Origin of the sequence: Massilia sp. IC2-278 (assembly GCF_020708045.1) — a bacterium.
Lineage (GTDB): Bacteria > Pseudomonadota > Gammaproteobacteria > Burkholderiales > Burkholderiaceae_D > Telluria.
In genome coordinates this window covers 1-57,671 of record NZ_JAJFES010000020.1, presented here as the reverse complement: position 1 = coordinate 57,671, position 57,671 = coordinate 1, and the positions used below count along the sequence as shown (strand labels likewise).

The window sequence follows — 57,671 nt, the reverse complement described above, 5'->3', positions numbered from 1 at the left end:
AATGCGCCCATGGTTCAGCACCACGATGCGGTCGGCGTCGCGGATGGTCGACAGGCGGTGCGCAATGGCGATGATGGTCACCCGTCCGCGCACTTCCTCCAGCGCCTGCTGCACGATCTGCTCGGTGGCACTGTCGATGCGCGAGGTGGCTTCGTCGAGCAGCAGGATGCGCGGCTCGCCGGCCAAGGCGCGGGCGATGGCGATCAGCTGCTTCTGTCCCGAGGACAGGCGCGAGCCGCCTTCGCCGAGCGAGGTGTCGTAGCCGTTTTCCAGCGCCGCGATGAAGTCGTGCGCGTGGGCCGCGCGCGCCGCCGCTTCGATGCGTTCCAGCGGCAGCCCGCGCCCCATGTCGATGTTCTCGCGCGCCGACGCCGCCAGGATAAAGGGGTCTTGCGGCACCAGGCCGACTTCGTTGCGGAAGCGTTCGTTGTCGATGCCGGCAATCGGTTCGCCGCAGATCTCGATCGTGCCTTCGCCGTTCTCCCGCTCGGCGCTATAGTAGCGCAGCAGCAGCGACAGCAGGGTCGACTTGCCGCTGCCGGTGTGGCCGACGATGCCGTAGAAGGCGCCCTGCGGGATGTCGAGCGAGATGTCGTGCAGGACGTTCTGGCCCGGCACGTAGGCAAAGGTCAGGTTCTTCACCCGCACTGCCGGCGCATCCTTCGATGCCGCCATGCGCGTGCCGCCCGTGCGGCCGGCCGCGTGTTCGGCGGCGCCGGCTTCGGCCAGCAGCGCCTCCACGCGCGCGCTCGCCACCACCGCCTGCTGCAGGCCGCTGAACTGCATCGTGATCTGGATGAGGGGTTCGACCACGCGCGCGATGTAGCTGATGAAGGCGTACAGGATACCGACTTCCACCGCGCCGATCTCACGCCGCCCGAAGGCGAAGATCACCACCGCCAGCAGCACCACGTTCAGCAAATCGAGCGCGGGGCGCAGCAGGAAGGCGTTCACGCGGATCTCGGCGATGCGCGACTGGTAATGGCCCTCGTTGGTATGCGCGAAGCGCTCGCCGAAGCGGCCCGCCGCGTTGCTGGCCTGGAGCACGCTCATGCCGCCGATCGATTCGGCCATCTGCCCGTTGATGTCGCTGCGCAGGGCGCGTGCGCGCGTTACCGCCGGCCCCGACAAACGCTGGTAGAGCCAGACGATGACCAGCACCGCCGGCAGCAGGGCCAGCACGATGATCATCAGGCGCCAGTCGAGCCAGGCCATGGCCACCGTGGTGCCGAGCAAAACGATGGTGCTGTCGAGGATGGAGAACAGCACCTGGATGTAGAGCTTCTTCACCGCCTCGGTGTCGTTGGTCACGCGGCTGACCAGCTGGCCGGTGATGGCGCGGTCGAAGAAGGCCATCGGCAGGCGCAGCACGTGGCCGTACACCCATTCGCGCAGGCGCTGCACCGAGCGCATCGCCAGGCCGGACAGGCGCACCAGCTGCAGGTAGCGCAGCCAGGTCGAGAGCCAGCCGGTGATCAATACGCCGCCCAGCAGCAGGGCCATGCGCGTCCAGTCGGCATGGCGCGGCACCAGGTGGTCGTCGATCAGGGCCTTGCCGAGAATGGGGCCGACCACTTCCAGCGCGGCCGCAATGACCAGCCAGAAGGTGGCCCATTTCAGGTGCCGGATGTCGGGCCAGGCGGCGCGCCGCAGCAGGGCGGCGGCGCGCTTGGCTTCGGCGCGTCCGGCCTTTTCGACGGTCTTCGATTTTTCAGCTTGCATCGATGCTCGCCTCCAGTTGTTGATAGCGCCACTGGCTGGCATACCAGCCATCCAGTTCCAGCAGGGTGTCGTGGCTGCCGGATTCGACCACGCGGCCATTCTTCAGCACCACGATCAAATCGGCGTTCACCACGGCGGACAGGCGGTGGCTGGCGATGATGGCGGTCAGTTCCGGGCGCGAGGCGCGCAGTTCGTTCAGGTGCTCCAGGATGTTGGTCTCGGTGCCGGTGTCCACCGCCGACAGCGCGTCGTCGAGCAGCAGCAGCGAGCTGTCGGCCAGCAGCGAACGGGCAATCGCCACCCGCTGGCGCTGGCCGCCCGAAAGCGTGATGCCCTTTTCGCCGACCGGCGTGTCGTAGCCCTGCGGGAAGCGCAGGATGTCGTCGTGGATCGCCGCCATCTTTGCCGCTTCCTCGACTTCCAGGCGGCTGGCGCCGGGGCGGGCGAGGGCGATGTTCTCGGCGATGCTGGCCGAGAACAGGAAGGATTCCTGCGGTACCCAGCTGGTAGCCGCACGCAGCGCCGCCAGGCGGTAGTCGGGCAGCGGGTGACCGCCCCAGGTCACCGTTCCCTGTTGCGGCTCGGCCTGGCGCAGCAGCACGCGCAGGAGCGTGGACTTGCCGGCGCCGGTCGGGCCGACCAGGCCCAGGGTCATGCCGGGGCGCAGGGCCACCGACACCTTGTCCAGGGCGGGTTGGGATGCGCTGGAATAGGTGAAGCTGACATCGCGAAGCACCAGCGGGCCATCCTGTATGGCGTCGAGGCGGCCTTCGTCGACCACGGTGAGTGGCGCGTCCAGCATCGGCTGCAAACGCGCCAGGCCGGCGCGGCCACGTTCGATCAGCGACAGCACCCAGCCGGCCGCGAACATCGGCCAGATCAGCTGGCCCAGGTACATGGTGAAGCTGGTCAGGGCGCCGATGGTCAGCTGGTTCTGCCAGACCAGGTAGCCGCCCAGGCCTAGGGTCAGCGTGCTGGCCGCGGTGAGGGTCAGGCCGACGGCCGGCTCGTAGGCCGCTTCCCATTTCTGGGCGGCCAGGCTGGCGGCGGAGGCTTTACCCGCCAGCTCGCCGAACTGCGCGGCGCTGCGCGCTTCCAGGCCCAGGGCGCGCAGAGTGCGCACGCCCGACAGCGATTCCTGCACCTGGTCGTTCAGGTCGGAGAAGCGTTTTAGTGAATCGGTTTCGGCGGTGTGGATGTGGCGCGAGATATACCAGAAGGCCAGGCCCATCAGCGGGAAGGGCAGCAGGGCGATCAGGGCCAGGCGGTAGTCGACGCCGAGCAGCATCACGCCCAGCACCATCACCAGGGTCAGGGTGCCGTCGAACCCGGCCAGCATGGCTTCGCCGGCGGCCATCTCGATGGCGTCGATGTCGTTGGTGCCGAGCGCCATCAGGTCGCCGGTGCGCTGCTTCTGGTAGAAGGCCGGGCCCTGTGCGGACAAACGCGCATACAGGCGCATGCGCAGCTCCACGCCCAGGCGGTAGGCCGCCGAATACAGGCGGATGCGCCAGCACACGCGCAGCACGTAGATCGCCACGCCCAGGGCCAGCAGCTCGGCGATGCCGATCATCAGGTCGCGCTGCGACAGCGTGTGCGCGGCCAGGCCGTCGATCATGGCGCCGACCTTGCGCGGCACCAGGATGCTGCACACCGCCACGCCGACCAGCATCACCGCGGATGCCGCGTAGGCTTTCCAGTGGCGGCGCACGAAGCCGGTCACCAAACTCGCTAAACTCATGGGAATTCCTTGCATTGCCGCCCGCGAAAAAGAAAGCGGGCCGAAGCCCGCTAGTCTACTTTCTTTGCCGGAGCGGCGCAGCGCGCCTGCCAGGCGCCTGACACAGCCTTCATGGCTGGGTTGCACCGTCTCGCCGTACTCACGTACTGTCTTCGACGCTGCGTCGGGTGGCCGCATCCCTTCCCTGAAGGCTGTCTCAGGCGCCTTGTGTTCTAGCGATTGAGCGCTCAGCTGTTCTTCTTGCGGCCACGCCCGCTGCGAATCTCGGTGACCTTCGGCGCGCCGTTCGACGGCGCGGCAACTGGCGGCGTGGCCTCGATCGGCTCCACCTTCGGCAGTTCGATCTCGACGTCGACGTCGACCGGCACGCTGGCGGCAACCGGGTGCGGCGGCGCCAGCGGAACGTCGAGGATGTCGCTGGTGGCCCTGGCGATCGGGGTCGGCTCGACCGGCGGGACGATGTCGGACACGGCGATGGGATCGAGGACGACGTCGGCGGCGGACACCGAGACGGGGGCGGCGGCGGTATCCGGCGCGGTAGCCTCGCCCACAGGGCTGGCGTTGCGCTCGGCCGTGGCTTCAGCTGCAGCATTGACGAACGTCTCGCTCGCCGCCATTGCCTGCTGCACGCTTTCCGCCACCGGTTCCGCAGCCGATTCTGCAATCGATTCGGCCAATGCGAGCGGCGCGGCCAGTGCCGGCGCATCCGCCGCCGCTTCCACCGCATACGTTTGCAGGGCCGCGCCGCGCAGGCCGGCGGCAATGTTGAACAGCTCGTGGCCGTAGTCGAACAGGGTGCGCAGCTGGCGCTGCGACTGGGCGCCGATGGTCAGGAGGTCGCGCGGATCGCGCACGGCCAGCAACTGGCGCATGGCGTTCGAGGAATGCTCGGCGGTGGCGCGCGACAGGTCGAGATTGAGCGCGAATACGCGGCTGGTACGGTCGAGTACACCGTCGCCCAGGCTGCGCAGGAAGGCGAACTGGCGGTCGAGCTGGGTCTGGCGTGCTGCTTGGAACTGTTCTGGAAGTGAAGTCATCGGTATTCCTTATCGTTCGGTTATGGCGCACTGCAACATCCGGCCAGTGTAGACCTGTTGCAGAGTGTTGGAAAGCACAATCTGCCTCAGCCGGCGCGTTGTCGTATCCATACAATCTTGCACTGCAGCACTGTTACAAAGTGACACGCTAATGTCCTTTGCATGAGCAGGGAAATGGCTACAATGATTTCGACCAGACTGAGGAGTGGCCATGGACCTTGTTGTGCGCAATGCCAGCCTGCCGGACGGACGCACCGGCATCGATATCGCCGTGCAAGACGGCCGCATTGCCGCCCTCGGCCCGGCGCTGGTCGTGCAGGGCGCGCGCGAGATCGATGCCGGCGGCGACCTGGCCAGCGCGCCCTTTGTCGACGCCCATTTCCACATGGATTCCACCCTCAGCTATGGCATGCCGCGCGTTAACGCATCCGGTACGCTGCTGGAAGGCATCGCGCTGTGGGGCGAACTCAAGCCGCAGCTGGTCCAGGACGCCCTGGTCGAGCGCGCGATGCAGTATTGCGACTGGGCCGTGGCGCGCGGGCTGCTGGCGATCCGCACCCACGTCGACGTTTGCGACGAACGCCTGCTGGCGGTCGAGGCCCTGCTCGACGTGAAGCGCCGCGTGGCGCCGTACATCAACCTGCAGCTGGTCGCCTTTCCCCAGGACGGCCTGCTGCGCAGCCCCGGCGCCTTCGACAACCTGAAGCGCGCGATCGGCATGGGCGTGGACGTGGTCGGCGGCATCCCGCACTTCGAGCGCACCATGGCGCAGGGCGCCGAGTCGGTGCGCCTGCTGTGCGAATTCGCGGCCGAACAGGGCCTGCGCGTGGACATGCATTGCGACGAGACCGACGATCCGCTGTCGCGCCACATCGAGACCCTGGCATATGAAACCTGGCGCCTCGGTATGCAGGGCAGGGTGGCCGGCTCGCACCTGACATCGATGCACTCGATGGACAATTATTACGTGAGCAAGCTGCTGCCGCTGATGCGCGAATCCGGCGTGGCGGCGATCGCCAACCCGCTCATCAACATCACCCTGCAGGGCCGCCACGACACCTACCCGAAGCGGCGCGGCATGACCCGCGTGCCCGAGTTGCTGGCCGCCGGCATCGACGTCGCCTTTGGCCACGACTGCGTGATGGACCCCTGGTACGGCCTGGGTTCCGGCGACATGCTGGAAGTGGCTCACATGGGGCTGCACGTGGCCCAGATGACCGGGCAGGAGGGCATGCGCGCCTGTTTCGAGGCCGTCACTTCTACCCCGGCGCGCATCCTCGGCCTGGAAGGCTATGGCCTGGCGCCGGGCTGCCATGCCGACTTCGTGCTGCTCGACGCCGCCACGCCGGTGGAGGCGATCCGCCTGCGCGCCGCGCGCCGGCTCGTGGTGCGGCGCGGCAAGGTGGTGGCCGAAGCGCCGTCCATGCGCGCGGCCCTGCACCTGCCCGGGCGGCCCGCGAGCGTCGACTTTCGAATCGGACGCTGAATCGGCGGGAGCCGGTGCTAGAATCCCCAGCCCATGTAGTTTTTGATAAGTTTCCAGCCGAGCCGTGAAAGATATCCAGATCCGCCCCGCCACCAGCGCCGATTTCGACGCGATGTGGAACATCTTCAGCGCCCACGTCGCCGCCGGGGAAACCTACCCCTTTGCGGCAGATACCTCGCGCGACGCCGCGCATGCCTACTGGCTGGGCGCCAACGTGACCACGCGCGTGGCCGTGCTCGGCGCGCGCGTGCTCGGCATGTACCGGGTGGTGCCGAACCAGCTCGGGCGCGGCCACCATGTGGCGAACGCTTCCTACATGGTCAGCCCGACGGCGCAGGGCGTGGGCGTGGGCCGCCTGATGGGCCAGGACAGCCTGGACGAGGCGCGCCGCCAGGGCTACCTGGCCATGCAGTTCAACTACGTGGTCAGCACCAACACGGCCGCCGTCATGCTCTGGAAAAAGCTCGGCTTCTCGATCGTCGGCACGCTGCCGAAAGCCTTCCGCCACCGGCGCTTGGGCTATGTCGATGCGTATGTGATGTACCAGTTGTTGCAGGACCCGGACCACTGGCCCACCACCGACGAATAAGCGCGCCCGACACCGCTTCGCACTCTGTGCGGTGCAGCACGGACGAGCCATGGCGCGGTGATACGATGAAGAGGTCGACCTGACCCTTTTATCGAAAGTTTCATTCCATGCCGAACCTCGAGCCAGACAAGAACGCTGCCTTCTACGTGGTGCTCAACGCCGGCTCCGGTCATTCCGAGACCGAGCTGCGCTGCTCGACCATCCGCGACGTGCTGGGCGAAGCCGGCCGCACCTGCCATCTCGAGATCGTGGAAGACGCCGCCGACCTGGCCGACACCGCGCGCCGCATGGCGCAGCAGGCCAAGGACAACGACGGCGTGCTGGTGGCGGCCGGCGGCGACGGCACCATCAACACCGTGGCGCACCAGGCGGTATTGCAGGGCTGCGTGTTCGGCGTGCTGCCGCAGGGGACCTTCAATTACTTTGGCCGCACCCACGGCATTCCCGAAGACCTGGCTGAGGCGGTGCGCTCGCTGCTTACCTCCACCGTGCAGCCGGTGCAGGTGGGCATGCTGAACGACCGCATTTTCCTGGTCAACGCCAGCGTCGGTTTGTATCCCACCCTGCTCGAAGCGCGCGAGCACGACAAGCAGCAGTATGGGCGCAGCCGCGTGGTGGCCATCCTGTCGGCGCTGAAGACCGCGCTGGGCCGGCACCGCGCGCTGCGCATCGCCCTCGAGACCGAAGGCCACACGCGCAAGCTGCGCACGCCCACGCTGTTTGTCGGGAACAACCGCCTGCAGATGGAGCAGGTCGGCATGGAACCTTTGAAATCGGCGCTGGAAGACGGCGAACTGGCGGCCATCGCGCCGCGCCGCGTCGGCAAGCTGGGCATGCTCGGCCTGCTGCTGCGCGGCGCCCTGGGCCGCCTGGGCGAGGCCGAGAACGTGATTGCCTTCTCCTTCAAGCGCCTGACGGTCAAGCACGCGCGCCTGTCGCCGCGGCGCACCGTGAAGGTGGCCACCGACGGCGAGGTCACGCGCATGAAGATGCCTCTCGAATTCCGCGTGCTGGAAGGGCGCCTGGCGCTGCTCAAGCCGCCGCACGCCCAGGCCGACTCGCGCGACGCCGCCTGATTTTTTATCCAACAGGCGGGGGGCGTAGGGTGGACTCCTGAGTCCACGCGGTCGTGCCTTCGTGCACCGCAGTGCTTGCGAACAGCGTTGCAGTACGCGTTATGGGCTTACGGTCCATATATCGACATGCGTAGGGTGGACCGCGTGGACTCAGGAGTCCACCCTACGGAATCGCGCGACGCCGCTTGAGCGCTATTCCACGCGTTGCAGGCGGATGCCGAAGATGTCGACGCGGTTCCAGGGGCCGCCGCTACCGCCGGCGCCGCTGAAGCTGGCATTGCTGTCGAGGTAGCTCATGTTGTAGAAGTCGCTCATGCGCAGGGTGTAGGCGCCGGGCTGCAGCCTGGCCGCCAGCGGCGTCGACAGCACCGTCGGCGTGTGCGGCTTGTCGAACTTCGCGTGCGGCAGCTGGACCACGCCTTGCGCCACGGTCCGGCCCTGGGCGTCGATCACGGCCAGCCACTTCACGCCATTGCTGATGCCCAGGTTGATCTGGTTCGCGCCGTTGTGATAGCGGATTTGCACGCGGTAGTCGCCGGGTTCGCCGATTGCTATATCGCGCACCTCGAAACGGTCCGTCGGCTGGCCCCAGTCGGCCAGGCGCGGCGCGGCGTAGCGGCCGGCGGCGGGCGTCACCTTCAGGCTGGCCTGCACGCGGGGGTCGGTGACCGGGATCTCGACGGCCGGCGCCACGCAGCGCGGCACGCTGTGGTGGCTGCGGTTGCCGGAGCCGGTGAACTGCGCCTCCACCGCATAGCAGGCGTGCAGCGCGGCCTCGCGGTCGGTCCAGGCGCCGGCCGGCACGCGGGCCGCCACCAGCTTGCCGTCGCGGTAGACGTTGTAGACCGTGGCGGCGCCGGTGCTGGCTCCATCGCTCCCTTCGCCGGCGCCGATCCGCAGCCGCGCGCGGCCGTCAAGGCCGCGTTCCAGCGTCTCGATGCGCGGTTCGCGCGGGGCGAACACGGCCGGGGATTCCACGTAAGGATCGGCGTTCACGCGCCGGATCGTGCTGTCGCCGCCCACCAGTGCACCGAGGCGGATCTCGATCATGTCGCCGTCGCGCAGCGCCGCCCACGGGATGGTGGCGGAGGACGGCTGGCCGTTGTGCAGGACGGCCGCGACCTGGTAGTAGCCCTTGCTGCCGCTTGCCGGCGGCAGCAGCAAACGCACGCCGATGCGCTGGCCGCGCAGGCGCAGGTTGTGCAGCGTGGCCTGATCGCTGTCCCTGAAGGTTTCGCGGCGCAGTTTCGCGGTGACGAAAGGCGCCAGCCTGATCCCGTCGTCGCTGGCGGACACGCCGAACACGTTCTCGACCACCATGCCGATGTAGGCGCCGACCGACCACAGCTGGCGGCGCGAATTGATCACCGGCCCGATCAGCTCGGGATGCTGCTCGTCGAGCAGCAGCGGCTGGCCGGACAGCCACTCCAGGTTTTCCATGTTCGAGATGTTCAGGGCCGCGCCGCGCATCAATGACTCGTAGGCGGCATCGGCCACGCTGGCATTCTTGCCCAGCACCGCCGCCTTCAGGCCGTAGCCGGTCACGAAGGGCCACATCGCGCGGTTGTGGTAGACCGGCGTGCCCTGCTGCTGGGGCCAGATCACGGGCGGGCCCATCGGGCCGTGCGGATAGCGCGCCAGGATGCTGCGCGTCTGCGCTTCATCGGCAATGCCGGTAACGATCGCCAGCGACTGCCCCAGCCAGTCGAACTTGTGCATGGCGGCGCCGTCGAAATGGGCGGCGCTGAGGCTGCTGTACATGCCGGCGTCGGCCAGCCACAGCTTGGCGTTGACGGCCTGTTTCAGCTCGGCCGCCCAGCCCGCGTAACGCGCGGCGCGCGCCGCGTCGCCCTGTTCGCGCGCCAGCTGCGCCGCCAGCTGCAACGCCTGGTAGTGCGTGGCATTCGTCGACACCGACTTGGCGCTCGCCATCGAGGCCAGGTCGTCGACGATCCAGCTGGCGTAGCTGTTCTCGCGCCAGTCGAGGAAGCTTTGCTCGCCGGTGTACAGCCCGTCCTGCGGGTCGAAGGCGGCGACGCGGTCGATCTCGATCGTGTTCGACAGCGCCTTCAGTGCCTTCGCCGCAAAAGCCTGGCGTTCGGCCGGGGGCAGGGTGCGCAGCACTTCCTCGGCGGCGAAGGCCCAGGTCATGCGGTCGGTGCTGACCGGCCAGCTGCCGCCGCTGCCGGTGTCCTGCACGATCTGCAGGCCGTCCGCCGAGCCGGCCACCTGCGGCGCCTGCGCGATGCCCGCACGCCAGCCGGCCAGCTTGAAGTCCAGCGAATTGCGCACGCGTTGCGGGTCGAGCAGGGCCAGGCCCAGGTCGGCCGCGTAGGACAGGTCGCGCGTCCACACGTAATGCCACTTCTCGCCGGTCTCGAAGCAGTCGCAGGGAATCGCCGCGCCGCCGTTGTAGTTGCCATCCCTGATGGCGCTGACGGCATCCTGGGCCATCTCGCTGCCCGCCAGCGCGAACAGGGCGTCGAAGGCGAGGTTGCCGCTGCGGGTGTAGGGGCGGTCGGCGGTTTCAGAGTAGGTGGCGTGCTGCGGCACCGGGTCGCGCAGCTGCATGGTGCTGGAATGCGTGTAGCTGCGCAGCTGGGCCTCGGGATCGGCCAGCGAAAAGCGCGCCTCTTCAAGCTTGCCATCCCAGGTCGGCCAGGCCAGCGTCGACACGCGCGTGCGGCCGGCATGCGGGTCCGGCGCCGCTGCGGCTGCCTTGTCTTCCAGGCGCGTCACGGTCAGCTGCGGCGCCCGCGGATTGCGGGCGTCGAGCGTGAAGCGGTAGGTGCCGGTGCTGCGCACGAACAGGGTCGCCTCGGGGCCGGCCTGGGTCTCGAGCGGCAGCGTGGCGCCGGGCTTGACGGCGACGCTCTTGCCCGCATCCGGCACCCATTCCTGCTTCCACTCCTTGTCGCCGATCTTGAAGCCGTGGTTGCCATGGCTGACCAGGATGTCGGCCTGGTAGATGCCGCCGCCCTGGTGCTGCAAGGGATTGTCGACGCCCCAGGCGTTGAAGCCGCCGCGCACGTAGAACTCCTGGCGCAGCGGGCCGGGGTCGGCAGCGACGGCGGAGATGGTGTTGGCGAAGAGGGCTGCACCCAGCAGCCAGCGGTGTGAGGACATGCGGGTTCCTGTCAGCGGTATTCGTTGCGTTCGACGATGCCGCGCAGGACGTCGCGCCCCTGCAGCATCGGGAAGTCCTGCGGGCGGTAAGCCCTGGGCTGCGCGAAATGCAGCGGCCCGATCGCGGCGGCGTACGAGGCGCGTACCGGTTCCGCAGGCAGGGCGCGCCCGTCCAGCAGCACGCGCTTGCCGGCGATCGCCAGTGTCGCCGGTTTGCCGGGCGTGAGCGCAAAAGCGACCTGCGAGCGGCTCTTGTCGGGGTTCAGGTAGGCCATGCGCAGCGTGCGCGCCGCCTTGCCGCGCAGCGTGAAGGTCCAGCGCTCGCCGCCGTCCGCGCGTTCGAAGTCGACCTCTACCGCTTCATCCACGCCGAAGGGCAGGGCTGCGCCGAAGCGCTTCCACTGCGTGGGGATGGCCGGCTCGAAGCCCAGGGTGTCGGCGCTCAGGTCCGGGCGGAAGCCGACGTAATCCTGGTAGGCGTTGCGCGCGTATTCGGCCACGCTCCACGACTGGGCAAAGGTGCCGGTCGGCCACAAGCTGCCATCCTCGCGCGGCAGGGCGTCCAGGTTCTCGCTCATGCTGCCGAGTGTGCCCAGGCCGAGGATTTGCTGCCCGAGGTTTTGCGTGAGTTGCCAGCCCAGGTCCTGGTAGCCGAAACGGTTCAGGGCGGTCACCGTGAAGCCGGCGTTCCAGCCCCAGATGGTGCCGTTGTGGTAGGCCGCATCCTTGTGGTGGAAGGCCGGGTTCTCGTGGCGCGGGTGGAAGTATGGATCGTCCTGCGAGAGCGAGGCGATGCCGTAGGGGTAGAGCAGCGCCGGCACGCTGCGCTTGAGCACCTGCGCCTGCACGGCGTCGGGCACGAACCCGCCGAAGGGGATCGAGGACAGCATCAGCGCGTTCGGGCGCAGTTTGGTGTCGCGGCTGCCGTCGGCGCGCAGGCGGTCGGCCATCGTCTTGCCATCCCAGAAGCGTTTCAGGAAGCTGGCCTGCACCTTGTCCGCCAGCGCCGTCCATGCGCGCGCCCGCGCTTCGTCGCCAGCCCAGGCCGCGAGGGTGGCGCCGCTTTGCAGCGCCGTGTGCCACAGGGCCTGGATCTCGACTGCATGCGGGCCGCGGTCCGACCAGGGCTGGTGGGTCGGGTTCTCGATGCGCGCGTCCATCCAGGTGTCGGAGGCCGCATGGCGCAGCAGGCCGTCGGCATCGGTGTAATTGGCGATGGCGCCCTCGACATACGGCACCGCCAGCTTGTACATGTCAAGCGCAAAGGCGCGGTCGCCCGTATAGCGGATGTATTCCATCGCCTCGCGCAGCATCCAGGGCGTGCCGTCCACCGTGTTGTAGATGATCTCGCCGGGAGACACGCGGTTCGGCACGCGGCCGTAGTCCTTGTCGCGGGGTTCGCGCAGGTTCTGGTAGCGCGCGAAGTTGGCCAGCACCGCCTTGGCGTCGGCGAATTCGCCCGACACCAGCAGGGTGCCGGGCAGGGCGATGAAGGTGTCGCGGCCCCAGTTCTCGCGGAACCAGGGCAGGCCGGCCCAGATGCCGGCGCCGTATTCGTTCACTACGAACATGCGCGCCGAGGCCTTGGCCCAGTTCAGCGCCTTGTCGTAGGCCTTGTCGCTTGTTGCCAGGTAGCTGCGGGTCAGGGCCTCGTACATCGCCTGGCGTTCGGCGCCGATCGCATCGCCCCGCGCCAGCGCGCGCGCCCGCGTCGCGGCTTCCTCAGGCGTGGCGCCAAAGGCGGCGATCACGGTGAACGAGCGCGCCGGGGCCTGGGTGGCCAGGGTCAGGTCCGTACCCAGGGTGAACGGCCGGTCGGCGGCGAGCGCCATGAACTGGGTCGCTCCCGCGCCCGGCGCCACGCTGACGATGCCGCCCGCCTGCGTGACCGCACCGGCGGTCTTCAGCAGTGGACGCAGCGCCAGCGTGGCATCCTTTTCGTTCGTGACGCGCAGGGCCAGCGCATGCTTTTTCGACAGCAGCGCCAGTTCCTCGACGGCCCCGTTCGCGTAGCGCACGCGGTGGCCCCAGGGCAGCACGTCCTCGGCGGCGCGGGTACGGTCGTTCTGCACGCCGCCCGTGAAGCTCATGTAGTTATGGAAGACCGTGCCGCTCTTGAACACATAGCCTTCGCCCTTGTCGTAGCTGTGCGTAAAACCTTCGAAGTAGCCGGCCAGGTTGTCGCCGGCCACAAAACGCGCCTGCTGCCCGGGCGCGGCTTCGATTGCCATGTCGGCGAAAAAGGCGTCGACACCCGGCTTCTCGACGGCGCCGGCGCTGCCGAAGGCGCAAGCCAAGGTTAGAGGCAGGGTCAGGGCCAGGATCGAGCGCGAAAGGGACGCCTGCATCATGCCCCCGGCAGTTCGACGACGACCACCGACTTCGGCGCCAGCTTCAGCTGCGTCGCCAGTTCGACCTGGCGGCCGGTAAGGATGTCCTTGCCGCCGGCGGCGCCCTTGAGCATCTCCTGGAAGCGCGCCGTGTCCAACGTTGCCGCCTTGTCGCCGTTGTTCATGGCGACCATGATGCGCTTGCTGTCGTTGTAGCGGAAGTAGACCCAGGTATTATCCTCGGGGCCGAACTGCATGGTGCGCCCGCTGTGGATGACGGGCTCGTTCTTGCGCCAGGTGGCGAGCTGGCGCACCAGGTCCTGGGCGGCGCGCTGCTGGTTCGTCAAGCCGGCGCCGGTAAACGCGTTCACCTTGTCGCCGGCCCAGCCGCCGGGGAAGTCGACACGGTAGCTGGCGTCGTCGCGCCGCTTGACGGTGCTGGTCATCAGGATCTCGTCGCCGCTGTAGAACTGCGGGATGCGCGGCATGGTCATCAGGAACACCATGTTCATGCGCCAGCGGCCGAAGTCTTCGCCGACCGCGCTGTACATGCGCGCGATGTCGTGGTTGCTGCCGAACAGGACCAGGTTCTGCGGCTCAGGGTACAGGTAGTCGAGCGAGAGCGTCTCGTAGACGTCGTTCAGGCTGCCGCCTTCCTTTTGCAGGCCATTGCGCATCGCCTGCATCAGCGGGAAGTCCATCAGGCTGGGCAGGTAGCTGACGTAGCCGTCGTGGTTCACCTTGCCGCGCTGCCAGCGCGCCACCACCGGCGGGCGGTTGTTCCATTCTTCGCCAACCATGTTCAGGTTCGGGTACTCGGCCATCAGGCGGCGCGTGTATTCGGTCAGGAAGGCGCCGTCGGAGTAACCGTAGGTGTCGATGCGCAGGCCGGACAATTTGGCGTACTCGATCCACCAGATGTTGTTCTGGATGAGGTAATTCGCCACCAGCGGATTGGTCTGGTTCAGGTCGGGCATGGTGTCGACGAACCAGCCGGCAGTGAAGTTCTGGCTGTCGGCCTTCGAGGCGTACGGGTCCTGCACGGCCACGTGGTGGTGGCGGGTCGGCACGAACTTGCCGCCGAAGTTGATCCAGTCCGGCGTCGGCACGTCCTTCATCCACCAGTGGTTGATGCCGATGTGGGACAGCACCACGTCCTGGATCAGGCCGATGCCGCGCTTCTTCGCTTCATCCGACAGGCGCACGAAGTCTTCGTTGCTGCCGTAGCGGGCATCGACCTTGTACAGGTCGGTGGCGCCGTAGCCGTGGTAGGAGTAGGCCGGCGCATTGTTCTCGACCAGCGGCGTCGGCCACAGCTGGGTGAAGCCCAGGTTGGCGATGTAGTCGAGGCGGTCGATGGCGCCCTGGATGTCGCCGCCATGGCGGCCGCCGCCGTTCTTGCGGTCGGCCTTTTCCAGCAGTCCGGCGACGCTGTCGTTGCCGGGCAGGCCGTTGGCAAAGCGGTCCGGCATGATCTGGTAGATCGCGTCGCTCGTCGTGAAGCCCTGGCGCTGGGCGGAGCCGGGCTCGCGCGCCAGCAGGCGGTAGGGATGGCGCTCGCTGCGGCCAGCACCCGTGAAGACGATCTCGAACTGGCCGGGCCTGGCGTCGGCGCCGATGTCCAGGTCGAGGAACAGGTAGTTGCCGTTGGCGACACGCGTGGCCGAGACCAGGCGCACGCCCGGGTAGTCGATGGTGGGCAGCATGCCGCCGATGTCCTTGCCATGCACCATCAGCTGCAGCCCCTTGTGCTGCATGCCGGTCCACCAGAAGGGCGGTTCCATGTGGTCGATGGCGGGCGCGGGAGTGGCCGCAAAAGCGGCGGCATGGGACAGGCTCAGGGCGACGAACAGACTGATCAGGGAAGGCTTCATGGCGGAATGGGCGAGGTAAGTGAAGGAAGCGCGAGCGCGCAGGGGAGGAAGTCGTAGTTTCGCTACATAGTTATTAGGCCGATGCGTGGGGAACGCCCGGTTGTCTCTCTATTATTGTGCCAAGCATACTATAGGGATATGCACAGGACAACGCAGACGTGTATCTAGTTTAGGTACATACAGCCAAAAATCGATGCCATTCGTTGGCCAGACCGCACATGTCTGGCAAAGCCAGTGAATATTTCGTCAAAGCAACACCGCCGACGTTAATGCACCGCAATAGTGCATTTTTGCACCTACTTGGTGAAAAGATACGAATTTGTAGTCCGACTACACTCGTGCATACCGCGCTCTGTAGCCGGAATACAACGTCTTCTGTTGTTCATTCTATACAATAGCAACATACGCTACGGAATCGCGTAGTGCCGAGCAACTCCCGTTGACAGTGCATCTAGTTTTAATACAGAATTGTTGCCAGAACGTCTAAAAAGGCGTTGGAATTGGATCCCGTGCCGTGGCTCTCCAGCTGTTTCCGGGAAATTACATAGTTTATTGAGGGGACAAATGAACAACTTCGCAAACAAGCGCGCTGCGAACACGGCAGACCGTGCATTCCCGCTGAGCCCGGTTGCAGCCGGCTGCACCGTTTTCCTGATGGCACTGGCCGGTAGCGCCTTTGCCCAGGAACAGCAACCGGCCACCACCGGCGCTGCCACGACGGCAACCACGGCCGACACCACCAACAACACGCCGAACAGCGCCGTGCCACCGGCCGAAGACGCTACCGTCAGCACCACGACCACCCCGGTCTCGACCGTCCGGGTGACCGGTATCCGCCGCGGTATCGAAGCGGCGATCTCGATCAAGAAGAATTCCACGTCGATCGTCGAAGCCATTTCGGCCGAAGACATCGGCAAGCTGCCGGACCAGAGCGTCGCCGATTCGATCGCGCGCCTGCCGGGCGTGTCGGCCCAGCGCGGCCGCAGCTCGGGCAAATCGTCCGACATCTCGGTGCGCGGCCTGGCGCCAAGCTTCAACGGCACCCTGCTGAACGGCCGCGAAATGGCCTCGACCGGCAATGCCCGTTCGCCTGAGTTCGACCTGTTCCCGGCCGAACTGATGGGTTCCGTCGTCATCTACAAGACCCCGGACGCGAGCGTCATCGGCCAGGGCCTGGCCGCGACCATCGACCTGCGCACCGTGCAGCCGCTCGACTTCGGCAAGCGCACCGTCGCCGTCAGCTACAAGAAGAGCCAGCTGGGCGTGAAACAGCGCGACGGCCTGCCGGAAGGCGACGGCAAGCGCTACACCCTGTCGTACATCGACCAGTTCGCGAACCGCACCATCGGCGTGGCCATGGGCTTCACCCGCTACGACGAACTCGGCGGCGGCCAGTCGAAGTTCAATTCCTGGGGCACCGCCTCGATGGATTACAACGGCGCCAGCGTCACCGTGCCGAACGGCTTCGGCTACGACACCGAACAGAACAACCACAAGCGCGACGGCGCCTTTGCTTCGCTGCAGTACCGTCCGAACAAGAACTTCAAGTCGACCGTCGACCTGTTCTACTCGGCTGGTGAAACCGGCCTGAAGAAAACCGGCTTCGAAGGCGGCGTGGCCGGCAACGGCGGCGGCGCCTATGAGCTGCCGCACGTGCTGACGAACGCCACCATTGCGAACGGCGTCGCCACCAGCGGCACCATCACCAACTGGAAGGGCGTGGTCCGTAACCACTACGAAGGCGCCGAAGACGACCTGAAGACCATCGGCTGGAACAACGAACTGCGCTTCGGCGACTGGACCACGATGGCCGACCTGACCTGGTCGAAAGCCACCAAGCTGGGTTCGCGCTACGAAACCACGGCCGGCACCCTGCCGGGCCAGCAGGATACCCTGGCGTTCAGCGGCTTCAATGGCGCCAACGTCACCCAGGTGAAATACACCCCGGGCCTGAACTACTCGGACCGCAACGCGGTCAAGCTGACCGACACCATGGGCTGGTCCGGCGGCGCGGCGTCGCCGCAGGCCGGCTATCTCGGCCAGCCTTACGTCGAGGACGAAGTCAAGGCGATCCGCCTGACGGCCAAGAAGGCCATGGAATGGGGCCCGCTGACCGCCACCACCTACGGCTTCAACTACACCGCGCGCGACAAGGCCCGCAGTGGCCAGGATGGCCGTCTGCTCGTCATCGGCGGCGACCCGAACGGCTTCACCGACGTGCCAGGCACCGGCGTCGCACCAGCCGGCGCCTCGGGCTTCAACGTCGTGACCTGGGACCCGCGCGGCTCTCTCGGCACCGTCTACCAGCTGGCGCCGAAGGTCGACGCCGACATCCTGAACAAGTTCTGGGATGTGAAGGAACGCATCTCGACCGCCTACCTGATGGGCGACCTGGATGGCAGCGTGTATGGCCTGCCTTACCGCGGTAACGTCGGCGTGCAAGCCATCCACACCGACCAGACCGGCGGCGGCTACCAGATCGACAACGGCCTGTGCACCGGCAACACCATCGAAACCTGCCCAGGCAAGCGCGTTACCGACGGCGAGAAGTACTGGGATGTCCTGCCGAGCCTGAACCTGTCGTTCGACCTGGGCCAGGACCAGATGCTGCGCTTCGGCCTGGCCAAGGTGGTCTCGCGCGCCAACCTGGATGACCTGCGTGCCGGCTCGAACGTCACCCTGGGCAACCTGCAGGGCGTGTCGATCCTGACCAGCAGCGGCGGCAATCCGCACCTGAAGCCGTTCCGTGCCAAGGCACTCGACCTGTCGTACGAGAAGTACTTCGGCAACAAGGGTTACGTCAGTGCCGCGCTGTTCTACAAGAAGCTCGATACCTACATCTTCCGTACCTCGCGCTTCTACGACTTCGCCGACACCATCACCCCGGGCACCTCGCTGCCGCTGACGGGCGAGTACGCCGGTTCGACCATCGGCCGCCTGACCGAGCCGCGCAATGGCAGCGGTGGCAACATCAAGGGCTACGAGCTGGCGGTCAACCTGCCGTTCTCGATGGTCAGCCAGTACCTCGACGGCTTCGGTATCCTGGTCAACCACTCGGACACCAAGAGCAGCATCGAACTGCCGCGTGAAGGCTTCGCCAACGTGACCGGCAACGGCATCAGCATCCCGCTGCCTGGCCTGTCGCGCAAAGTGTCGAACCTGCGCCTGTACTATGAGAAGAACGGCTTCCAGGTCGCCGCTGCTGCACGCAAGCGTTCGAGCTTCCTGGGCCAGGTGTCGGACTACCAGGACAACACCCAGCTGACCTTCATCAAGGGTGAGACCATCGTCGACCTGCAGGCATCGTACGAGATCCAGAGCGGCTGGCTGAAGGGCACGAGCCTGTTCGTCCAGGCGCAGAACATGAACAACGAACCGTTCCTGGAATTCACCGACGACGAAAGCAACCCGACCAACCGCGTCGACTACGGCCGTACCTACCACTTCGGCGCCAGCTACAAGTTCTAAGCTGACCCTGAACTGAGTTACAGTAACGACCCCTGCCGGGCTCCCGCCTGCCAGGGGTCGTTTTCTTGACCTGAGCGAAACCACCATGCAGAACGTACCCATCAAGGACATCGTCATCGTCGGCGGCGGCACCGCCGGCTGGATGACGGCCGCCGCACTCTCGACCATCCTGAACGGCCGCTACAACATCCGCCTGGTCGAATCCGACGAGATCGGCATCGTCGGCGTCGGCGAAGCGACCATCCCGATGATCCAGCGCTTCAACCGCGTGCTTGGCATCGACGAGGCCGAATTCATGCGCGCCACCCAGGGCAGCTTCAAGCTCGGGGTCGAGTTCGTGAACTGGGGCCGCAAGGGCGAGCGCTACATGCACGGCTTCGGGCGCCTGGGCCAGGACCTGGCCACCGTGCCCTTCGAGCAGTACTGGCTCAAGATGCGCGCCATGGGTAAGGCGGCGCCGCTGGAGGAATACTCGATCGCGCGCATGGCGGCGAAAGCCGGCAAGTTCATGCCGGCACGCCAGGATGTGGGGAATTCGCCACTGGCCGACATCGCCTACGCCTACCACTTCGACGCCAGCCTGTATGCGCGCTACCTGCGTAAACTCTCGGAGTCGCGCGGCGTGACGCGTGTCGAGGGCAAGATCGTGCGCGCCACCCAGCGCCCCGGCGACGGCTACATCGACGCGGTGGAACTGGAGAATGGCACCCGCATCGGCGGCGACCTGTTCATCGACTGCTCGGGCTTCCGCGGCCTGCTGATCGAACAGACACTGCAGACCGGCTACGAGGACTGGAGCGGCTGGCTGCCGGCCGACCGCGCCCTGGCCGTGCCTTGCGAATCGGTGAAGACGATGACGCCGTTCACGCGCGCCACCGCGCACCAGTCGGGCTGGCAGTGGCGCATCCCGCTGCAGCACCGCACCGGCAACGGCCACGTGTACTGCAGCCGCTACATCAGCGACGACGAAGCGGCGGCCACGCTGCTGGCGAACCTGGATGCGCCGGCGCTGGCCGATCCGCGCCTGATCAAGTTCCAGACCGGCATGCGCAAGCAGGCCTGGAACCGCAACGTGGTGGCGGTCGGCCTGGCCGGCGGCTTCCTCGAACCGATCGAATCGACCAGCATCCACCTGATCCAGTCGGCAATCTCCCGCCTGATCGAGTTCTTCCCGGACCGCGGTTTCCAGGAGGTGGAGCGGGCGGAATTCAACCGCCAGTCGCGCTTCGAGTACGAGCGTATCCGCGACTTCATCGTGCTGCACTACCACCTGAACCAGCGCACCGACTCGCCGTACTGGCTGGCCTGCGCCAACATGGCGATCCCGGACACGCTGCGCCAGAAGATGGATTTGTATCGCGCGCGCGGCAAGGTGGTACGCGTGGACAACGAATTGTTCTCGGAAGTGGGCTGGATCCAGGTGCTGGAAGGGCAGAACATGCCGGTGAACGCGTATAATCCGCTGGTTGACGTGCAATCGGAGGCCGATATCGCCGACTACCTCGACAGCGTGCGCGGCGTAATCGCCAAGTGCGTGAGCGTGATGCCGACCCACGAGGAGTACATCGCGCGTCATTGCGCGGCGCCGAAGATGTAGCATTGTTCGTTTTTCCCGGCTTGCCGGCGACCGGTTTCATATGCAGCCCCTTGCGCAAGGCGCACGGGGCTTTTTTGTCGTTGTTTCCCCGGTTTTGTTAATTGTGTCCGTCCGTTCCCGGCGAGGGAGTAAACTGGCGGTTTAGTATTGTTTTTCGAAAGTCATCCATGTCCGACACCCCTATCCCATCGTTTTCCGACCTGAACATCCCGGCGCCCATCCTCAAGGCGCTGAAGGAAGTCGGCTACGAAGCACCGTCGCCGATCCAGGCCGCCACCATTCCCCTGCTGCTGGAAGGACGCGACGTGCTGGGACAGGCCCAAACCGGTACCGGCAAGACCGCGGCGTTCGCGCTGCCGGTGCTGTCGCGCATCGACACCAAGCAGACCGCGCCGCAGGCGCTGGTGCTGGCGCCGACGCGCGAACTGGCGATCCAGGTGGCCGAAGCCTTCCAGACCTACGCCGCGCACATGAAAAACTTCCATGTGCTGCCTATCTACGGCGGCCAGAGCTACGGCCCGCAGCTGCAGGCGCTGCGCCGCGGCGTGCAGGTCATCGTCGGCACCCCGGGCCGCGTGATCGACCACATCGAAAAGGGTTCGCTCGACCTGTCGCAGCTGAAGACCCTGGTGCTGGACGAAGCCGACGAAATGCTGCGCATGGGCTTCATCGACGACGTCGAGCAGATCCTGCAGCAGATCCCGGACGAGCGCCAGATCGCGCTGTTCTCGGCCACCATGCCGCCGGCGATCAAGCGCATTGCCAAGACCTACCTGCGCGACCCGAGCGAAGTAACCGTCGCCGCCAAGACCGGCACCGCCGAAAACATCACCCAGCGCTACTGGCTGGTGGCCGGCATGCAGAAGCTCGACGCGCTGACGCGCATCCTCGAGGCCGAACCGTTCGACGGCATGATCATCTTCGCCCGCACCAAGCTCGGCACCGAAGAGCTGGCGACCAAGCTGCAGGCACGCGGCTTTGCGGCCACGGCGATCAACGGCGACATGGCCCAGGTGCAGCGCGAGCGCACCATCGAGCAGCTCAAGAACGGCAAGATCGACATCCTGGTGGCCACCGACGTCGCCGCGCGCGGCCTGGACGTCGAGCGCATCAGCCACGTCATCAACTACGACGTGCCGTCGGACCCGGAAAGCTATACCCACCGCATCGGCCGTACCGGCCGCGCGGGCCGCAGCGGCGACGCCATCCTGTTCATCACCCCGCGCGAGCGCGGCCTGCTGAAAGCCATCGAGCGCGCCACGCGCCAGCCGGTGTCGCCGCTGACGCTGCCGACCGTGAAGGCCGTGAACGACGTGCGCATCGCCAAGTTCAAGGACCAGATCACGGCGACCCTGGAAGCCGGCGGCCTGGAACAGTTCCGCGAGCTGATCGAGGAATACGAGCGCGAGCAGAACGTGCCGGCGGTGGACATCGCCGCCGCGCTGGCAAAGCTGGGCCGCGGCGACGTGCCGCTGCTGCTGGAAAAGCCGGACCGCGAAGCCCGTCCGTCGAGCTGGGAAGACCGTCCGGCGCGCACCGACTTCGTCGAGCGCCTGCCGCGCGCCCCGCGCGACGCCGGCTGGGAAGAGCGTCCGGCACGTGCGCCGCGTGAGCAACGTGAGCCAGGCTTCCGCAAGGAGCGCGTGATGCGCGAACCGGAACCGGGCATGGCGACCTACCGCATCGAAGTCGGCCACGCGAACGGCGTCAAGCCGGGCAACATCGTCGGCGCGATCGCCAACGAAGGCGGCATCGAATCGAAGTACATCGGCCGCATCGAGATCTACGACGATTTCACCACGCTGGACTTGCCGAACGATCTGCCGAAGGACCTGGTGGATCACCTGAAGACCGTGTGGGTGGCCGGCCAGCAGCTGAACATCACGCGCGACGGCGAAGAAGCGCCGGCGCCGAAGAAGGCGGCCGGGCCGAAGAAGTCGTTCGGGGCCGAGCGTCGTATGGCGGAAAAGCCTGGCTTCAAGAAGCCGCGCAAAGCGTAATGATTGCGGCGTTGCCGCAATAGGGTAGGGTGGACGGCTATGCCGTCCACGCGTTCAACGAACGCTGGCATTATCGGCATTCATTCAGTCGCGAACGTGACCCGTAGGGTGGGCACTCCGTGCCCACGCGTTACGTGCTCTTCCGCGAGTCCGCGGCAGAAACAATTCGCTCCGAAGCGTTCGCCATCATCGTTGCGCTAACGATGTTCTCTCAGATGCTCTGCCATATGAATACGGCCCGGACGAATGCCGGGCCGCGTCAATGCGTCGTTCCGCGTGGGCACGGAGTGCCCACCCTACGTCAGCGGCCCGGCTGAATGTCGAGCCGCAATGGCGCATCGTACGTCAATGCACCGTCGCCAACGCCGGCTTGGCCTGATGCACGCTGGCCCCATCCTTCACCAGCAACCACAGCACGCTCGACACCGCCAGGCAGCCGCCGCAAATCAGGAACAGGACACTCTTGTCCGCCGCGTCCTTCAGCACATAACCCACCACCGTGGTCGCCAGCTGCGGCAACACCACCGACAGATTGAACAGCCCCATGAAGTAGCCCATGCGGCGCTTGTCGACCTTTTCGCTCATGATCGCGAACGGCAAACTGACCACCGCCGCCCAGCCGATCCCCACCACCGCCATCAGCACGTACAGCGACGCCGGCGAGCGCGCGAACAGCGCGATGCCGAAGTAGGCCACCGCCATGATGCCGATGCAGGCGGCCTGGGTGCGCACGCGGCCGATGCGCGCGCCGAGCGGCGCCAGCACCAGCGCCGGCAGCACGAAGCCGACCACGTTCATGATCGCGAACGAAATCGCGATCAGGTGCCCCGACTGCGCCGCCGATTCGGCGACCGTGGCGCCAGGCGCGACCACGTGCTGCTGGATAAAGGAGATGATGTAGACGAACATCGCCTGCACGCCGAACCAGCTGAAGGCGTGCGCCGTCCACAGCTTCCACAACTGCGGCCAGTCGGTGGTGGTCGACGTGGCAGCGACGTCTTCCCTGGTCTCGGGCGCCAGCTCGCGCGGCTCCTTGATCAGGAACACCGGCACGATCGAGAACAGCAGCACGATCACCACGCCCACCGAGATCAGCGCGTAGTTGTCGATGTAGGCGCCGATCAAATACGCCGTCACGCCCCAGAAGCCGGAAATGGTCTGCATCCAGGTATAGCCGCGCGTGCGGGCGTCGCCTTCCGGCGTGACGTCGGCGATGATCGAGCGGGTCGGGTTGAAGCTGATGTTGATCGACAAATCCAGCGTCAGCGCCACGATCACGGCGATCACCAGCAGATTGGTCACGCCGAACAGGTCGGCCACCATCTCGATGCGCGGCAGCAGGAATACCGACAGGGCGGCGAGGGTGCCGCCGATCAGGATGAAGGGCCGGCGCCGCCCGCCCCAGAACCAGGTCTTGTCGCTGATGAAGCCGATGATCACCTGGCCCAGGATGCCGGCCAGCGGGCCGGCGGCCCAGACGATGCCGATCTCGTGGATGTCGAGGTGGTACTTGGTACTCAGCAGCCAGCTAAGCGCGGAAATCTGGATGCACAGGGCAAAGCCCATGGCCGTGGCCGGCAAGCTGGTCAATGCGTAGAATGGATTGCTCAGCCGGCGCTGCATGTCGAGCATGGGGTCTCCTTGCTTTGTTATCTATTGTGTTATTTGACTACAAAAGGCCGTCGCAACAGGGCGGACATGCCGATTCTACTATGTCAGTGTTGGATTGACACTCGGAAAACACCATGTTATTTTGCTACAAATTATCCTGCAACCAGCCCGTCCACATGGCCTCCCGGACGGGAACGCTCCCCGCCACCCTCCAGCACCGCGCCTGACCAGCCGGCACGCAGTCATGGCGCGGCGTTTGCCACATACAGAGAGCCCGGCTTCAAGGCCGGGCCGCTTGGGGACATCGATGGACATGCACACCAACGCGCTCAAGAAGCCGCGCCTGTCGTTCTGGCAGCTGTGGAACATGAGCTTCGGCTTCTTCGGCATCCAGTTCGGCTTCGCGCTGCAGAACTCGAACACCAGCCGCATCTTCTCGACCCTGGGCGCGAACCCCGACGACCTGGCGCTGTTCTGGCTCGCCGCGCCGGTGACCGGCCTGCTGGTGCAGCCGGTGATCGGCTACATGAGCGACAACACCTGGCACCCGAAGTGGGGCCGGCGCCGTCCCTTCTTCTTCATCGGCGCCTTCCTAGCGGCGATCGCCCTGTTCCTGATGCCGAATTCCTCGGCGCTGTGGATGGCCGTGGCCGTGCTGTGGATGATGGACGCCGCGATCAACGTGTCGATGGAGCCGTTCCGCGCCTTTGTCGGTGACAAGCTCGACCCGACCCAGCAGACCGCGGGCTACGCGATGCAGACCTTCTTCATCGGCTGCGGCGCGGTGATCGCTTCGCTGCTGCCGGCCATCTTCACCCACTTCGGCGTGTCGAACGTGCCGGTCGACGGCATGATCCCCGACACCGTGCGCTATTCCTTCTACGCCGGCGCGGTAGTGTTCATGGTGGCTGTCAGCTGGACCGTGTTTACCGCCGACGAACTGCCGCCGCCCGATCTGGCCAGCTTCCAGCAGCAGCGCCAGCAGGCGCGCCACATTGGCACGGCGCTGGCCGAGATCGTCGGCGGCTTCGGCAAGATGCCGAAGACCATGGTGCAGCTGGCCTTTGTCCAGTTCTTCACCTGGATCGCGCTGTTCGCGATGTGGATCTACACCGGCAGCGCGATTGCCGACGCCGTGTGGGGCACGCGCGACGCCCAGTCGGCCGCCTTCCAGGAAGCTGGCAACCAGGTCGGCATCATGTTCGCGGTGTACAGCGGCGTGTCGGCGCTGGCCGCCTTCATTTTGCCGGTGTTCGCCCGCGCCACCAGCCGCAAGATCGTGCACTTCGTGTGCCTGGCCATCGGCGGCCTGAGCCTGGCGAGCATTGCGCTGATCGATACCAAGGACATGCTGATGCTGCCGATGGTGGGTGTCGGTATCGCCTGGGCCTCGATTTTGACGATGCCGTATGCGATCCTGGCGGGTTCGCTGCCGGCGGAGCGCATGGGCTACTTCATGGGGCTGTTCAACTTCTTCGTCGTGATTCCGCAGATCGTCAGCGGCCTGCTGCTGGGCTTCGTGACGCGCGAGTTCTTTGGCGGGCATACCGTGCAGACGCTGGTGCTGGGCGGCGTGTGCATGCTGGTGGCGGCGCTGTTGACGCTGGCGGTGACGGATAAAGCGCCGAACCAGGCTTGATCGGGGCCGGAGCGTGTCCCGTAGGGTGGGCACTCCGTGCCCACGCGGTACGGACGTCTCTGGCATACGCTGCGTGGAACGTTCGCTCGCGCGGCTTGTGGCGGCCACGAACTTCGGACTTCGGATGGGTTTCGAGCGAATTCCATCGGCCGCGGGTGCAAGGACGCGCACGTAACCGCGTGGGCACGGAGTGCCCACCCTACGAAGATCGGCACCTCCATGATCCAATCCCTTGCGCCACGATTTCGGCTCCTGTCGTATCGTAACGTTTTATCAACAAAACGTTGATAACCGAATTCATACACAGGAGCCAAGCATGACGATCCAAACCGTGGCGACCACGCCGTTCGCCGGACAGCGTCCGGGCACCTCGGGCCTGCGCAAGAAGGTCACCGAGTTCCAGCAGCCGGGCTACCTCGAGAATTTTGTGGAAGCCATCTTCCTGACCCTGGGCGACCTCACTGGCCAGACCCTGGTGCTGGGCGGCGACGGCCGCTATTTCAACCGCAGCGCCATCCAGACGATTTTGCACATGGCCGCCGCCCACGGCGTGGGCCGCATCCTGGTCGGGCAGGGCGGCATCCTGTCGACGCCGGCCGTCAGCTGCGTGATCCGCAAGCACAATGCCTTCGGCGGCATCGTACTCTCGGCCAGCCACAATCCCGGCGGCCCGGACGGCGACTTCGGCATCAAGTACAACATCGGCAACGGCGGCCCGGCGCCGGAAAAGATCACCGAGGCGGTGTATTCGCAAACCCAGGGCCTGCTCAGCTACCGCATCAGCGACGCGCCGCCCGTCAACCTCGATGAAATCGGCACGACCCAGCTGGAAGGCATGCAGGTCGAAGTGATCGATTCCGTGGCCGACTACGCCGAGCTGATGAAAGGCCTGTTCGACTTCGACGCCATCCGCGCCCTGTTCGCGCGCGGCTTCACGATGCGCTTCGACGGCATGAGCGCCGTCTCCGGCCCGTATGCCAAAGCGATCATCGAAGGCATGCTCGGCGCGCCCGCCGGCACCGTCATCAACGCCGAGCCGCTGGAAGACTTCGGTGGCCACCATCCCGACCCGAACCCGGTCAACGCGGCCGAATTGATCGCCCTGATGAACGGCCCCGACGCGCCGGAATTCGGCGCGGCCTCCGACGGCGACGGCGACCGCAACATGATCGTCGGCCGCGGCATCGCCGTCACGCCATCGGACAGCCTGGCCATCATCGCCGCGAACGCAACGCTGGCGCCGGGCTACGCAGCCGGCATCAAGGGCATCGCACGCTCGATGCCGACATCCACCGCCGCCGACCGCGTGGCCGCAGCGCTCGGCATCGCCTGCTTCGAAACGCCGACCGGCTGGAAGTACTTCGGCAACCTGATGGACGCCGGCATGGTGACCCTGTGCGGCGAAGAGAGCTACGGCACGGGATCGAGCCACGTGCGCGAAAAGGATGGCCTGTGGGCCGTGCTGTTCTGGCTGAACATCGTCGCCGCCAGCGGCAAGACCGTGAACGAACTGGTAAGCGAGCACTGGGCGCGCTTCGGCCGCAATTATTATTCGCGCCACGACTACGAAGCCGTCGATGCCGCCGCTGCCGACGCCATGATGAACGCGCTGCGCGACAAGCTGCCGGCGCTGGAAGGACAAGCCTTGGGCGACTACCGCGTCTCCGTCGCCGACGACTTCGTCTACACCGACCCGGTCGACCATTCGGTGGCGACGAAACAGGGCGTGCGTATCATCATGGACGACGGCTCGCGCATCGTGTTCCGCCTGTCCGGCACCGGCACCGAAGGCGCCACCGTCCGCGTCTACCTCGAACGCTACGAGGCCGACCCAAGCCGGCACGACCTGGAAACCCAGGACGCCTTGTCCAACCTGATCGCGATTGCCGACGATGTTTCCGGACTGCGCCAGCGCACCGGCCGCCAGCAGCCGAGCGTGATCACCTGATCCAACCCACCACAGGAACCCCTGCATGAAACTACCCGCACTTGCCGCTTCGTTGTTGATCGCCTTTGCACCGCAAGCCCAGGCCCAGGCCCAGACCGGCATCGCCGCACCCTGGTCGGCGCCGGCCAAGCCTTTCGTCTGGGAGAACGCGACCGTCTACTTCCTGCTGACGGACCGCTTCAACAACGGCAACCCGGCCAACGACCTGGCCTACGGACGCAAGAAGGATGCGGCAGTGCTGCGCGGTTACATGGGGGGCGACCTGGCCGGCATCACGGCCAAGATCAAGGAGGGCTACTTCACCGACCTCGGCGTGACCGCGATCTGGATCACGCCGCCGGTCGAGCAGATCCACGGCGCCACCGACGAGGGCACTGGTAAAAGCTATGGCTTCCACGGCTACTGGGCGCGCGACTTCACGGCGGTGGACGCGAATCTCGGCACCGAGGACGACGTGCGCACCCTGGTCGATACCGCCCACGCCGCGGGCATCCGCGTGCTGCTCGACGTGGTGCTGAACCACACCGGCCCGGTGACCGCGCTTGACCCGGTGTGGCCGGCCGACTGGGTGCGCACCGGCCCGACCTGCACCTACAAGGATGCGCGCACGACCATGGATTGCACGCTGGTGAAGAACCTGCCCGACATCCTCACCGGCAGCGACAAGGCAGTAAGCCTGCCGCCGCAACTGGCGGAGAAGTGGAAGAAGGAAGGGCGCTACGAGCGCGAGGTGAAGGAGCTGGACGACTTCTTCAAGCGCACCGGCTACCCGCGCGCGCCGCGCTACTACCTGATGAAATGGCACGCCGACTGGGTGCGCAAGTACGGTTTCGACGGCTTCCGCGCCGACACCGTGAAGCACACCGAGCCGGGCCTGTGGAAGGAACTCAAGACCGTATCGAGCGCGGCCTTCGAGGACTGGAAGCGCGCCAACCCGAGCAAGAAGCTGGACGACACGCCGTTCTACATGACGGCCGAGGTGTACGGCTACGCGCTGCAGCATGGCCATGCCTACGACCTGGGCGGCATGACGGCCGACTACCCGGCCCAGGGCTTCGACAGCCTGATCAACTTCGCGATGAAGTCCGACGCCAAGGAAAGCTACGAAAAGCTGTTCAGCGCCTATTCGCAGGCGCTGCAGGGCCCGATGAAGGATTCCTCGGTGCTGAACTATCTGAGTTCGCACGACGACGGCGACCCGTACGACGCGATGCGCGAGCGTCCCTACGAGAGCGCCAACAAGCTGCTGCTGGCGCCGGGCGCCGCCCAGATCTACTACGGCGACGAAACCGCGCGCCTGCTGAAGGTGGAGGGCGCCGAGGGCGACGCCACGCTGCGCTCGTTCATGAACTGGGAAGAACTGGCCTCGAACGCCCAGCGCGGCCTGAACCGCGTGCGCGACGTGCGCGAGCACTGGGCGAGATTGGGCCGCTTCCGCCAGGCGCACCCAAGCGTAGGCGCCGGCGTGCACCAGATGATCCAGCACTACCCCTACGTTTTCAAGCGTACGTATGAAACGAAGGAGGTGACCGACCGCGTGGTGGTGGCGCTCGGCCTGCCTGTCGATAAACCGACCGCCGTGCCGGTGACCGGCGTCTTCATGGATGGCCAGACCGTGCGCGACTGGTACTCGGGCAAGACCGCCATCGTCAAGGGCGGCAAGGTGCAGTTCGATGCGCGCAATCCGGTGGTGCTGATCGGTTTGAACTGACGCGCTCCCGCGTCATCAATCCGTCACGCCGGCGTCACGGCTTAGTCATTTTGCAAGGTTAATGTTCGGTCACCTCAACCGTTCCTTGACCTTGCTCGATGAAACCGACCCTGTCGTCCTCCCGCACCACCTCCCTGCATCCGACCCGCCTTGCCTTTGCCGTGGCCGCCCTGTGCGCCTCGCTGGCCCACGCAGCGCCTGCCGAAAATACCCCGGCCGAAGACACCCCGGCCGCCGCCGAAGCGCCTGCCGTGCAGGACACCACGCCACCCGGCGCCCTGGCCACGGTCGAGATCTCGACCCGCAAGACGCGCTCCACGGTGGCCATGTCGGGCACCGAGATCCAGAAGGTGATGCCGGGCGTGAACCCGCTGAAGGCCTTGCAGGCGCTGCCCGGCGTGAGCTTCCAGACCGCCGACCCCTGGGGCAACAACGAACAGAACCTGTCGCTGTTCGTGCACGGCTTCAATGGCCAGCAACTGGGCTACACGATGGACGGCGTGCCGCTCGGCGACCAGCAGTACGGCAACTACAACGGCCTGGCGCCGCAGCGCGCCGTCACCAGCGAGAACGTGCGCAGCGTGGTGCTGTCCACCGGCGCCGGCGACCTCGGCACGCCCTCGACCAGCAACCTGGGCGGCACCATCGAAACCTATTCCAGCGACCCGCTCGATCGCCGCAACATCAATTTGCAGCAGACCCTGGGCAGCCACAAGGCCAGCCGCAGCTTCGTGCGCTTCGATTCCGGCGACATCGGCGGCGGCAACAGCTTCTATCTCTCGGGCCTGCACCACGAAGCCAAGGCCTGGGACTTCAACGGCAAGCAGAGCAACGACCAGTTCAATGCCAAGTTCGTGCACCAGGGAGAAAGCGGCAAGCTGACCGTGTTTGCCGACTGGTCCGACAAGACCGAGCCGAACGAGGACTCGACCCTGCACCAGGCCGGCCTGGCGGCGCCCTACACGCGCCCCTTCCTGTACCCCGACTTCGCCGCCGCGCTGGCCTACCTGGACGCGAACGGCGCGCCACCGGCAGCCGTCGGCGCCAACTTCCGCAACTACTACAGCGACGCCCAGCGCACCGACAAGCTGGCCTACGTGAAGCACGAAGCCTACCTGGGCCAGGATGCCACCTGGACCAACCAGTACTACTACCACCGCAACGACGGCGCCGGCGTGGTGGCCGGCCCGATCAACCAGGCCGGCCTGCCGGCGCTGTTCCGCGCCTATTACCCGAACCAGGACCTGAAGTCCGTGTTCGGCAATTCTGGCTACGCCACCCGCACCACCGAGTACAGGATCAACCGCCAGGGCCTGACCTCGACCCTGCGCTGGGACCTGGGTGAGCACCGCATCCAGACCGGCCTCTGGTTCGAGCACAACAAGTCGAGCGCCTACCGCCGCTGGTATCCGCTCGACGTGAACAATCCCAGCACGCCTTACCAGCGCCCGGCTAACCCTTTGATCACCCAGTACGGCAGCGAGATCGACAACAAGGTGGTGCAGTTCCACCTGCAGGACGAATGGAAGCTGCGCCCGGACGTCACCGTGCAGGGCGGCTTCAAGTCCAGCCTGCAGTTCGCGGAAGGCCTGTTCCCGGTGCAGCAGCTGGCGGCCACCCTCAGCGGCGGCTCGCGCGGTCTGCCGGAAGGGAAGATCACCACCAAAAAATGGTTCCTGCCGCAAATCGGCGCGCGCTGGGACATCTCCAGTACCGACCAGGCCTTCGCCAACGTGCAGAAGAACATGCGCCAGTTCGTGACCTACGGCGGCGGCGGCAATTCGCCGTGGAGCCTGTCGTCGCAGGCCGCCTTCGACTACTTCAAGGACACGGCGAAACCGGAAACCGCGCTCACCTACGAGCTGGGCCTGCGCACCTCGCGCCAGCTGAATGCCGGGCCGCTGACCGGTTTCGACGGCCAGGTCAGCCTGTACCACGTGGACTTCAAGGACCGCCAGCTGGCGATCAGCTCGAACCCGATCATCACCTCGTTCGCCGGCGGCACCACCATCCTGTCGAACGTCGGCGACGTGAAGACGGACGGCGTCGACCTCGGCGCCACCTTCCACTTCGGCCGCGCCTTCAGCTTCTACGACGCGGTGTCGTACAACCGCTCGAAGTACCAGGACAGCTACTTGTCCGGCACCACCGTGGTCCCGACCGCGGGCAAGACCGTGCCGAACACGCCGGAGTGGATGAACAAGTTCATCGCCACCGTCAAGCCGGGCGCCGGCATCGAGATCCAGCTGCAGGGCGACTACGTCGGCCGCCGCTACGCCACCTACACCAACGACCTGGACGTGGCCAGCTACTTCCTGCTCGGCCTGAACGTCTCGGGCAAGGTGCCGTTCGAGACCGGCTTCCTGAAGAACATGCGCTGGAGCGTGAACGTCACCAACCTGGCCGACCGCAAGGGCGTGCTGCAGCCGAACGTGGGCCAGGCCAGCGGCAGCTACGCCACCTACCCGATCCCGCCGCGCATGGGCTTCATCACCCTGAAGGCGGATATCTGATGGCGCGGATCGTTGCCGCCAGCCCGGCGCGGCGCTTGCTGCTGGGCGGCCTGGGCGGCGCGCTGGCGCTGGCGGCGCTGCCGGCGCTGGCGCGGTCCGCTTCACAGTCCGCTTCACAATCCGCATCGCCGCTGCCCGCGGCGCGCCGCGATGCGAAAGCGGCGCCGCTGCTGTACGCCCACCGCGGCGCCAGCGCCGTGTTCCCTGAGCACACGCTGGCCGCCTATGCGCGCGCGATCCTGGACGGCGCCGACTTCGTCGAGCCGGACCTGGTCTGCACGAAAGACGGCGTGCTGGTCGCGCGCCACGAGAACGCCATCACCGATACCACCGACGTCGCCAGCCGCCCCGAGTTCGCGGGCCGCAAGACGCGCAAGAGCATCGACGGCCAGGCGCACGAGGGCTGGTTCGTGTCCGACTTCACGCTGGCCGAACTGAAGACCCTGCGCGCGGTGGAGCGCCTGCCGGCGATGCGCGGGACCGGTGGCGACGGCCGCTTCCAGATACTGAGCCTGGAGGAGATCGTCGACTTCGTGGCGGCCGAGTCGGCCGCGCGCGGGCGCAGCATCGGCCTGATCCCGGAACTGAAGCACTCCACCTGGTTCGGCGCCGCCGGCCTGGCGCTGGAAGACCGCCTGGTCTCGACCCTGAATGCGCACGCCTACACGCGGCGTGCGCCGGTCGTCGTGCAATCGTTCGAGACAGCCAACCTGAAGGCGCTGAGGAAGGTAATCGGTGGCTCGTCGAACCTGCGCCTGGCCCAGCTGGCGGTGGCGGGCGGGCGCCTGGACGCGCTCAAGCCGGCCGACGTGGCGCTGGCCGGCGGCAGCCTGACCTATGGCGAGATGCTGTCGGCACGCGGCCTGCGCGAGGTGGCGCGGTATGCCGACGTGGTGGCGCCGATGCACCGCGCGGTGATTCCGCTCGCGGCCGACGAACGCCTCGGCCAGCCATCGCCGCTGGTGGCGGATGCGCACCGCGCCGGGCTGGACGTGGTGGCCTGGACCTTCCGTCCGGAGAATGCCTTCCTGGCGGCCGATTTCCGCAACGATGCGGGACCGAATGCGCGCAATGAGGCAGGATCGATTGCGGAGATGCAGCGCTATCTCGAGACCGGCATCGACGGCCTGTTCTCGGACGACGTGGCGCTGGCGCGCAAGGCGATCGGGTAGGGGGACGGCTGCACCCGGGTGGGCGGGCCCCCGAGGCTTTGATGCCGTCCACCCTACGCATTCCAGCTATTCAAGGCGTCTGCAAGGCCTCGACCAGCACCCGTCCTTCGCTTGCCGCCGGCGGACGCAGCCGCAGCACGTTCGCCAGCGTCGGCGCGATGTCCACCGTTTCCGCATACTGCCCGTAGTAGCCCGGCTTGATCCACTTGCGCCCGCTGAGCAGCAGCGGCACGTTGGTGTCGTAGGCATAGGGCGAGCCGTGCGAGGTGCCACTGCTGCCGCTGCTGAAGTACCAGTTCGGCCGGGTCACCACCACCAGGTCGCCCGACAGTTCGCGGTGCCAGGCGCGGCGCATCAGTACGCCCATGCGCGTGGTGCCGGTGGCGTTCGCCTCGAACTGGCTGCGTGTGAACACCTCGGCCACGCCTTCCTGCGCACGCAGGAAGGCCGCCGCCGTGTTCTCGACCTCGCCGCGCGCCACGCCCAGCTTGTCGATGGCGGCGTAGTCGAGGTGGAAGTTCGGCGCCGACTGCGCGATCGCGAGCTTCTCGTGGCCATATTTCGCCGCCAGCGCCACGTTCAGCGCCGCCACCAGCGCACCCGCGTTCACGCGGCCGGCGTCGCCCTTCGCCGCCTTGACGAATTCCGGCGTGTTCGGGAAACCGTGGTCGGCGGTGAGCACCACCAGCACGTTGCCGGCGCCGAGCTTGCGGTCGAGGTAAGTGAAGAAATCGGCCAGCATGCGGTCGAGGTGCTGCAGGTGGTCGTGCGACATCTTGCTTTCGGGGCCGTAGGCATGGTTGACGTAGTCGTGCGCGGACAGGCTTACGCCGAGCAGGTCGGTGACGCCGCTCGTGCCGCCCAGACGCTCGCCCTCGACCGCCGCGCGTGCGAATTCCAGGGTCAGCTCGTCGAGGAAGGGGCTGGTCTTCAGGCGGTTGAAGTAGTCGGCGTCGATGTTGCCGCTGTCGCTGTAGAAGGAAAAGGGAAAGCGGTTCGGCGAGGCCGGCGTGGCCGGGAACAGCTCGTCCGGCGCATCGCCCGCGTAGGCCGCATCGGCCAGCAGCGGCTTCCAGGTCTTGCCGTAGTAGCGGTCCTGCGGGCGGGCGGCCTGGTATTGCTGCACCCATTGCGGATGCGCCGCCATGTACCAGGTGCTCGAGGCGAAGTTGCCGGTCTTGTCCATGTACATGTAGGCGGTGCCGGTCTTCCCGGCCAGCAGGATGGCGCCGCGGTCCTTGCCCGAGACGGCAATCACCTTGGCCCGGTTGCCGCTGGCATAGCGCAGCTGGTCGCCCAGGGTGTCCACGCGCAGGCGTGCGGGCGAGGTGCCGTCGTTCGGCTTGGTTTCTTCGCCGATGTAGGTATGAGCGGCGTCGTCGGTGCAGTAGACCGAGGTCTTCGAGACCGGGTCGATCCAGTTGTTGCCGATGATGCCATGCTGGTAGGGGTAGGCGCCGGACAGGATGGCGGCATGGCCGACCGCCGTCACGGTAACGCCGTGGGCCTGGTGCGCATTGGCGAACACCGCGCCATCGTCCATCAGGCGGCGCAAGCCGCCCTGACCGAACTGGCCGCGGTAGCGCTGCAGCTGCTCGGCCGGCAAACCGTCGACGGCCAGCACCAGCACCAGTTTCGGCGCGGAAGGGGCGGGCGCGGCGTGGACGGCAGTCACGGCGAAGACGGAAAAGGCCAGCACGCGTCTGGCAAGGGAGGGCAGGGTGGACATAAGGTGCAGGCCGAAAAAGTGGACGATCGGTCATCGTAATGACGGCATGTGACGGCACCATGACAGGCCCGGCACGGTTGAGCAGCGAAACACATGCATCGCCAATCTCGACTAGACTTTGCGCATTCGACCACATGAGGACCGCCATGAAGCCTGCCTTCGCCCATCGCATTGCCTACTTTGCCTGCACCGCCGCGCTGTCCCTGTCCGCCGCCGGCGCCCATGCGGCCGCGCCTGCTGATGAACCGGCCTACGGCCCCGAGCTCGAAGGCTTCGACTACCCGGCGCCGGTCAAGCAGTTCAACTTCACCTCGCAGGGCGTGAAGCTGCACATGGCCTACATGGACATCGCGGCGCAAGGCAAGGCCAACGGCCGCACGGTGGTCCTCATGCACGGCAAGAACTTCTGCGGCGCCACCTGGAAGGCGAGCATGGATGCGCTCAGCGGCGCCGGCTACCGCGTGGTGGTGCCGGACCAGGTGGGCTTCTGCAAGTCGAGCAAGCCCCAGCATTACCAGTACACCTTCCAGCAACTGGCCGAGAACACGCGCGCGCTGCTGGAATCGATCGGCGTGAAGAACGCCACCATCCTCGGCCACTCCACCGGCGGCATGCTGGCCACGCGCTATGGCCTGATGTTCCCGCAGCTGACCGAGCAGCTGGTACTGGTCAATCCGATCGGGCTGGAAGACTGGAAGGCGCTGGGCGTGCCCTCGCTCGGCGTCGATAAATGGTACGGGCGCGAGCTGCAGACCACGGCCGAGAAGATCCGCAACTACGAAAAATCGACCTATTACGTGAACACCTGGAAGCCGGAATACGAACCCTGGGTGCAGATGCTGGCCGGGATGTACCGCGGCAAGGGCAAGGAGATCGTGGCCTGGAATTCGGCCCTGCTGTACGACATGATCTATACCCAGCCGGTGGTCTACGAATTCCCGTTGCTGAAGATGCCGACCCTGCTGCTGATCGGCCTGAAGGACACCACCGCCATCGGCAAGGACGCGGCGCCCGAAGCCCTGCGGCCGAAGCTGGGCAATTACCCGGAGCTGGCGCAGAAGACGGTCAAGGCGATTCCGAAGGCGACCCTGGTCACCTTCCCGGAGATGGGCCACGCGCCGCAGATGCAGGACCCGAAGGCCTTCCACGAAGCGCTGCTCAAGGGCCTGGCTGCGCCGAAGTAAAGGGTAAGATAAGCTGAAGGCAGGGGCGGCGGCTTGCTGTATCATGTCGCCCCCGCCCACGAAAGCCGCACATGCTCATCATCACCATCAAACAGGGCAAGGAAAAGTCCATCCTTGCCGGCGACCCCTGGATCTACCTGTCCGCCATCGAAAAGGTCGACGGCAGGCCGCAGGAGCGCAACAAGCCGGGCGCCACCGCCGTCGTGCAATCCTCGTCGCGCCAGTTCCTGGCGCGCGCCGCCTACAACGCCAAATCGCAGATCGCCGCGCGCGTCTGGACCCTGCGCGAGGATGAGCCGATCGACCACGCGCTGATCAAGCGCCGCGTGCAGGCAGCCGTCGAGCGCCGCCTGACGGCCTGGCGCACGGCCGATCCGCAAGCACTGGTGCTGCTGGCCGATGGCGACAAGGACGGCTTGCCGGGCCTGCTGGTGCACGGCTATGGCGGCGCGGAGGGTTACCTGGTGTGCCAGTTCAACTCTGGCGCCGCCGATCTGTGGCGGGTGGCGATCGTGCAGGCCCTGGTCAAGGCTACCGGCTGCGGCAACGTGTTCGAGCGCAGCGACGAGCTGCTGCGCAAGGGCGAGGGCCTGCCCGTGGTGTGGCGCGCGCTGGCCGGCGAGGAACCGCCGCAGCGCCTGATGGTGCGCGAGGGGAAGGGGCTGGTGCCGATGGATATCCGGACCGGATTCATCTATCCGCGTTGAGCCGGAGGCAACCGACTGGCCATGTCCAGTCAGGGTTGCCAGTTGCAAGAAATTCAATCCTCATGCTAGCGTACGGTCCTCATCCATTGGAGGTCCCATGATCCGTCGCACCGCCTTGTTGTCCGCCCTGATGCTTTCCCTGCTGCTGTCCGCCTGCAGCAAGGACAAGGACGACACCGCCGCCGAGGATGCCCAGGCACAGGCCGAAGCCACGGCGGAGGGCAAGAGCGCGCCGGCCGACGATGCGCCGGCGCCGCCGCCGCCCCGGATACAGTACTGGCCGGTCCTCGGCCCGCTGGTGGCCGGCAGCTACAGCGGTTCGTGCATGCGCAAGCCCGACCTGGCCAGGACCGAGGCCACGATTACCGTCGGTGCCGACGGCAAGGCCGCGTCGAACGGTCTTGCGCTCGATTTCGGCGAAGCGCCGAAGGTCTCGCTGATGCGGGTGCGCGACGACAAGGGGGCGTACGGCACGAGCGCGATGTTCGCCATGCGGCCGGAGAAAGACGGGTTCCTGAACGTGTCTTCGCTCGACGGCGGCACGGTGAGCATCGAACGCGAGAACACGGGACTCATGTGCAGCAAGGTCGGCGGCACCGACAAGCTGAACAGCCAGCCGCTGCACCAGGCGCTGGCCGGCCTGATCAACGGGAAGAAGCAGACCGTCGGCTGCCGCGACCTTGCGAACATGATGGTGGTGCGCGATGTCGACGTCGGGATCGACGGCAGCGTGATCCGGATCGGCGACACAGCGTACGACATGAAGCTTGCCGCCACCGAGATGGTGAGCTTCGACGAGGCCGGCGAGAGCATGTCGCTGAGCGTGATCATGGCCGACCAGAGCACGGCCCAGCTCATCTACGATGGCGCCGGAGCGCTGACCCATGTGAGTGCGCGCAACAAGACCGAGGCCACCCACGCCTGCGAGCAGAAGCGTTGACGCGACGGCCGCCGGCGCGGCGGCCAGCAGATACCCATCTGGTAGCAATCAAACAATGCTATCCTGTGCGCCTCCGGAGGTATCCCAGCCGTATATCAGCCGTATACCAGCCGAACCCCGGCTGAATTTCAGCATTCAAGCACGACATGAGCACCGTACCAGACAACGACAAACAATCCAGCCGTGCTTCCTACGCCGATGGTCCGCGCCTGCTGGCCGACATCGGCGCCACCCATGCCCGCTTTGCGCTCGAGACGGCGCCCGGCGTGCTGCGCCAGACCGCGGTCCTGCGCTGCGACGCATTCAGCGGCATCGTGCCGCTGCTGAACGCCTACCTGAACGAGCATGGCGGCGAGCGCATCGCGCACGCGGCCTTTGCCATGGCCAATCCGATCAGCGGCGACCTGGTGCGCATGACGAACCGCGACTGGCAGTTCTCGACCGACGAGGTGCGCCGCACCATGGGCTGGTCGACCCTCCTGATCGTCAACGACTTCACGGCGCTGGCAATGGCGCTGCCGGGGTTGCAGGCCGGCGACGTGCTGCAGGTGGGCGGCGGCAAACCTGCGCCGCATGCGGTGGCGGGCGTACTCGGCGCCGGCACCGGCCTGGGCGTATCCGGCGTGATCCCGACCGCCGACGGTTTCATCACCCTGGGCAGCGAAGGCGGCCACGTGAACTTCGCCCCGGCCGACGAGCGCGAGTTCGCGATCCTGCAGTACGCCTGGCGCGAGTGGCCGCACGTGTCGAACGAGCGCATCCTGTCCGGCCCCGGCATGGAACTGGTGTACCGGGCGCTGGCCGAACGCAACGGCGTGCAGGCCACGGCGCCAGCCCGTACCGCGGCGGAAATCGTCAGCTGCGCACTCGAAGAAAACGATACGCTCTGTCTCGAAGTGCTGGAGTGCTTCGCCGGCATGCTGGGCGGTGCGGCGGCGAACCTGGCCGTGACGCTAGGCGCATTCGGCGGCATCTTCATCGGCGGCGGCATCGTGCCGCGCATCGCGCAGTGGTTCGCCACGTCGCCGTTCCGCGCGCGCTTCGAGGCCAAGGGGCGCTTCACCGACTATCTGGCGCAAATCCCGACCTACGTCATCATGACGCCGAACCCGGCCCTGCGCGGCGTGTCGACGATTTTGTCGGAACACCTGCGCGGGCGCAGCGGTGCCAACACGCTGATGGAGCGTGTGCAGCACCTGCAGCACGAGCTGTCGCCGGCCGAGCAGCGCGTAGCAAGCCTGGTGCTGGAGCATCCACGCAAGGTGCTGTCCGAGCCGATCGCCGAGATCGCGCGCCTGGCGGACGTGAGCCAGCCAACCGTGATCCGCTTCTGCCGCTCGCTCGGCTTCCAGGGCCTGGCCGAATTCAAGCTCAAGTTCGCCGGCAGCCTGACCGGCTCGATCCCGGTGCGCCACAGCCAGGTGCGCATGAGCGACAGCACCCACGATTTGTCGGCCAAGGTGATCGACAACACCGTGTCGGCGATCCTGAAGTTCCGCGACGGGCTGGACGTGCACGCCATCGACCGCGCCATCGAACTGCTGCGCCGCGCCAACAAGGTCGAGTTCTACGCGATGGGTAACGCGCGCGTGGTGGCGCTGGACGGCCAGCACAAGTTCTTCCGCTTCCGCATCCCGACCACGGCGCATGGCGACGCCCATTTGTTCCAGCTGGCGGCCGAACTGCTGCAGCCGGGCGACGTGGTGGTGGCCATTTCCACAGCCGGCCAGGCGCCCGAGCTCTTGAGCGCGGTGGACGCGGCGCGCGCCGCCGGCGCCAGCGTGATCGCCATCACCAGCAGCAAGTCGGCGCTGGCGAAAAAGGCGAATGTCTGCCTGGCGGTCGACCACACCGAGGACAGCACGACCTTCCTGTCGATGATCTCGCGCATTTTGCAGCTGCTCCTCATCGACATCATGGCGGTCGGCATTTCGCTGGGCGACCAGGCCGGCGAGAACGGCGACATCGAGAAGCGCAGGCTGCTCATTTCGCACCTGGATGTTTGATCGGAGAGAAAACATGACGACAGAACGGGAAATGCGTGACCTCTGGACGGCGTACGAAACCTGGCTCGCCGAGCATTGGCCTGAAGGCTTGCACGCCTTGCAGGGGCCGGCGACGGACGCGCAGATCCGTGCCCTGGAAGAACGCCTGAACGTGACGCTTCCCGACGACTATGTCGCCTGCCTGAAGATCCACAATGGACAGGCCGACTGTGGCCCCATGCTGTGTGGCTGGGAGTTCCTGCCCGCGGAGGAAGTAGGCGAGCAATGGGCAATCTGGGCCGAGCTGCTCGATTCGGATACCTTCGAGGGTTTTTCATCGGAACCACAAGCCGGTATCAAGAGCGACTGGTGGAACCGCCGGTGGATTCCGGTCACGCATGATGGCGGCGGCAATCACCTGTGTCTCGATCTCGATCCGGGCGTGGGCGGCAGGTCCGGCCAGGTCATCACCATGTGGCACGACAGTGCGGAGCGGGAGCGGATGGCGGATCGCTTCCTCGGCCTTTTTGCACGGTATGTGCAAGCGGTGCTGGCGGGGCAGTATGTCTACTCCGACGACTATGGCGGCATTGTCGATGTATCGGACGCATGAATGGTGCGCGACTCATGGTACGTGATTCGAATGAAGGCAATGCCGGTATGACGATCAGTCTGCGCGACGTCACCGAAGACAACTTCGAGGCGCTGATGGACATGGAGCTGCCCGAGCACCAGCGCGACCTGCTGCACTCGAATGCCTATTCGATCGCGCAGGCCAGGTTCTACGACGTGTTCGTGCCGCGCGCGATCTACCAGGACGAGCGCCCGGTCGGCTTTGCGCTCTACAATCGCGAGGACGACGGCCGGCCCGGCTGCTACGGCATCTACCGCTTCATGGTCGACTATCCGCTGCAGTCGCAGGGGATCGGGCGGCGCGCGATGGAGCTGCTGATCGCGGAGATCAAGGCCCAGCCCGACGTGGCGCTGATCAACATCTGCTACCACCCACGCAACGAGCGCGCCAGCGCCTTTTATCGCAGCTTCGGCTTCGTGGAGGTCGGGATCGACTGCAACCATGAGATGGTGGCCGAGATCCGCCTGCGCTGAAGCCAGCAGCGTCTGGTTCGGGTAGAAATTGCCGCGCGCCATTGTTGCAATAAAACTAATATGTGATCTGCATGGTCTAGAATGTCAAGACAGTGTTAATTTCGCGCTGCGGCATTTTTTGAAGACAGCTATGCATTTCGATATTGAACGAATCCCGACCGGCATCCCGGAACTGGATGCTGTCCTGCGCGGCGGCCTGATCCGCCAGCGCGTGCACCTGATCGAAGGCCGGCCCGGCACCGGCAAGACCACACTTGGCCTGCGCTACCTGATCCACGGCGCGCAGACCGGCCAGCGCTGCCTCTACCTGACCCTGTCCGAAAGCCACGACGAATTGCTGGCCACGGCGCGCAGCCACGGCTGGTCGCTGGACGGCATCCAGATCGAGGAAATCATGCCCCTGCCGCCGGAAACGGTTTCGGCGCAGACCATCCTGCTGCCGACCGACACCGAACTGTCGGCCCTGGTGGGCCGGATCGCCGACACGATCGCAGAGAGCGGGGCCGAGCGCGTGGTGATCGACTCGATGGTCGAGGTGCGCCTGCTGGCGCGAGACAGCCCGCACTACCGTCGCCAGATCATCGACCTGCGCCAGCGCCTGGCGCGCCTCGATGCCACTGTCATCCTGCTCGACGACCTGACGGCCGACGGCCGCGAATACGAACTGCAAAGCGCGGTGCACGGCGTGGTGACGCTGGAGCAGCTCGAGCGCAGCTTCGGCGCGGCCCGGCGCCGCCTGCGCGTGGTCAAGCTGCGCGGCGGCGACTTCCAGAGCGGCTGGCACGATTACGCGATCCAGAAAAGCGAAATCCTGGTCTTTCCCAGCCTGATCGCGCAGGAGCACCAGCGCGAGGACGGCGTTCGCGATATGTCCAGCAAGGTCGCGTGCCTCGACCGGCTGGTCGGCGGCCCGCTGACCGCGGGCAGCTCCACCATGATCGTCGGCCCTTCCGGCTCCGGCAAGTCCACGGTGGCCCTGCAGTACGCCCTGGCGGCGGTGGAAAGCGGCTGTCACGTCGGTTACTTCAGCTTCGACGAATCCGAAAGCACGCTGCGCTCACGCATGGTCGCCCACATGCACCAGGATGCCGCGCCCGACGAGGAGCGCCGGTTTCACCTGCAGCGCATCAATCCCTCGCGCATCTCGCCGGGAGAATTCATCTGGAAAGTGCGGCGCATCGTAGAAGACCGCAACGCGCGCCTGGTCATCATCGATTGCATCAACTCCTACCTCGACGTCATCCGCGAGGAAAAGTCGCTGCTGCTGCAGATGAACGAACTGTTTTCCTACCTGAGCAACATGAACGTGACCTCGATCATCATCGGCGCGCATTCGGCCAGGCTCGATACGTCCAAGGAGCCGGATGCGCTGAGCATCATCACCGACAACATCGTCTCGCTGCGCTACTACGAGCACGAAAACGTCGTCCACAAGGCGATCTGCGCCCTGAAGCGGCGCGACGGCCGCCACGAGCACGACGTGCGCGAGCTGCACCTGACCGATGCCGGCATCGAGATCGGCGAGCGGATCACGGTACCGGTGGACGAGATCGGAGTGGCGAACTTTGACTCCTGACGACCGTGCCGCCGGCGCTGCCAGCGCCGTCGCCGTCGTGTTTGCGCCGGTCGAAGGCGATGCGGCGGCGCTGCGCGGGATGCTGGAGGCTGAAGGCGTGACAGTGCGCGCCTGCGGCGACGCTGCCAGCCTGTATGCCAGCCTGGACGAACAGGCATGGTGCGCCATCGTCACCGAGGAAGGGCTGGCCCGGTGCGCGCTGGACGATCTCGACGCCGCGCTGCGGCGCCAGCCGGCATGGTCGGATTTGCCGCTGCTGGCCCTGGCCGGACCGGACCTGGCGCAGGTCGACAGCCAGCGCTTCGCACGCCTGGCGCGCATCGGCAACGTCACCCTGCTCGAACGGCCGACCTCGCGCGAAGTGCTGTTGATGTCGATCCGTTCGGCCCTGCGCACGCGGCGCCTGCAGTTCGCGGTGCGCGCGCAATGGCAGGCGCTGGAGCGGCATGCGAGTACGCTCGAAGCCGCCGTGGAAGAACGCACCGCCTCGCTCGAGCGCGAGATCGGCGAGCGCCGCCGCGCCGAGCGCGCGCTGGCCGAGGCGCGCCGGCTGGAGTCGCTGGGGCGCCTGACGGGCGGCGTGGCCCACGACTTCAACAACATCCTGCAGGTGATCTCGGGCTCGGAGACGCTGCTGCGCATGCTGCTTGCCAAGGACGCCAACGAGCGCACCGGGCGGGCGCTCGACAGCATCCGGCGCGCGGCGGGACACGGCGCGGCGCTGACCCAGCAGCTGCTCGCCTATGCGCGGCGCCAGCCCCTGAACAACGTCACGCTGGACCTGTCGCTGTACCTGCATGCCGCGGCCGAGATGCTGGGCGCGGCGGGCGGTCCGGCCGTCGCCCTGGAGCTGCTCCTCACGCACGCCTTGTGGCCGGTATCGGTCGATCCCGCCCAGCTCGACGCGGCGCTCCTGAACATCGCCGGCAATGCGCGCGACGCGATGCCCGCCGGCGGCCGGCTGGTGCTGGCGGCCCGGAATGTCGCCTTGCCCGACCCGGCCTGGCCGGAAGGCGAGGACCTGGCCGGCGACCACGTCTGCATTACCCTGACCGACGATGGCGAAGGCATGTCCGAGGAGACCGCGCGCCAGGCCTTCGAGCCGTTCTTCACGACCAAGTCGGTCGGCAAGGGGACCGGCCTGGGCCTGTCCCAGGTGCATGGCTTCGCCAGCCAGAGCCATGGCCTCGCCTTTATCCGGCGCGAACGGCGCGGGACCACGGTGGGCATCCTGCTGCCGCGCGGCGCCGGCGAGGTCCAGGCGAGCCAGGCGGCCGCGGCCGAGGTGTCCGCGCATGCGCTGGCGGGCGCGCGCATCCTGTGCGTCGAGGACAACCCGGTGGTGGCGGAAACCATGTCGTCGCTGTTGTCCATGCTCGACGCCGAGATCGTGCTGGTCGACAGTGCCGACGCCGCCATCGAGGCCGACTTCAGCGAGATCGACCTGGTTCTCTCGGACGTGATGATGCCGGGCAGTATGGATGGCATCGGCCTGGTGCACTGGCTCGCCCGTCACCATCCCGGCTTGCCGGTGGTGCTGACCAGCGGCTACCTGGTCGACCCGGGCCGGCTGGAAAAGCTGCAAGTCCAGTTCCTGCGCAAGCCCTACACGCTGGCGGCGCTGGGCCAGGCCATTTCCAGCGCACTCGAGCACGCCGGAGAATGACGAAAAAGTTCATTCCTCCAGCAGCACCTTCAGCATGCGCTGCGGGTTGGCGATGAAGTCGTGCATGACGCGGTAGTGTTCGGTGTCCTCGTACGCCACCTTGACGATGCCATGCGCACTGCACTCGTAGATGACGGCGTTCGGGTAGGCCATCAGGATCGGCGAATGGGTCGCGACCAGGAACTGGCTGCCCGCGCGCACCAGGTCGTGCAGGCGGCTGAGCATGGCGAGCTGGCGCTGCGGGGAGAGGGCGGCTTCGGGTTCGTCGAGCACGTAGAAGCTCTTGCCGCCGAAGCGCTCCATGAACAGGGTGAGGAAGGCTTCGCCGTGCGACTGTTCGTGCAGCGACTTGCCGCCGTAGGAGTCGATGATCCTCGGGCCGAAGCCTTCGCGGTCCAGCCTTTCGATCTCGCTGCTGACGTTGAAAAAGCTTTCCGCACGCAGGAAGTAGCCGTCGCGCGGCGGCATGATGCCGCGCACCACGCGCAGGTGCCCGTGCAGCGCCGAATGCGATTCGCGCGTGGCGAAATGGAAGTTGCGCCCGCCGCCTTCGGCATTGAAACCCATCGCCACCGCAATCGCTTCCAGCAGCGTCGACTTGCCCGAGCCGTTCTCGCCGACGAAGAAGGTCACCTGCGGATGCAGGGCCAGGCGGCCGAGGTGCCGCACCACCGGCAGCGAAAACGGGAATGCGTCCGCATGGGCAGCGGCCGAGGGCTTCAGGCTGACTTCCGACAGGTAGGGGCGCGTTTTCATGGTGGACTCAAGGCGGCGCGATGTGCGTCCATTGTAGGGCATCGCCGTAATACGATGACAAGTCTTGCGCCTTGACTGTACAATTCTCCGCTTGAGTGAACGGTGTCCTTCCATCGACCGATGGAAGGGTGAAACGGGAAGCCGGTGACGCGCGGGATATCCATCCCCGCCATTCCGGCGCAGCCCCCGCTGCTGTAAGCCTGACGAACCGGTTCAACGCCACTGCATCTGGGAATACCAGCGCGGGAAGGCAGGAACCGGGGAGGATGAAGGCGAGCCAGAAGACCGGCCGGTCACATTGATTGTGCAAGACCCGGGGTGTGGTCTTGTCCGTTAGGCGTTCGTCTGTTTTCCGGTTTTCTTCTGCATGTGTGCGAAGGCACGCGTTGCGCGTTTGCGCGCGCGCTTTCCTTGCCATTCCCGCGTCATGGCGGGTGGCCCGTGCACGTTCGAAGCGGGAAGGCGGGCGCGCGCACGTCTTTCGAGGATCGCCATGAACTTCCGCATGAAAAAGGCGGCTTGGGCCGCAGCTTCGCTCGCGCTCGCCGCCAGCACCGCCAGCACCGCCAGCCGCGCCGCCAGTCCCGCCGCCGACCACGCTGCGAACCCCACCGATGAGCCGCCGCTCGCCACCGTCCACGTCACCGACATGCGCCAGGCCAGCAGCAGCCTGTCGCTGGACGACACCAACAATACCGGCTCGCGCCTGGGCCTGAGCGCGCGCGAGACGCCGGCCAGCGTCAGCACCCTGGGCAGCGCCGACATCGCCGAACGCAGCCTCACGCGGGCCCAGGACGTGGCCGTGCGCATGCCCGGCATGAGCGAGGCGCCGGCACCGGGTAACGGCGGCAGCAGCCTGTCGGCGCGCGGCTTCGGCGGCCACAATTCGGTGGCGCAGATGGTGGACGGCACGCGCCTGGTGGTTGCGGCTGGCACGATCAGCTATCCGTTCTCGACCTGGCCACTGGAGGCCGTCGAAGTGCTGCGCGGCCCGGCATCGGTGCTGTATGGCGACGGCGCCATCGGCGCGGCCGTGAACTACGTGACGAAGCAGCCCGATTTCGAGCACAGCCGCCGTGAAGCGCTGTTCGGCGCCGGCTCCTTCGGCACCTGGCAGGCCGGGGTCGGCTTCAGCGGGCCGGTGAACGAGCGCGTTGCGTACTCGCTGTACGCGGACGCGGAACAGAGCGACGGCTACCGGCGCGACAACAGCTACGAGCGCCAGAACCTGTCCGGCGCGCTGGCCTGGCGCGTGAACGAAGACCTGACGGCCACCCTGAGCCTGGACGCCGGCCACAACGACGATGCGCGCTACTTCGGCACGCCGCTGCGCAACGGCAAACCCGACCCCAGCCTGCGCCGCACCAGCTTCAACGTCGACGACGCCCTGGTTCGCTACAACGACCGCATCGGCCGCCTGCGCCTGGATTACCGCGCCGCGCCCGGCCTGCGCCTGCGTAACGAGAGCTACTACCTGACCAGCAAGCGCCATTGGCGCAATGCCGAAACCTATACCCTGAACGCCGCCGGCACCCGCGTGAACCGCGGCGACTACCTGGAAATCCTGCACGACCAGGAGCAGTACGGCAACCGCTTCGACGCCGTGCTCGATGACCGCATCGGCGGCCTGGCGAACCGGCTGGTGGTCGGCTTCGACTGGTACCGCACGCGCCTCGTGCACAGCAATAATGCACCCTATGGCGGCGCCAGCACGGTCGACCCCTACGACTTCGCGCCCGGCAGCTTCATGAGCCCGGTGCCGACCATCCCCGGCCGCCGCGCCGAGCTGGAAACGCGCGCGCTGTACGCCGAAGACATGCTGGACATCGCCGCCGGCTGGAAGCTGGTGGCCGGCCTGCGCCGCGACGCCATGGACTTCGACAACGCCGACCTGCGCACCGGCGTCGCCCTCGGCAAGAAGTACGCGCCGGTCACCGGGCGCCTGGGCGCGGTGTGGAGCGTGAGCACGACGCTGTCGCTGTACGGCCAGTTCGGCACCGCCACCGACCCCTTGAGCGGTGCGCTGGCGCTGCCGAACGGTTCCGTCAGCTACGACCTGACCCGCGGCCGCCAGCTCGAATTCGGCGCCAAGGGCAGCGTACCGGCCGTGAAAGGCGAGTGGACGGTGGCAGCCTACCGCATCGAGAAGCGCAATCTGCTCTCGCGCGATCCCGAGAATCCAGCCGTCGCCCAGCAGATCGGCCAGCAGTCCTCGACCGGGCTCGAAGTCGCCTTTGCCGCCGAACCGCTGCGCGGCTGGACGATCGACGCCAACGCCGCCGTGCTGCGCGCCCGCTACGACGACTTCCAGGAAATCGTCAGCGGCCGGGCGGTTTCGCGTGACGGCAATACCCCGGCCGGGGTGCCCGAGCGCACCGCCAGCGTCTGGACCCGCTACCGCTTCCTGCCGCAGTGGGACGCCGGCCTGGGCGCGCGCTACGTCGGCCTGCGTGAATCGAACGCGGCGAACACGGCCAACCTGCCGGCCTACACCGTGCTCGACGCCTCGCTGGCCTGGCGCCAGTCGCCCGCGCTGACCCTGACGCTGGCGGCGAAGAACCTGGCCGACCGCGACTATGCCTTGTCGGGCAGCGGCGGCGTGCGCTGGCTGCTGGGCGCGCCGCGCACCGTGCAGCTGACGGCGCGCACCAGCTTCTGAGGCGGCCATGAAAAAGGCGCTGATCTTCGTGCACAAGTGGCTGGGCGTGGGCCTGGCGCTGCTGTTCCTGATGTGGTTCGCGAGCGGCATCGTGATGGTGTACGTGCCGTTTCCGGCCCTTGCGCTTGAGGAGCGCCTGGCGGGCACGGCGCCGCTGCGCCTGGACGGCTGCTGCCTGGGCGCGCAGGAGGCGGCCGCACGCGCCGGTATCGCCGTGAACGAGGCGCGCCTGGGCATGCACGGGGCGCTGCCGGTCTGGCGCGTGCTGGGTGCCGACAAGCGCTGGGCCACCCTCGATGCGCGCGACGGTGCGGCGCTGGCGGCCTTGTCCGACGCCGAGGCGATGCAGGTGGCGCAGCGTTTCAGCGGCCGGCGCGCCCTGCATGCAGAGCGCCTGGAGCGCGACCAGTGGACCGTGGCCCAGGGCTACAACCCGCACCGGCCGCTGGTGCGCGTGGTGATGGACGGCGCCGACGGCCTGGAACTCTACGTCTCGCCCGGCGCCGCCGAGGTGGTGCTCGACACGCGCCGCGCCGAGCGCGCCTGGAACTGGGTCGGCGCGGTGCCGCACTGGCTGTACTTCACCCAGCTGCGGCGCTGGCCGGAACTGTGGAACGGCGTGGTGGTATGGCTGTCGCTGCCGGGCGTGCTGCTGGCCGTGAGTGGCGTGGTGCTGGGCGTCTGGCAGCTGTACCTGAACCGCAACCGCTGGATCCCGTATCGGAAGTTCTGGATGCGCTGGCACCACATCCTGGGGCTGGCGGCGGGCGTGGTTTGCGTGACCTGGATCTTGTCCGGGCTGTTGTCGATGAACCCGTTCGGCGTGTTTTCGCCGCGTGGCGCGACGCCTGCCGAGCGCGCGGCATGGAGTGGGGCAATGGCCGGGGCGGGTGAGGCGAGCATCAATCCGGCACGGGCGCTGGCCGCGCGGCCGGGGGCGCGCGAGATCGACCTGGTGCAGCTGCAGGGGCAGGGCTGGTATCGCGTGCGCGGGGCGGCGGGGCCGGCCGACCAGGTGCTGGTGCCTGCCGATGCCGCTGCCGGGGGCGCCGTGCTCCCGGCCTTGCCGCCGGCAGCCATGATGGCTGCCTTGTCGGGATTGCGTGCCGGCGAGGCGGGGGCGGGCAAGCCGGTGCTGTCCCGGCTGACGGAATATGACGGGCTGTATTACGCGCGCGAGCCGGCGGGGGCGGCGGGCACTTATGCCCGTCCGCTGCCGGTCTGGCGCGCCGCCTGGGCCGATGGCGTGACGCTGTATGCCGATCCCGCATCGGCACGCCTGCTGTTGCGCGCCGATGCGGGCACGCCGTGGCAGCGCGTGCTGTACAACGGGCTGCACAGCTTCGACTTCGCGCCGCTGGTGGCGCGGCCAATGTTGCGTGTTTCGCTGCTGGTGGGCTTGTGTGTGCTGGGGCTGGGGCTGTGCGTGACGGCTTGTGTGCTGGCGTGGCGGGTGCTCGTGCCGGCCAGGCGGCGGGGGTAAGGTTGTTCAACGCGGTCGCGTTACGATAACGCGACCGTTGGCGGATTGTTTGCTTGCGGTATTGGGGCTGTTGCCTGATGCGGTAGTGGTGTGTTTAATCCGCGTGGGCACGAGTGCCCACCCTACGGGATGCGTTCTGGGCGAGCTCATACAAAAGCCGATAACGCTTCATGGTGTTTGCTCGCGCTCGCCGATAACGTCTCTCGTAGGGTGGGCACTCGTGCCCACGCGGATCATGCACACCCACACCGCATCAGGCAACAGCCCCACGTCCGCCCGCCTTCAATCCTCCACGAACACCACCGCCGTCCTCGGCGGAATGCTGAACGTCCCGTTCGCGCTGTCGTAACCGGCGGTAGCCGCGCGCTTGTCGCCCGCCGACGGCGCCGTGTGCACCGGATGCAAACGCAGCTGCCGGCCGCGCAGCCCGGCATCGGTGACCACATGCGCGACCTTGTCGACGTTGATCAGGTAAGTCAGGCTACCGAAGCGCCCACCGGCGTAACCCTTGCCGTCGATCGTGGCCGCGATCACGGTCGGTTCCTGCTGCGGCCCGGTGTTGAAGAAGCGCAGGCGCTGCGCCACGTCCTCGGCCGTGCGCATGCGCAGCAGGGTGGTGCCGGCGCGGATCGCGAGCAGATCGCGGAAGGCGTCGCGCGCAAACGCAATGTCCGCCGGCTGCGCGCGCAGGGCCGCATTCGCCAGCAGCGGCTTGAACAGCGGCCAGTCCTTGGCGTTGTCGTCCGCGGGCGGCAGGCCGGTGCCGAAATGGTTGGTCTGGTAGGTCCAGTCCAGGCGGTTGAACCAGTCGCCCGAATTAAAGCTGTTGCGGTCCAGGGACTTGGAACGCAGGATGTCGGAGCCGGCGTGGTAATAGGCGATGCCCTGGCTGAAGGCGGTCGTCGCCAGCGCCAGGACCTGCACGCGGGCGCGGTCGGCGCTGCTTGTTTCCAGCGGCAGTTTCAGGGCGTTGTTGTCCCAGAGCGTCTGGTTGTCGTGGTTCTCGACGTAGTTGACGGTCTCGCCGGGTTCGCTGGCATAGCCGGCCGGCTGGCCGCTGTAGTCGATGTCTTCCAGCTTGCGCGTGCTGCCATCAAACGTGGCGAGCGGATAGCTGCGCAGGGTGCCGGCCAGGCCGATGCGCACCATGTCGGCGGCGCGCAGCAGCTCAAGCGCCGGGCGCGTGCCGGCTTTCGCATTCGCGTCGTAGACCAGCCCATTGATCCAGCCCTGGCGGCTCACCAGCGCCTCGCCCGAGTCGCCGGCGCCGCCGCCACGCACGGCATCGCGCGCGCGGTCGCTGAAGGTGCCGATGCCGCTGCCGTTCAGCGACAGCTGCGAGGCCTGCACGAAGCGCGCACCGTCCGCCACTTCGCCGAAGTTCCAGCCTTCGCCGAGCAGCTGCACGCTGCGGCCGGTGGCCTTGTCGACCGCGCTTTGCAGGCGCTCCATCGCCGCGCGCGGCTGGTGGCCCATCAGATCGAAGCGGAAGGAATCGATCTTGTAGTGCTTCGCCCACAGCACCGTCGAATCGATCATGAGTTTGCCCATCATGCGGTTTTCGGTGGCGGTGTTGTCGCAGCAGGTCGAGCGCTCGATGGCACCAAGCGTGTTCAGGCGGTGGTAGTAGCCGGGCACGACGCGGTCCAGCACCGACTTGCCGTCTTGCCCGGCGACGAAGGTGTGGTTGTAGACCACGTCCAGGCCCACGCGCAGGCCGGCGCGGTGCAGGTTCATCACCATCTCGCGGAACTCGACGATGCGGCGCGCGCCGTCTTGCGGGTCGCTGGCGTAACTGCCTTCCGGAGCGTTGTAGTGCCAGGGGTCGTAGCCCCAGTTGTAGCAGTCGGTATGGGCGGTCTTGCGGATCAAGGCCTGCTGGGACTCGCCGTCTGGCGCGCCGGCAGGCTGGGGCAGGGCGCAGTTCTTTTCCGGGACGCTGGCGAGGTCGTAGACGGGCAGCAGGTGGATGTCGGTCATGCCGGCCTGCGCCAGGGCCTTCAGGTGGCGCATGCCGTTCGAGTTCGCTTCGCCAAAGGCCGTGTACTTGCCGCGCTTGGGCTGGGGGACGGTTTCGTCGTCGCGCGAAAAGTCGCGCACGTGCAGTTCATACACGGCCATGTCGACCGGCGACTTGACCGTTTGCGGGGCGCGTTCCTTGTCCCAGCCTGCCGGCTTGAGGTTGGCGGCGTCGAGATCGGCGATGTAGCTGCGCTGCGAATCCGTGCTCAGGCTGACCGAATACGGGTCGGTGACCAGGTTGCGTACCAGGCCGGCCTGTTCGCTGACCACGTCGACGGCGTAGGTGTAGTAGCGGCCGGAGAGATCGGCGGGAAGCTGGGCGCTCCAGGTGCCGGTGGCGGCGTCCATCGCCAGCTGGTGCACGGCGCCGGCGCGGCTGCTGCCGCTGTCGAACACGCAGACGGCGGCCTGCTGCGCGGTGGGCGCCCAGAGCTTGAAGCCGGTGCGCTTCTTGGTGGGCGTGGCGCCGAGGTCGGGAACTCCCTCGGCGGCGGCGTACAGGTCGTCGAGAGCGCCGGCGGCTTGCAGGCGGGTCGCGGCGAGGATGGTGCCGTTGGCGGCTTCGCGTGTCAGCACCAGCTGTTCGCGGTGCAGGGCGGGCAGGCGGGCGAGGTCCTTGTCGGCGAGCTTCAGGACGAGGCCGGCGGCGAGGTACTTGAAGCGCTCGGCGGCGTCTTTTGGAACGGCGTTGGTGATCTGCAGGTCGAACGCATCGGCGGCGCCCTTGAGCTTGCGGCCGACGATGGCTTCGATGGCGGCGGTGGGGGAATGGTAGAGCCTGAACTTGCCGTCGTCCGGCGAGTCGGGCCACTTCGCCAGCTCGCGGTTCAGCCAGACGGCGCGCGCTTCCAGCGTGTGCGGGGCGGCGGCCAGCGTGGTGGCGACAGGGCCGTTGCAGGCTTCTAGCGGAATGGCGGCGTGGGCGGAGGAGGAGAGTGCGGCGAGGACGGCGAAGGGGATGGTTCGGATCATTGTCAGTCGTGGGTGGCGCGCGTGGATATGGGTGTGTGGTCCGTAGGAAGGACGGCAGGGCCGCCTTTCGCGGCCCGGTCCTTCCTACAGCCGGGCGGAGCCGGCCGTATTGGCTTAGACCTTCGCCGCCGACGGCGACTTCGAGGAATCGAGGCTGCGATAGTGATCCACCATCTTGTACCGCTTCGCATACAGCCCGAACGCGATCGCCGCCAGCGCGGCGAAGCCGGCAAAGAAGAACATCTGGAACGCGATCACGCTCAGTCCCGAGCCGGCAATCGAATTCATCACCGTGTCGTTCTTCACCGCCGCATTCACCACCAGCACCCACAGGTTACCCACCGTGACGGCCAGGCTCCACAGCGCCATGATCGCGCCCTTCATCGAGGCCGGCGCCTGGCTGTAGGCGAACTCCAAGCCCGTGGCCGAGACCAGCACCTCGCCCATGGTCAGCAGCGCATACGGCAGGATCTGCCAGGCCATCGAGGTCGGCGTGCCGGCGTCCATCGACACCTGGATCGCGCCGATCACCAGCCACGACAGGGCCGAGAAGGCGATGCCCGAGGTCATGCGGCGCAGCGGGGTCGGGCGGATACCGATCTTTTCCAGCATCGGGAACAGCACCAGGTTATTGAAGGGAATGAGCAGCATCACCAGTAGCGGATTCAGTGCCTGCATCTGGGCCGGCAGCAGGGTGAACTCGTTGCCGAACACCGAGAAGGTGGTGATCATCGAATTGGCCTGCACGATCCAGGTCGAGGCCTTCTGGTCGAACAGCGACCAGAACGGCGTGACCAGCGCGAACACGACCAGGATGCGCAGCACCGCGCGTACGCCGTCGACCGCGTCGTCGGGATGGTGGCCGCGTGCGCGTTCCAGCTGCATCGAGATGCCCATGCCGACAAAAGCCAGCAGCAGCACCAGCGCCGTGCAGGCCGCGATCACGAAGCCCCAGCTTGGCGACATCAAGAGCGACGCGATCGCGCCGAACACACCGACCATGGCCACCGTGCGGCCGGCGCCGTTGGTGGAGAGGGCGGTGCGCGAGACGCGCGAGAACGAGTGCGGGTTCGGCGCGGCGGGCGGCACGTGCACGTACTTCTTCTTCCCGCTCCAGAACACCATGGTGGCGACGAACATCATGATGCCCGGGATGCCGAAGGCGACCGCGGGCCCGTAGTTCTTCAGGAACAGCGGCATCAGCAGCGATGCAAAGAAGGAGCCGAAGTTGATGATCCAGTAGAAGGCGTCGAACACGATCTTCGCCTTGTCCTTGTTGGTCTGGTCGAACTGGTCGCCGACAAAACTCGACACCAGCGGCTTGATGCCGCCCGAGCCGAGCGCGATCAGGCCCAGGCCGAGGTAGAAGCCATTGACGTTGTCCTCGAAGATGGCGAGGCAGGCGTGGCCGGCGCAGTAGACGAGGCTGAGCCAGAACACGGTGTTGTACTTGCCGAAGAAACGGTCGGCCAGCCAGCCGCCCAGCAGCGGGAAGAAGTACACGCCGATCACGAAGGTGTGGAACACGTGCTTGGCTTCGCCGGTACGCTCCGACTCCGGCAGGAACAGCAGCAGCGTCGAGATCAGGAAGGGCGTCAGGATGTTGCGCATCCCGTAGAAGCTGAAGCGCTCGCAACCTTCGTTGGCGATGATGTACGGGATCTGGCGGGGCATGCGTCCGCTGGAGGGCGTGGTCGGCTGGTTCATGGACTCGTCCTGTGAATGAATTAACCCGGGATGCTATGACGCCCTTGCGGTCTTGGCAACCGGAAAATTGATGTCGGGTTAACTGAACCGTAGTTTAGCTACTTTTGTTTCATCCTATGCAAATAGTATTTGCATGTAAGCCTTTGAATGCAAAGAATATTTGCATGTATTCACAGTCCTTTCGAAGATTGTAATGTTGCAAAAGCTGCTGTATATTGCGTAAAAACCAGCAGCCCAAACCGAATTTCAACTTTACTTCCCACGTCATGACCCAGACTTCCACGCAAACGAACGATTGGTGGCGCGAAGCCATCATCTACCAGGTCTACCCGCGCAGCTATCTCGACACCAACGGCGACGGCGTGGGCGATATCCCCGGCATTACCGCGAAGCTCGACTACATCGCCAGCCTGGGCGTGAACATCGTCTGGCTCTCGCCTTACTTCAAGTCGCCGATGAAGGACTTCGGCTACGACATCTCCGACTACTGCGACGTCGACCCGCTGTTCGGCACCTTGGCCGATTTCGACGCGATGGTCGCCAAGGCGCACTCGCTCGGTTTGAAAATCATGATCGACCAGGTGATGGCGCACACCGCCGACGCCCACCCATGGTTCGTCGAAAGCCGCTCCAGCCGCGACAACGCCAAGTCCGACTGGTACGTCTGGGCCGACGCGGCGCCGGACGGCAACCCGCCGAACAACTGGATGTCGGTCTTCGGCGGCTCGGCATGGCAGTGGGACACGCGCCGCAAGCAGTACTACATGCACAACTTCCTGGTGAGCCAGCCGCAGCTGAACTTCCATAACCCGGACGTGCAGAAGGCCCACCTGGACGCGCTGCGCTTCTGGCTCGAGCGCGGCGTGGACGGCGTGCGCATGGACGCCTGCAACTACCACTTCCACGACACCGAACTGCGCAGCAATCCGCCGGCCACCAAGCGCGACACCGCCTCGGTGACCGACGTGAACCCCTACGGCATGCAGTCGCACATCTACGACAAGACGCGTCCGGAAAACATCGCCTTCCTGCAGCAGATCCGCGCGCTGCTGAACGAATACGGCGCCGTGTCGATCGGCGAAGTCGGCGCCGACGACGCGCTGGCCTGCATGGCCGAGTACACGGCCGACGGCGACAAGCTGCACATGGCCTACAGCTTCAATTTGCTGACGCCGGAATTCACGGCGAAGCACATCCGCACCCAGGTCGAGGAATTCGAGGCGCGCGTGCAGGGCGGCTGGGCTTCCTGGTCGGTGGGTAACCACGATGCGATCCGCGTGGTGACGCGCTGGCGCGGCGAGGATGCGCCCGTGGCGTTTGCGGGGATGGTGCTGGCGATGCAGTTGGCCCTGAAAGGCACGCCTTGCCTGTACCAGGGCGACGAGCTGGCGCTGCCGGAAGCGGACGTGCCCTACGAACTGCTGCAAGACCCGTACGGCATCACCTTCTGGCCCGAGTTCAAGGGCCGCGACGGCTGCCGCACGCCGATGCCGTGGACCGATGCGGCGCCGAACGCCGGCTTCACCCAAGGCACGCCATGGCTGCCGGTGGCCGAGCCGCACCGCATCAATGCCGCCTCGGTGCAGGAAAGCGATCCCGCGTCTGCATTGAATGCCGCGCGCCGCATCATCCATTGGCGCCAGAGCCTGCCGCAGCTGACCCGCGGCGGCATCTCCTTCTTCGACGCGCCGGAACCGATCCTGGCGCTGCGCCGCACGCTCGACGGCGAGCCGGCCATCCTGGCTGCGTTCAACTTGTCGGGCCAGCCGGTGAGCTTCGACTGGGCTGAAACGGCGCAAGCTGCCAATCTCGAAGGCCACGGCCTGCCTGGCGAAGCCGCGGGCGGTCGCGTCACGCTGCCTGCCTACGGCGCCTGGTTCGGCACGCTGTCCTGATGGGGAGCGGGCACGAGCCTGAAAAGTTCACGCGCACCGCCTTTGCCGATGGCCCGCGCCTGCTGGCCGACATCGGCGCCACGCATGCGCGCTTCGCCTTGCAGACGGCGCCGGGCGTGTTTCGGCAGGTGTCGGTGCTGCGCTGCGAGGACTTCGACGGCATCGTGCCGCTTCTCCGTCACTACCTGCATCAGCATGCGGGCCTGAAGCTGCACCACGCCGCCTTTGCGGTGGCGAACCCGGTGAACGGCGACCAGGTGCGCATGACGAACCGCGCCTGGGAATTCTCGACCGAGGCCTTGCGGCGCGAGCTGGGCCTGTCGACGCTGCTGGTGGTGAACGACTTCACGGCGCTGGCCATGGCCATTCCCGTGCTGGCGCCGAACGACCTGCTGCAAATCGGCGGCGGCGCGCCGGCATCGAACGCGGTGATCGGCGTGCTGGGGCCGGGCACCGGTCTCGGCGTGTCGGGCGTGATCCCGACCGCCGACGGTTTCGTCACCCTCGGCAGCGAGGGCGGGCACATGAATTTCGCCCCGGGCGACGAGCGCGAGTTCGCGATCCTGCAATTCGCCTGGCGCGAGTGGCAGCACGTGTCGAACGAGCGCCTGATCTCGGGGCCGGGCATGGAGCTGACCTACCGCGCGCTGGCCCGGCGCAATGGCGTGCCCGACGCGCCGGCACGCACGGCGGCGCAGATCATCGCCGGCGCCCTGGACGAGGGCGATGCGCTCTGCTTCGAGGTGCTGGAAGTCTTTTGCGGCATGCTGGGCGGCGCCGCGGCGAATCTCGCCGTCACGCTGGGCGCCTTTGGCGGCGTGTACATCGGCGGCGGCATCGTGCCGAGAATGGGCGAGTGGTTCGCGCATTCGCCTTTCCGCGCGCGCTTCGAGGCCAAGGGGCGCTTCTCGGATTATTTGTCCAGCATTCCCACCTACGTCATCACCACGCCGAACCCGGCCTTCCATGGCGTGGCCACCATCTTGTCGGAACACCTGCGCGGACGCAGCGGTGCCAACACGCTGATGGAGCGCATCAAGCACCTGCGGCAGGAGCTGACGCCGGCCGAGGGGCGCGTGGCGACCCTGGTGCTGGAGCAGCCGCGCCTGGTGCTGAACGAGCCGATCGCCGACATCGCGCGCCTGGCCGACGTGAGCCAGCCGACCGTGATCCGCTTCTGCCGCTCGCTCGGCTTCCTGGGCCTGGCCGACTTCAAGCTGAAGTTCGCCAGCAGCCTGACCGGGGCGATTCCGGTGCGGCATAGCCAGGTGAGGAACAGCGACAGCACCCACGATTTGTCGGCCAAGGTGATCGACAACACGGTGTCGGCCATTTTGAAATTCCGCGACGGGCTGGACGTGCGCTCGCTCGACCGCGCGATCGAGCTGGTGAGCCGGGCGCGGCGCGTGGAGTTCTACGCGCTGGGCAATTCGCGCGTGGTGGCGCTCGATGGCCAGCACAAGTTCTTCCGCTTCCGGATTCCGACCGCGCTGTATGGCGATTCGCACCTGTTCGCGCTGGCGGCCGATTTGCTGGGGCCGGGCGACGTGGTGATCGCGATTTCGAAGTCGGGGCAGGTGCCCGAGCTCTTGCGGGCGGTGGATATCGCGCGCGCCGCCGGGGCGGATGTGATTGCGATCGGCAGCGGGCAATCGCCGCTGGCGCGCAAGGCAAGCGTGTGCCTGGCGGTGGACCATGCCGAGGACAGCACCAGCTTCCTGTCGATGATTTCGCGGATATTGCAGTTGCTGCTCATCGATATCATGGCGGTGGGCTTATCGATCGATGCGCACAATGGGCGCGAGAAAGAGGCAGCGCAGTCGGAGGTGGGCAGGTTGTTGATTTCGCATATGGGGAGTTGAGGTCGCTGGACTCCCGTGCGACTGCATTGGTTTGCAGGAGGGGTACAGCGTGGACTCGGGAGTCCACCCTACAACGGCGGTTTTCGTAGGGTGGACTCCCGAGTCCACGCTGTACCACATATGAAAGTCGAGAAGATCGCCAGAGCATCGTAGGGTGGGTTCTCGAACCCACCATCCCACAACGTGGCAAAAGGAAGAAGGTGCCGCCGACCGTGGGAGGAGTCACCACGCGTCTACCGCGAAACGCCGGTGATTCGGCCGGCAGCACCCCCACGATAATCTCCACCCAACCGCCGAGTTTGATACAGCTCAATCGTGCTCGGCTGGCCGGCGCGGTGAACCCTCAGTCCGCCGATTTCAGCCGGATCTTGTGTATCCCGCGCCGCCATTCGTCCAGCGACAGCACCGAATCGGTCTCGGTGTCTTCCACCAGGATGTCATTCCCGGTCCGCGCCACCAGGAAACTCTCGCGCCGCAGCACCCGGTCCGTGCGGTTCTCGACAAAGCTCAGCTGCCAGTAGGCGCGCCCGTTAAGCAGGCGCGGCTGCGGGTCGTCCTCGATGACCGCGCCATGCGCCTTGCCCTGCGAGCGCTTCTCGATCTCCGCCGACCATTCCTTCACCTCGGGCAGGGCCAGCAGGGCCGCCATGGCCTGGTCGCGCGTCACGGCCGGCTCGGCGGGCTGTTGCACCGGCGGCGGAGCCGGCGGAGGAGGGGGCGCCGGCTTGTCCTTGCAGCCGGCCAGGGCGGCGGCGGCAAGCACGGTAACGGTCAGCAGGCG

The 57,671-nt window shown here is 66.6% G+C and carries 36 protein-coding genes and 1 riboswitch (1 of these 37 running past the window's edge); of the genes, 23 read left to right on the top strand and 13 right to left on the bottom strand.

Annotation, left to right across the window (positions count from 1 at the left end):
• The 3 genes from LK540_RS23160 to LK540_RS23150 form a co-directional block, all read right to left on the bottom strand.
• A protein-coding gene (locus tag LK540_RS23160; RefSeq protein ID WP_229439761.1) for an ABC transporter ATP-binding protein crosses the window boundary here: on the bottom strand, positions 1–1,722 show its 5' portion. It extends 87 nt beyond the left edge of the window; 1,722 of the gene's 1,809 nt are visible here — the first part of the coding sequence; it begins with the start codon at positions 1,720–1,722; the stop codon falls past the left edge of the window.
• Entirely contained in the window at positions 1,712–3,463 is a 1,752-nt protein-coding gene (locus LK540_RS23155; protein WP_229439760.1) for an ABC transporter ATP-binding protein, read from the bottom strand. Before LK540_RS23155 ends, LK540_RS23160 begins: the two co-directional genes overlap by 11 nt.
• 227 nt (positions 3,464–3,690) lie before the next feature.
• Complete coding sequence (locus LK540_RS23150; RefSeq protein ID WP_229439759.1) at positions 3,691–4,500, bottom strand: phasin family protein; 810 nt, start codon at positions 4,498–4,500, stop codon at positions 3,691–3,693.
• Positions 4,501–4,711: 211 nt separating this feature from the next.
• On the opposite strand from LK540_RS23150, the gene LK540_RS23145 reads away from it, so the two are divergent.
• From LK540_RS23145 to LK540_RS23135, 3 genes are all read left to right on the top strand, one after another.
• Positions 4,712–5,986 carry an amidohydrolase family protein gene (locus tag LK540_RS23145; RefSeq protein WP_229439758.1) on the top strand — a complete coding sequence of 425 codons (1,275 nt, stop codon included), beginning with the start codon at positions 4,712–4,714 and terminating at the stop codon, positions 5,984–5,986.
• A 64-nt stretch (positions 5,987–6,050) separates the two neighbouring features.
• The gene (locus LK540_RS23140) at positions 6,051–6,575 is read left to right on the top strand and encodes a GNAT family N-acetyltransferase (RefSeq protein WP_229439757.1); all 525 of its coding nucleotides are present in this window, start codon (positions 6,051–6,053) and stop codon (positions 6,573–6,575) included.
• A gap of 107 nt (positions 6,576–6,682) precedes the next feature.
• A complete protein-coding gene (locus LK540_RS23135) occupies positions 6,683–7,651 on the top strand; it encodes a diacylglycerol kinase family protein (protein WP_229439756.1) in 969 nt (322 codons plus the stop codon).
• 192 nt (positions 7,652–7,843) lie between these two features.
• Here the strand turns inward: LK540_RS23135 and LK540_RS23130 are convergent, their stop codons facing one another.
• From LK540_RS23130 to LK540_RS23120, 3 genes are read right to left on the bottom strand one after another with little or no spacing between them, the layout of a single operon-like run.
• Positions 7,844–10,777 carry an esterase gene (locus LK540_RS23130; protein WP_229439755.1) on the bottom strand — a complete coding sequence of 978 codons (2,934 nt, stop codon included), beginning with the start codon at positions 10,775–10,777 and terminating at the stop codon, positions 7,844–7,846.
• Between the two features lie 11 nt (positions 10,778–10,788).
• Positions 10,789–13,128, bottom strand: coding sequence for an amylo-alpha-1,6-glucosidase (locus tag LK540_RS23125; protein ID WP_229439754.1), 2,340 nt, complete (start codon positions 13,126–13,128; stop codon positions 10,789–10,791).
• Positions 13,125–14,981 carry a glycoside hydrolase family 13 protein gene (locus LK540_RS23120; RefSeq protein WP_229439753.1) on the bottom strand — a complete coding sequence of 619 codons (1,857 nt, stop codon included), beginning with the start codon at positions 14,979–14,981 and terminating at the stop codon, positions 13,125–13,127. Before LK540_RS23120 ends, LK540_RS23125 begins: the two co-directional genes overlap by 4 nt.
• Before the next feature lie 564 nt (positions 14,982–15,545).
• Between LK540_RS23120 and LK540_RS23115 the strand changes: the two genes are divergently transcribed.
• The 3 genes from LK540_RS23115 to LK540_RS23105 all read left to right on the top strand — a co-directional run bounded on the left by LK540_RS23115 (position 15,546) and on the right by LK540_RS23105 (position 22,046).
• Entirely contained in the window at positions 15,546–18,449 is a 2,904-nt protein-coding gene (locus tag LK540_RS23115; RefSeq protein WP_229439752.1) for a TonB-dependent receptor, read from the top strand.
• Between the two features lie 85 nt (positions 18,450–18,534).
• On the top strand, positions 18,535–20,046 hold the full coding sequence (locus LK540_RS23110) for a tryptophan halogenase family protein (RefSeq protein WP_229439751.1): 1,512 nt from the start codon (positions 18,535–18,537) through the stop codon (positions 20,044–20,046).
• A gap of 167 nt (positions 20,047–20,213) precedes the next feature.
• Positions 20,214–22,046 (top strand): DEAD/DEAH box helicase, encoded by a 1,833-nt coding sequence (locus LK540_RS23105; protein ID WP_229439750.1) that lies wholly within the window; start codon positions 20,214–20,216, stop codon positions 22,044–22,046.
• 345 nt (positions 22,047–22,391) lie between these two features.
• Here LK540_RS23105 and LK540_RS23100 read toward each other — a convergent pair whose 3' ends face one another.
• Complete coding sequence (locus tag LK540_RS23100; protein WP_229439749.1) at positions 22,392–23,678, bottom strand: MFS transporter; 1,287 nt, start codon at positions 23,676–23,678, stop codon at positions 22,392–22,394.
• A 286-nt stretch (positions 23,679–23,964) separates the two neighbouring features.
• On the opposite strand from LK540_RS23100, the gene LK540_RS23095 reads away from it, so the two are divergent.
• From LK540_RS23095 to LK540_RS23075, 5 genes are all read left to right on the top strand, one after another.
• Complete coding sequence (locus tag LK540_RS23095) at positions 23,965–25,296, top strand: MFS transporter (RefSeq protein ID WP_229439748.1); 1,332 nt, start codon at positions 23,965–23,967, stop codon at positions 25,294–25,296.
• A gap of 316 nt (positions 25,297–25,612) precedes the next feature.
• Positions 25,613–27,244, top strand: coding sequence for an alpha-D-glucose phosphate-specific phosphoglucomutase (locus tag LK540_RS23090; RefSeq protein WP_229439747.1), 1,632 nt, complete (start codon positions 25,613–25,615; stop codon positions 27,242–27,244).
• A 25-nt stretch (positions 27,245–27,269) separates the two neighbouring features.
• Positions 27,270–28,955, top strand: coding sequence for an alpha-amylase family glycosyl hydrolase (locus LK540_RS23085; RefSeq protein WP_229439746.1), 1,686 nt, complete (start codon positions 27,270–27,272; stop codon positions 28,953–28,955).
• Positions 28,956–29,053: 98 nt separating this feature from the next.
• A complete protein-coding gene (locus LK540_RS23080; RefSeq protein WP_229439745.1) occupies positions 29,054–31,468 on the top strand; it encodes a TonB-dependent receptor in 2,415 nt (804 codons plus the stop codon).
• Entirely contained in the window at positions 31,468–32,640 is a 1,173-nt protein-coding gene (locus LK540_RS23075) for a glycerophosphodiester phosphodiesterase (protein WP_229439744.1), read from the top strand. Before LK540_RS23080 ends, LK540_RS23075 begins: the two co-directional genes overlap by 1 nt.
• A 70-nt stretch (positions 32,641–32,710) precedes the next feature.
• Here LK540_RS23075 and LK540_RS23070 read toward each other — a convergent pair whose 3' ends face one another.
• On the bottom strand, positions 32,711–34,369 hold the full coding sequence (locus tag LK540_RS23070) for an alkaline phosphatase family protein (protein ID WP_229439743.1): 1,659 nt from the start codon (positions 34,367–34,369) through the stop codon (positions 32,711–32,713).
• A gap of 146 nt (positions 34,370–34,515) precedes the next feature.
• Between LK540_RS23070 and LK540_RS23065 the strand changes: the two genes are divergently transcribed.
• From LK540_RS23065 to LK540_RS23030, 8 genes are all read left to right on the top strand, one after another.
• Positions 34,516–35,553: an alpha/beta fold hydrolase gene (locus LK540_RS23065; RefSeq protein ID WP_229439742.1), complete on the top strand. Its 1,038-nt coding sequence runs from the start codon at positions 34,516–34,518 to the stop codon at positions 35,551–35,553.
• Between the two features lie 71 nt (positions 35,554–35,624).
• Positions 35,625–36,260, top strand: coding sequence for an SAM-dependent methyltransferase (locus LK540_RS23060; protein ID WP_229439741.1), 636 nt, complete (start codon positions 35,625–35,627; stop codon positions 36,258–36,260).
• Positions 36,261–36,357: 97 nt separating this feature from the next.
• Positions 36,358–37,200: a hypothetical protein gene (locus LK540_RS23055; protein WP_229439740.1), complete on the top strand. Its 843-nt coding sequence runs from the start codon at positions 36,358–36,360 to the stop codon at positions 37,198–37,200.
• 146 nt (positions 37,201–37,346) lie between these two features.
• Positions 37,347–39,206, top strand: coding sequence for a glucokinase (locus tag LK540_RS23050; RefSeq protein WP_229439739.1), 1,860 nt, complete (start codon positions 37,347–37,349; stop codon positions 39,204–39,206).
• A gap of 13 nt (positions 39,207–39,219) precedes the next feature.
• A complete protein-coding gene (locus LK540_RS23045; protein WP_229439738.1) occupies positions 39,220–39,798 on the top strand; it encodes an SMI1/KNR4 family protein in 579 nt (192 codons plus the stop codon).
• Between the two features lie 47 nt (positions 39,799–39,845).
• Positions 39,846–40,292, top strand: coding sequence for a GNAT family N-acetyltransferase (locus LK540_RS23040; RefSeq protein ID WP_229439737.1), 447 nt, complete (start codon positions 39,846–39,848; stop codon positions 40,290–40,292).
• Positions 40,293–40,422: 130 nt separating this feature from the next.
• Positions 40,423–41,868 (top strand): ATPase domain-containing protein, encoded by a 1,446-nt coding sequence (locus LK540_RS23035; RefSeq protein ID WP_229439736.1) that lies wholly within the window; start codon positions 40,423–40,425, stop codon positions 41,866–41,868.
• Positions 41,858–43,534 carry a response regulator gene (locus LK540_RS23030; protein WP_229439735.1) on the top strand — a complete coding sequence of 559 codons (1,677 nt, stop codon included), beginning with the start codon at positions 41,858–41,860 and terminating at the stop codon, positions 43,532–43,534. Before LK540_RS23035 ends, LK540_RS23030 begins: the two co-directional genes overlap by 11 nt.
• A 9-nt stretch (positions 43,535–43,543) precedes the next feature.
• Here LK540_RS23030 and LK540_RS23025 read toward each other — a convergent pair whose 3' ends face one another.
• Complete coding sequence (locus LK540_RS23025) at positions 43,544–44,290, bottom strand: AAA family ATPase (protein WP_229439734.1); 747 nt, start codon at positions 44,288–44,290, stop codon at positions 43,544–43,546.
• 83 nt (positions 44,291–44,373) lie between these two features.
• A riboswitch (cobalamin riboswitch) is annotated at positions 44,374–44,599 on the top strand.
• Positions 44,600–44,623: 24 nt separating this feature from the next.
• On the bottom strand, positions 44,624–44,785 hold the full coding sequence (locus LK540_RS23020; RefSeq protein ID WP_229439733.1) for a hypothetical protein: 162 nt from the start codon (positions 44,783–44,785) through the stop codon (positions 44,624–44,626).
• 10 nt (positions 44,786–44,795) lie between these two features.
• Here LK540_RS23020 and LK540_RS23015 point away from each other — a divergent pair, with 10 nt between their 5' ends.
• Positions 44,796–46,949, top strand: a complete 2,154-nt coding sequence (locus LK540_RS23015) for a TonB-dependent siderophore receptor (RefSeq protein ID WP_229439732.1) — start codon at positions 44,796–44,798, stop codon at positions 46,947–46,949.
• A 7-nt stretch (positions 46,950–46,956) separates the two neighbouring features.
• Entirely contained in the window at positions 46,957–48,432 is a 1,476-nt protein-coding gene (locus tag LK540_RS23010) for a PepSY domain-containing protein (RefSeq protein ID WP_229439731.1), read from the top strand.
• Positions 48,433–48,714: 282 nt separating this feature from the next.
• Here the strand turns inward: LK540_RS23010 and LK540_RS23005 are convergent, their stop codons facing one another.
• Both LK540_RS23005 and LK540_RS23000 read right to left on the bottom strand, forming a co-directional pair.
• Positions 48,715–51,426 carry an alpha-1,6-glucosidase domain-containing protein gene (locus LK540_RS23005; RefSeq protein WP_229439730.1) on the bottom strand — a complete coding sequence of 904 codons (2,712 nt, stop codon included), beginning with the start codon at positions 51,424–51,426 and terminating at the stop codon, positions 48,715–48,717.
• Positions 51,427–51,540: 114 nt separating this feature from the next.
• Positions 51,541–53,133 carry an oligopeptide:H+ symporter gene (locus LK540_RS23000; protein WP_229439729.1) on the bottom strand — a complete coding sequence of 531 codons (1,593 nt, stop codon included), beginning with the start codon at positions 53,131–53,133 and terminating at the stop codon, positions 51,541–51,543.
• Between the two features lie 266 nt (positions 53,134–53,399).
• On the opposite strand from LK540_RS23000, the gene LK540_RS22995 reads away from it, so the two are divergent.
• Entirely contained in the window at positions 53,400–55,028 is a 1,629-nt protein-coding gene (locus tag LK540_RS22995; RefSeq protein WP_229439728.1) for an alpha-glucosidase, read from the top strand.
• Entirely contained in the window at positions 55,028–56,890 is a 1,863-nt protein-coding gene (locus LK540_RS22990; protein WP_229439727.1) for a glucokinase, read from the top strand. The genes LK540_RS22995 and LK540_RS22990 overlap by 1 nt, the downstream gene beginning before the upstream one ends.
• Positions 56,891–57,233: 343 nt before the next feature.
• Here the strand turns inward: LK540_RS22990 and LK540_RS22985 are convergent.
• Positions 57,234–57,671, bottom strand: a 438-nt coding sequence (locus LK540_RS22985; protein WP_229439726.1) for a hypothetical protein, incomplete at its 5' end; no start/stop codon positions are given.

Coding starts and splice junctions, on each gene's coding strand:
- LK540_RS23130 (WP_229439755.1), bottom strand. CDS start 10,777: ATGTCCTCACACCGCTGGCTGCTGGGTGCAGCCCTCTTCGCCAACACC.
- LK540_RS23020 (WP_229439733.1), bottom strand. CDS start 44,785: ATGGCGATCCTCGAAAGACGTGCGCGCGCCCGCCTTCCCGCTTCGAAC.
- LK540_RS23035 (WP_229439736.1), top strand. CDS start 40,423: ATGCATTTCGATATTGAACGAATCCCGACCGGCATCCCGGAACTGGAT.
- LK540_RS22995 (WP_229439728.1), top strand. CDS start 53,400: ATGACCCAGACTTCCACGCAAACGAACGATTGGTGGCGCGAAGCCATC.
- LK540_RS23110 (WP_229439751.1), top strand. CDS start 18,535: ATGCAGAACGTACCCATCAAGGACATCGTCATCGTCGGCGGCGGCACC.
- LK540_RS23000 (WP_229439729.1), bottom strand. CDS start 53,133: ATGAACCAGCCGACCACGCCCTCCAGCGGACGCATGCCCCGCCAGATC.
- LK540_RS23155 (WP_229439760.1), bottom strand. CDS start 3,463: ATGAGTTTAGCGAGTTTGGTGACCGGCTTCGTGCGCCGCCACTGGAAA.
- LK540_RS23125 (WP_229439754.1), bottom strand. CDS start 13,128: ATGATGCAGGCGTCCCTTTCGCGCTCGATCCTGGCCCTGACCCTGCCT.
- LK540_RS23055 (WP_229439740.1), top strand. CDS start 36,358: ATGATCCGTCGCACCGCCTTGTTGTCCGCCCTGATGCTTTCCCTGCTG.
- LK540_RS23040 (WP_229439737.1), top strand. CDS start 39,846: ATGACGATCAGTCTGCGCGACGTCACCGAAGACAACTTCGAGGCGCTG.
- LK540_RS23065 (WP_229439742.1), top strand. CDS start 34,516: ATGAAGCCTGCCTTCGCCCATCGCATTGCCTACTTTGCCTGCACCGCC.
- LK540_RS23080 (WP_229439745.1), top strand. CDS start 29,054: ATGAAACCGACCCTGTCGTCCTCCCGCACCACCTCCCTGCATCCGACC.
- LK540_RS23015 (WP_229439732.1), top strand. CDS start 44,796: ATGAAAAAGGCGGCTTGGGCCGCAGCTTCGCTCGCGCTCGCCGCCAGC.
- LK540_RS23085 (WP_229439746.1), top strand. CDS start 27,270: ATGAAACTACCCGCACTTGCCGCTTCGTTGTTGATCGCCTTTGCACCG.
- LK540_RS22990 (WP_229439727.1), top strand. CDS start 55,028: ATGGGGAGCGGGCACGAGCCTGAAAAGTTCACGCGCACCGCCTTTGCC.
- LK540_RS23090 (WP_229439747.1), top strand. CDS start 25,613: ATGACGATCCAAACCGTGGCGACCACGCCGTTCGCCGGACAGCGTCCG.
- LK540_RS23060 (WP_229439741.1), top strand. CDS start 35,625: ATGCTCATCATCACCATCAAACAGGGCAAGGAAAAGTCCATCCTTGCC.
- LK540_RS23050 (WP_229439739.1), top strand. CDS start 37,347: ATGAGCACCGTACCAGACAACGACAAACAATCCAGCCGTGCTTCCTAC.
- LK540_RS23025 (WP_229439734.1), bottom strand. CDS start 44,290: ATGAAAACGCGCCCCTACCTGTCGGAAGTCAGCCTGAAGCCCTCGGCC.
- LK540_RS23120 (WP_229439753.1), bottom strand. CDS start 14,981: ATGAAGCCTTCCCTGATCAGTCTGTTCGTCGCCCTGAGCCTGTCCCAT.
- LK540_RS23005 (WP_229439730.1), bottom strand. CDS start 51,426: ATGATCCGAACCATCCCCTTCGCCGTCCTCGCCGCACTCTCCTCCTCC.
- LK540_RS23150 (WP_229439759.1), bottom strand. CDS start 4,500: ATGACTTCACTTCCAGAACAGTTCCAAGCAGCACGCCAGACCCAGCTC.
- LK540_RS23010 (WP_229439731.1), top strand. CDS start 46,957: ATGAAAAAGGCGCTGATCTTCGTGCACAAGTGGCTGGGCGTGGGCCTG.
- LK540_RS23095 (WP_229439748.1), top strand. CDS start 23,965: ATGGACATGCACACCAACGCGCTCAAGAAGCCGCGCCTGTCGTTCTGG.
- LK540_RS23145 (WP_229439758.1), top strand. CDS start 4,712: ATGGACCTTGTTGTGCGCAATGCCAGCCTGCCGGACGGACGCACCGGC.
- LK540_RS23045 (WP_229439738.1), top strand. CDS start 39,220: ATGACGACAGAACGGGAAATGCGTGACCTCTGGACGGCGTACGAAACC.
- LK540_RS23100 (WP_229439749.1), bottom strand. CDS start 23,678: ATGCTCGACATGCAGCGCCGGCTGAGCAATCCATTCTACGCATTGACC.
- LK540_RS23105 (WP_229439750.1), top strand. CDS start 20,214: ATGTCCGACACCCCTATCCCATCGTTTTCCGACCTGAACATCCCGGCG.
- LK540_RS23070 (WP_229439743.1), bottom strand. CDS start 34,369: ATGTCCACCCTGCCCTCCCTTGCCAGACGCGTGCTGGCCTTTTCCGTC.
- LK540_RS23115 (WP_229439752.1), top strand. CDS start 15,546: ATGAACAACTTCGCAAACAAGCGCGCTGCGAACACGGCAGACCGTGCA.
- LK540_RS23135 (WP_229439756.1), top strand. CDS start 6,683: ATGCCGAACCTCGAGCCAGACAAGAACGCTGCCTTCTACGTGGTGCTC.
- LK540_RS23075 (WP_229439744.1), top strand. CDS start 31,468: ATGGCGCGGATCGTTGCCGCCAGCCCGGCGCGGCGCTTGCTGCTGGGC.